Origin of the sequence: Enterococcus sp. C74, assembly GCF_040887125.1 — a bacterium.
Lineage (GTDB): Bacteria > Bacillota > Bacilli > Lactobacillales > Enterococcaceae > Enterococcus_B > Enterococcus_B hirae.
In genome coordinates this window covers 230,687-288,357 of the sequence record NZ_JBFOFA010000004.1, presented here as the reverse complement: position 1 = coordinate 288,357, position 57,671 = coordinate 230,687, and the positions used below count along the sequence as shown (strand labels likewise).

General features: G+C 36.2%; 51 protein-coding genes and 1 pseudogene (2 of these 52 running past the window's edge). 9 read left to right on the top strand and 43 right to left on the bottom strand.

Translation table 11 applies throughout. From position 1 onward, the window contains the following. The 6 genes and pseudogenes from AB3H93_RS07710 to AB3H93_RS07685 form a co-directional block, all read right to left on the bottom strand. On the bottom strand, window positions 1-396 hold the start of the coding sequence (locus AB3H93_RS07710; RefSeq protein WP_368020389.1) for a hypothetical protein. The gene continues 3,690 nt to the left of window position 1, outside the view; only the first 396 of its 4,086 coding nucleotides appear in the window; it begins with the start codon at window positions 394-396; its stop codon lies beyond the left edge, outside the window. 360 nt (window positions 397-756) lie between these two features. Continuing rightward, a complete protein-coding gene (locus AB3H93_RS07705) occupies window positions 757-1,317 on the bottom strand; it encodes a hypothetical protein (protein WP_368020388.1) in 561 nt (186 codons plus the stop codon). Continuing rightward, window positions 1,310-1,930 carry a hypothetical protein gene (locus tag AB3H93_RS07700; RefSeq protein WP_368020387.1) on the bottom strand — a complete coding sequence of 207 codons (621 nt, stop codon included), beginning with the start codon at window positions 1,928-1,930 and terminating at the stop codon, window positions 1,310-1,312. Before AB3H93_RS07700 ends, AB3H93_RS07705 begins: the two co-directional genes overlap by 8 nt. An 84-nt stretch (window positions 1,931-2,014) precedes the next feature. Then, a pseudogene (locus AB3H93_RS07695) lies at window positions 2,015-2,351 on the bottom strand (hypothetical protein); the annotation flags it as partial. Window positions 2,352-2,541: 190 nt separating this feature from the next. Continuing rightward, window positions 2,542-2,886, bottom strand: coding sequence for a metal-sulfur cluster assembly factor (locus tag AB3H93_RS07690; RefSeq protein ID WP_010719329.1), 345 nt, complete (start codon window positions 2,884-2,886; stop codon window positions 2,542-2,544). Between the two features lie 131 nt (window positions 2,887-3,017). Continuing rightward, complete coding sequence (locus AB3H93_RS07685; RefSeq protein ID WP_174270241.1) at window positions 3,018-3,965, bottom strand: YitT family protein; 948 nt, start codon at window positions 3,963-3,965, stop codon at window positions 3,018-3,020. Between the two features lie 152 nt (window positions 3,966-4,117). Here AB3H93_RS07685 and AB3H93_RS07680 point away from each other — a divergent pair, with 152 nt between their 5' ends. Next, a complete protein-coding gene (locus AB3H93_RS07680) occupies window positions 4,118-4,609 on the top strand; it encodes a YajQ family cyclic di-GMP-binding protein (RefSeq protein WP_010719331.1) in 492 nt (163 codons plus the stop codon). A gap of 134 nt (window positions 4,610-4,743) precedes the next feature. Here AB3H93_RS07680 and AB3H93_RS07675 read toward each other — a convergent pair whose 3' ends face one another. Beyond that, window positions 4,744-7,107 (bottom strand): ATP-dependent DNA helicase, encoded by a 2,364-nt coding sequence (locus AB3H93_RS07675; RefSeq protein WP_368020386.1) that lies wholly within the window; start codon window positions 7,105-7,107, stop codon window positions 4,744-4,746. A 629-nt stretch (window positions 7,108-7,736) separates the two neighbouring features. Here AB3H93_RS07675 and AB3H93_RS07670 point away from each other — a divergent pair. The 8 genes from AB3H93_RS07670 to rpsT all read left to right on the top strand — a co-directional run bounded on the left by AB3H93_RS07670 (window position 7,737) and on the right by rpsT (window position 14,331). Next, on the top strand, window positions 7,737-8,363 hold the full coding sequence (locus tag AB3H93_RS07670) for an MBL fold metallo-hydrolase (RefSeq protein WP_063627038.1): 627 nt from the start codon (window positions 7,737-7,739) through the stop codon (window positions 8,361-8,363). 27 nt (window positions 8,364-8,390) lie between these two features. Next, on the top strand, window positions 8,391-9,095 hold the full coding sequence (locus tag AB3H93_RS07665) for a histidine phosphatase family protein (RefSeq protein ID WP_368020385.1): 705 nt from the start codon (window positions 8,391-8,393) through the stop codon (window positions 9,093-9,095). A gap of 165 nt (window positions 9,096-9,260) precedes the next feature. After that, window positions 9,261-10,094, top strand: a complete 834-nt coding sequence (locus AB3H93_RS07660; protein WP_096709179.1) for an undecaprenyl-diphosphate phosphatase — start codon at window positions 9,261-9,263, stop codon at window positions 10,092-10,094. Between the two features lie 180 nt (window positions 10,095-10,274). Next, entirely contained in the window at window positions 10,275-12,194 is a 1,920-nt protein-coding gene (locus tag AB3H93_RS07655) for a heavy metal translocating P-type ATPase (RefSeq protein ID WP_368020384.1), read from the top strand. A gap of 82 nt (window positions 12,195-12,276) precedes the next feature. Next, window positions 12,277-12,732 (top strand): DUF441 domain-containing protein, encoded by a 456-nt coding sequence (locus tag AB3H93_RS07650; RefSeq protein ID WP_010719338.1) that lies wholly within the window; start codon window positions 12,277-12,279, stop codon window positions 12,730-12,732. A gap of 77 nt (window positions 12,733-12,809) precedes the next feature. Further along, complete coding sequence (locus tag AB3H93_RS07645; protein WP_010719339.1) at window positions 12,810-12,941, top strand: hypothetical protein; 132 nt, start codon at window positions 12,810-12,812, stop codon at window positions 12,939-12,941. Window positions 12,942-13,405: 464 nt separating this feature from the next. Then, the gene (locus AB3H93_RS07640) at window positions 13,406-13,675 is read left to right on the top strand and encodes a hypothetical protein (protein WP_005878685.1); all 270 of its coding nucleotides are present in this window, start codon (window positions 13,406-13,408) and stop codon (window positions 13,673-13,675) included. A gap of 401 nt (window positions 13,676-14,076) precedes the next feature. After that, window positions 14,077-14,331, top strand: a complete 255-nt coding sequence (gene rpsT, locus AB3H93_RS07635) for a 30S ribosomal protein S20 (protein ID WP_010719340.1) — start codon at window positions 14,077-14,079, stop codon at window positions 14,329-14,331. Window positions 14,332-14,543: 212 nt separating this feature from the next. Here the strand turns inward: rpsT and holA are convergent, their stop codons facing one another. The 36 genes from holA to purD all read right to left on the bottom strand — a co-directional run. Next, a complete protein-coding gene (gene holA / locus AB3H93_RS07630) occupies window positions 14,544-15,587 on the bottom strand; it encodes a DNA polymerase III subunit delta (protein ID WP_034700673.1) in 1,044 nt (347 codons plus the stop codon). A gap of 36 nt (window positions 15,588-15,623) precedes the next feature. After that, complete coding sequence (locus AB3H93_RS07625; protein ID WP_368020383.1) at window positions 15,624-17,894, bottom strand: DNA internalization-related competence protein ComEC/Rec2; 2,271 nt, start codon at window positions 17,892-17,894, stop codon at window positions 15,624-15,626. Next, window positions 17,887-18,369: a ComE operon protein 2 gene (locus AB3H93_RS07620; RefSeq protein WP_010719343.1), complete on the bottom strand. Its 483-nt coding sequence runs from the start codon at window positions 18,367-18,369 to the stop codon at window positions 17,887-17,889. Before AB3H93_RS07620 ends, AB3H93_RS07625 begins: the two co-directional genes overlap by 8 nt. 18 nt (window positions 18,370-18,387) lie before the next feature. Next, the gene (locus tag AB3H93_RS07615) at window positions 18,388-19,083 is read right to left on the bottom strand and encodes a helix-hairpin-helix domain-containing protein (protein ID WP_368020382.1); all 696 of its coding nucleotides are present in this window, start codon (window positions 19,081-19,083) and stop codon (window positions 18,388-18,390) included. A 566-nt stretch (window positions 19,084-19,649) separates the two neighbouring features. Further along, window positions 19,650-19,937: a hypothetical protein gene (locus tag AB3H93_RS07610; RefSeq protein ID WP_010737459.1), complete on the bottom strand. Its 288-nt coding sequence runs from the start codon at window positions 19,935-19,937 to the stop codon at window positions 19,650-19,652. A 595-nt stretch (window positions 19,938-20,532) separates the two neighbouring features. Further along, entirely contained in the window at window positions 20,533-21,576 is a 1,044-nt protein-coding gene (locus AB3H93_RS07605) for a SepM family pheromone-processing serine protease (RefSeq protein WP_025480486.1), read from the bottom strand. Further along, window positions 21,566-22,057, bottom strand: a complete 492-nt coding sequence (gene coaD / locus AB3H93_RS07600) for a pantetheine-phosphate adenylyltransferase (protein ID WP_010719347.1) — start codon at window positions 22,055-22,057, stop codon at window positions 21,566-21,568. The genes AB3H93_RS07605 and coaD overlap by 11 nt, the downstream gene beginning before the upstream one ends. Next, window positions 22,054-22,635, bottom strand: coding sequence for a 16S rRNA (guanine(966)-N(2))-methyltransferase RsmD (gene rsmD / locus AB3H93_RS07595; protein ID WP_368020398.1), 582 nt, complete (start codon window positions 22,633-22,635; stop codon window positions 22,054-22,056). The genes coaD and rsmD overlap by 4 nt, the downstream gene beginning before the upstream one ends. Before the next feature lie 122 nt (window positions 22,636-22,757). Beyond that, window positions 22,758-23,099: a YlbG family protein gene (locus AB3H93_RS07590; RefSeq protein ID WP_010719349.1), complete on the bottom strand. Its 342-nt coding sequence runs from the start codon at window positions 23,097-23,099 to the stop codon at window positions 22,758-22,760. Then, window positions 23,092-23,520, bottom strand: a complete 429-nt coding sequence (locus tag AB3H93_RS07585; protein WP_034700682.1) for a YlbF family regulator — start codon at window positions 23,518-23,520, stop codon at window positions 23,092-23,094. Before AB3H93_RS07585 ends, AB3H93_RS07590 begins: the two co-directional genes overlap by 8 nt. Next, complete coding sequence (locus tag AB3H93_RS07580; RefSeq protein ID WP_053766375.1) at window positions 23,507-24,634, bottom strand: CAP-associated domain-containing protein; 1,128 nt, start codon at window positions 24,632-24,634, stop codon at window positions 23,507-23,509. Before AB3H93_RS07580 ends, AB3H93_RS07585 begins: the two co-directional genes overlap by 14 nt. Window positions 24,635-24,647: 13 nt before the next feature. Then, window positions 24,648-28,076, bottom strand: a complete 3,429-nt coding sequence (locus AB3H93_RS07575) for a pyruvate carboxylase (RefSeq protein ID WP_010737454.1) — start codon at window positions 28,074-28,076, stop codon at window positions 24,648-24,650. A 20-nt stretch (window positions 28,077-28,096) separates the two neighbouring features. Continuing rightward, window positions 28,097-29,263, bottom strand: a complete 1,167-nt coding sequence (locus AB3H93_RS07570) for an FtsW/RodA/SpoVE family cell cycle protein (protein WP_010719353.1) — start codon at window positions 29,261-29,263, stop codon at window positions 28,097-28,099. A 2-nt stretch (window positions 29,264-29,265) separates the two neighbouring features. Further along, window positions 29,266-29,568 (bottom strand): DUF1507 family protein, encoded by a 303-nt coding sequence (locus tag AB3H93_RS07565; RefSeq protein ID WP_010719354.1) that lies wholly within the window; start codon window positions 29,566-29,568, stop codon window positions 29,266-29,268. 162 nt (window positions 29,569-29,730) lie between these two features. Beyond that, entirely contained in the window at window positions 29,731-31,482 is a 1,752-nt protein-coding gene (gene recQ / locus AB3H93_RS07560; RefSeq protein WP_368020381.1) for a DNA helicase RecQ, read from the bottom strand. Window positions 31,483-32,316: 834 nt separating this feature from the next. Next, on the bottom strand, window positions 32,317-34,146 hold the full coding sequence (gene typA / locus AB3H93_RS07555) for a translational GTPase TypA (protein WP_010737451.1): 1,830 nt from the start codon (window positions 34,144-34,146) through the stop codon (window positions 32,317-32,319). A gap of 152 nt (window positions 34,147-34,298) precedes the next feature. Further along, the gene (locus AB3H93_RS07550) at window positions 34,299-35,087 is read right to left on the bottom strand and encodes an inositol monophosphatase family protein (protein ID WP_228011847.1); all 789 of its coding nucleotides are present in this window, start codon (window positions 35,085-35,087) and stop codon (window positions 34,299-34,301) included. 4 nt (window positions 35,088-35,091) lie between these two features. After that, the gene (locus tag AB3H93_RS07545; protein ID WP_010719359.1) at window positions 35,092-35,367 is read right to left on the bottom strand and encodes a UPF0223 family protein; all 276 of its coding nucleotides are present in this window, start codon (window positions 35,365-35,367) and stop codon (window positions 35,092-35,094) included. Window positions 35,368-35,655: 288 nt separating this feature from the next. Beyond that, the gene (locus AB3H93_RS07540; RefSeq protein ID WP_053766379.1) at window positions 35,656-36,555 is read right to left on the bottom strand and encodes a hypothetical protein; all 900 of its coding nucleotides are present in this window, start codon (window positions 36,553-36,555) and stop codon (window positions 35,656-35,658) included. Window positions 36,556-36,589: 34 nt separating this feature from the next. Next, on the bottom strand, window positions 36,590-37,171 hold the full coding sequence (locus AB3H93_RS07535) for a hypothetical protein (protein ID WP_081129095.1): 582 nt from the start codon (window positions 37,169-37,171) through the stop codon (window positions 36,590-36,592). A 660-nt stretch (window positions 37,172-37,831) separates the two neighbouring features. Continuing rightward, window positions 37,832-38,179 carry a hypothetical protein gene (locus AB3H93_RS07530; RefSeq protein ID WP_179293202.1) on the bottom strand — a complete coding sequence of 116 codons (348 nt, stop codon included), beginning with the start codon at window positions 38,177-38,179 and terminating at the stop codon, window positions 37,832-37,834. Between the two features lie 652 nt (window positions 38,180-38,831). Then, the gene (locus tag AB3H93_RS07525) at window positions 38,832-39,059 is read right to left on the bottom strand and encodes a hypothetical protein (protein WP_155467391.1); all 228 of its coding nucleotides are present in this window, start codon (window positions 39,057-39,059) and stop codon (window positions 38,832-38,834) included. Window positions 39,060-39,143: 84 nt separating this feature from the next. Beyond that, complete coding sequence (locus AB3H93_RS07520; protein WP_053766383.1) at window positions 39,144-39,992, bottom strand: hypothetical protein; 849 nt, start codon at window positions 39,990-39,992, stop codon at window positions 39,144-39,146. A gap of 386 nt (window positions 39,993-40,378) precedes the next feature. Beyond that, window positions 40,379-40,912 carry a hypothetical protein gene (locus tag AB3H93_RS07515; protein ID WP_053766384.1) on the bottom strand — a complete coding sequence of 178 codons (534 nt, stop codon included), beginning with the start codon at window positions 40,910-40,912 and terminating at the stop codon, window positions 40,379-40,381. Window positions 40,913-41,390: 478 nt separating this feature from the next. Then, window positions 41,391-43,244, bottom strand: coding sequence for a helix-turn-helix domain-containing protein (locus AB3H93_RS07510; RefSeq protein WP_368020380.1), 1,854 nt, complete (start codon window positions 43,242-43,244; stop codon window positions 41,391-41,393). 192 nt (window positions 43,245-43,436) lie between these two features. Then, window positions 43,437-46,472 (bottom strand): hypothetical protein, encoded by a 3,036-nt coding sequence (locus AB3H93_RS07505; RefSeq protein ID WP_368020379.1) that lies wholly within the window; start codon window positions 46,470-46,472, stop codon window positions 43,437-43,439. Window positions 46,473-46,495: 23 nt separating this feature from the next. Next, window positions 46,496-46,708 (bottom strand): hypothetical protein, encoded by a 213-nt coding sequence (locus AB3H93_RS07500; protein WP_034700380.1) that lies wholly within the window; start codon window positions 46,706-46,708, stop codon window positions 46,496-46,498. Window positions 46,709-46,810: 102 nt separating this feature from the next. Further along, complete coding sequence (gene lpdA, locus AB3H93_RS07495; protein ID WP_010719369.1) at window positions 46,811-48,217, bottom strand: dihydrolipoyl dehydrogenase; 1,407 nt, start codon at window positions 48,215-48,217, stop codon at window positions 46,811-46,813. 7 nt (window positions 48,218-48,224) lie between these two features. Continuing rightward, window positions 48,225-49,862, bottom strand: coding sequence for a dihydrolipoyllysine-residue acetyltransferase (locus tag AB3H93_RS07490; protein ID WP_010719370.1), 1,638 nt, complete (start codon window positions 49,860-49,862; stop codon window positions 48,225-48,227). A 26-nt stretch (window positions 49,863-49,888) separates the two neighbouring features. Then, entirely contained in the window at window positions 49,889-50,866 is a 978-nt protein-coding gene (locus tag AB3H93_RS07485; protein ID WP_010737448.1) for an alpha-ketoacid dehydrogenase subunit beta, read from the bottom strand. Between the two features lie 2 nt (window positions 50,867-50,868). After that, window positions 50,869-51,978: a pyruvate dehydrogenase (acetyl-transferring) E1 component subunit alpha gene (pdhA, locus tag AB3H93_RS07480; protein WP_010719372.1), complete on the bottom strand. Its 1,110-nt coding sequence runs from the start codon at window positions 51,976-51,978 to the stop codon at window positions 50,869-50,871. A 458-nt stretch (window positions 51,979-52,436) separates the two neighbouring features. Further along, window positions 52,437-53,864, bottom strand: a complete 1,428-nt coding sequence (locus AB3H93_RS07475) for a PLP-dependent aminotransferase family protein (protein WP_081204281.1) — start codon at window positions 53,862-53,864, stop codon at window positions 52,437-52,439. Between the two features lie 116 nt (window positions 53,865-53,980). Continuing rightward, complete coding sequence (guaC, locus tag AB3H93_RS07470) at window positions 53,981-54,958, bottom strand: GMP reductase (protein ID WP_010719374.1); 978 nt, start codon at window positions 54,956-54,958, stop codon at window positions 53,981-53,983. A gap of 217 nt (window positions 54,959-55,175) precedes the next feature. Further along, complete coding sequence (locus tag AB3H93_RS07465; protein ID WP_368020378.1) at window positions 55,176-55,691, bottom strand: hypothetical protein; 516 nt, start codon at window positions 55,689-55,691, stop codon at window positions 55,176-55,178. Between the two features lie 108 nt (window positions 55,692-55,799). Beyond that, window positions 55,800-56,714, bottom strand: a complete 915-nt coding sequence (locus tag AB3H93_RS07460; RefSeq protein WP_368020397.1) for an aldo/keto reductase family oxidoreductase — start codon at window positions 56,712-56,714, stop codon at window positions 55,800-55,802. A 119-nt stretch (window positions 56,715-56,833) separates the two neighbouring features. Continuing rightward, on the bottom strand, window positions 56,834-57,671 hold the 3' portion of the coding sequence (purD, locus tag AB3H93_RS07455; protein WP_368020377.1) for a phosphoribosylamine--glycine ligase. The gene runs 437 nt beyond the window's last position; the window shows 838 of its 1,275 coding nt (coding positions 438-1,275); the start codon falls outside the window, past its right edge; it ends in the stop codon at window positions 56,834-56,836.

Sequence of the window (57,671 nt, the reverse complement as noted above, 5' to 3'; positions counted from 1 at the left end):
ATAAAGAAATTCAAAATTCTTTATTATCGTACTCTTTCCTGAACCATAACTGCCCATTAATGCGATATTAGTAATATCCGGATTTCTAACCCCATCAACTATTCTTTTAATATATGGATTTATCCTATTTAATTCTTCGTCTGTAAGAAGTTTGGGTGACAGACTATCTTGGATAAAACTACTATCATTTATTCTATTCTCAATTTTATTTGAACCTATACGCAACAACGCACTTAATCGATTAAGTATCCTGATCCAAATATTTTTTAATTTATTTATTACTGTATTAGTCTTACTTTTCAATATTTGAATAATCTTTTGATTAAAAAACAAGAGCATAATAATTATTATACCCATCATAAACAACCCATAAATCACTGCCTTCACTTCTTCCATATCTAATTATCAATAATATTATAGCTTATAGTTACGCTTCGAAACAAACACACTATATTTTATTCTTAAAAAGCAAAACTATGATTCAATAAATTCAGTTATCATCTTAAAGTATTAGATTTGAAAAAAATCTGCAACCTACACATTATGATTCGCTTTTATCTCAAAATTTCAGATAAAAACAACTTACAAAATCCCCCTTAAAAACTCCTTAATTTCTCAAGGGTTTTACGGGTGTCGACAGAATTACAAGTTTGCTGTAACCAATGGAATTTTGAAAAAACACCTCTGGGATAGGCTCTATACTTTTTGATGTTGGTGAAATTCACCAACATCAAAAAGTATAGAGCCTAATAATAATCAATTTATTAAAATCCAATCTTTATCAATAGCATATGTTTTATTTACCCACGGATTATCTACAACTAAAATTTTCCTTTCATGATACTTATCCTTAGAATCATAATAAGAAATCCTAACTTCATCAAAATCTTCTTCGATGTCCGATTTCTTTATTAGAAATTGCAAATCGAATTTTGAAATAGATAACGGCTCTAAGATAAAGGAGTAGGCTCCGTTATTTGCATAGGCGGTTTCTTTTATATGTGAAGCTTGAACCATATTGCTAATGTATTTACCTTTATTATAGATTTGAAGGTTTACGTTTCTAATAATTTCTCTTTTTTCTTTAGTATTATGAAATTCAATCCAAATTGGAACTGAAAAAATCGTATCCCTACCATCTTTTATAAATCCATATGGTTGATTGTTTACCTTGCTATAGACTTTTTTTATATAGATTTTTACTGTTCCTTTATTAGAAATTAAATATTGAATAAGCGTTTGCCCAAGGAAACCAATCATTGTAGAAAATAATGAGATTATAGCTCCAACAATGAGTATTTTAATCTCATCATTCATCAGGTCTCACCTTCCCATCATAAAAAAGTTGTGCAAAGCTTTTGGTAACTTCTTCTTTCTTGTCACTTGTTATTTTTTCTGTTTCTATATCTAAATTATCTAAATTACCAAATTGTTTTTCTAAATCCAATAAAAATAGAATCAGTTTACTTTTGACATTACTCAAAAGTTGCTCAAAAGATATAGTGCTGTATTCCTGAAATATTTTATAACATTGAATACCCGTCTTTTTAAACACATCAGAGGCTAAAGCAGTTAAATCATATCCAATTTTTTCCCCATTTTTAACAATAGTTTCAATTACTTTTATACTTTCTTTAACTGTAATTTTATCAATATCATCCCTAACCCCTTTCGAAAAATAATGTAACGGTAATGTTTGATTTGTCATTTTTACCTTACCATTAATTCCCGAATAAACTATTCTATAACTAATTCTTTTTCTATAATCCGGAATTATATCGTCCTGACCATAACCATTCAATTCCGAGATTATCCACTCAGAAATCATTTCATTGTCCAGCTCACTTGTTATTATAAGTAATCTTTGTAAACTCTCCTCTAAATCTATTTTATTCGTAGCTATATCTTTAATTAATTGGCTTTTAGTCATCAGGATACCGCCTTTTATTTTTTTGTTTGATAAATCAATTTTACACTGCTACGAATAAAAAAACAAACCAGCATTCTAAAAAACTTATATCGTCTGCAATGGCGAAAAATTAACAGCTCTACTAATTTCATCTTCAATATTTAAACTTTGGTTGTTTTTATTGAACCATTTCCTAGTAGTTTCTGAATTATATTTTATATATTCTTTGTAAATCAACGGTGAGCAAGGAACAATCCTATCTTTCTTCCCTTTCCCATTTTCTGAGGTTTAAAAAAAGTTAACTTCTTTGCTACACCCAACATCTCTTTGATTTCCATATCATTAAATGTCTGAACAATTACCTTACGCTCTTTTACCACTTAACACACATACAGGGGTTTCTATCGTATAGGATATAATCTTCATCTACAGAATACTTAAAATTTTGCACAAAAAAAACTCCCTTACCAACTTTTTCTAAAAGTTGATAAAGGCGTTCAGAAGTTATTTCCTCGTTGAGTATGGTATCCGTATCGAAAATATTCTCATTCTATCTGTTATCCGAAGTCCAAAAAATCAGCTCAGACTACATACTTTATGAGTGAGAAACACTGTTCAATCAACGAAAACCTTTAACGAATCCCTAAAGCAATCCGTGCATAACGACTCATCTTATCCGTCGTCCAGGCTGGATACCAAACTAGTTTGACTTCTGCCTTGGTTACTTCTGGCACTTCTTTTAAGGCGTCGTGGATGGATTCAGTTAGGATATCAGCTAATGGGCAACCCATGGTTGTTAAGGTCATTTTAATGACTGTTTCTCCGTTTTCTGGATCAAATTCGATTTCATAGATCAAGCCTAGGTTGACGATATCGATCCCTAGTTCAGGGTCAATGACCATTTCTAAGGCAGCTAAGATTCGTTCCTTAATTTCATTGACTTCTTCTGCAGACCATTTTTGGTTTGCTTCGCTCATCTTGCAGCACTCCTTCATGCAATTTTCATTTATCATACTCTTTTTTTGCTCATTTGTAAATGAGAATCGAGAGGTTCTATTCTCATTTAACAGGTTGAAAACAGAAAATTCTTCTGACTTATTTAAATCAATTATTGTTTTTTAGTTTTTGAAGGAGTTTTCTTTATTTCGGGAAAGACACCCGTAGAACGGTAAAGATTTTGTTCGCTTTCATTCGCAAAACGGCCAAATACAGAATGCGTTGGTAAAATATTGATAAAAGCATCTTCGTCGATTTCATGGACGATTTGATCTAAATCATACATTTCATAACGAGTGATCACCATCATGATCGTTTTACCTTCTTTTTTAGAATAGCCACCGATTGATGGTAAGAGGGTCATTCCTCGAACCATATTTTGAGCGATCGCTGCGGTCACTTCATCTGGTTTAACCGTCACAATCATGGCGGTCACTTTTTGATGACTTGTATGAATCGCATCAATCACTTGGGTCATGGCATAGATAGAGATAATCGTATAGAGCGCACTCTCCCAGTTAAAAAGAAAGCCCGCAATCACCACGATCAAACCATTTAACATCAACATATAATTTCCAACGGTTTTCCCTGTAGTTTGTGAAAGGACTAAAGAAATAATATCCATTCCTCCAGTTGTAAACCCCATTTTAAGTGAGATCCCTACACCAACACCTAACAAAACACCGCCGACTAAGGCATTCATTAAAATATTGTCCGTCACCTGCCCAGTGGGAAGTAAGGTAGTTGCTACCGATACGGCTACTACATTGACAAAACTTAAAATCGTTGCTCGTCTGCCTACTTTCAAGAACCCTAGAATAAAGACAGGGATATTCAAAATAAAGATAAAGGCACCTGTGTCCACTTTTACGTGGAGCCAGTCAGATAATAACGAGGCAATGATTTGGGCAATCCCATTCATCCCTGCGGAAAAGACGTTTGCTGGAATCAAAAAATAATTTAAGGCAACCGCTGCGGTCAATCCGGTGACTAAGATAACCACAATCTTTTTTAATATTTCATTTCTTTGATACACTGTCATAATCTTACTCACAAGCACCTCTTCCTTTCAAAGTTATTCCAATTGTAAGAATAACAGGTTATGAATTAAATTAAAATACTTGAATCATAAATGAGAATAATTTTAGTAAAGCTTCAACACAATCATTTGACTATGATACAATAAAATAAAAACAAATCAGGAGGATCACTATGGCAAAAGATGCAAGTTTTGACATTGTTTCAGAGGTCACAATCGAAGAAGTCAGAAATGCGATCCAGCAAACAATAAAAGAATTAACCAACCGTTTTGATTTTAAAGATTCGACTATTGATATCAAATTTGATAACAATAAATTAACCATTCTCAGTGACGATGATTTCAAGATCGAACAAATCAAAGATGTCTTGTTCAGTAAATTAAACAAACGAAATGTTCCAATCAAAAATATCCATTTCTCTGAATCAGAGCATGCCCTTGGAGGAAAAGCACGTCAATCCGCTGAACTTATCAATGGCATTGATCGGGAAAATGCCAAGAAAATCACAACCGAGATCAAAAATTCAAAGATTAAAGTAAAAACCCAGATTCAAGAAGATCAAATTCGTGTAACTGGAAAAAACCGTGATGACCTTCAAGCGGTGATTGCTTTATTGCGAAAATTAGATCTGCCGATCGAACTTCAGTTTACTAACTATCGTTAACAGATAGCTTTACTTGTCAGACAATGAAACAATTGATCCAATACGCGCTTGAATAGATAAGACACCTGAATCTACCAGTCGTTTGTGGTTGATTCAGGTGTTTTTAATTTTAAACTACTAGCGCTAGAGTAATTTCACATCTCTAATGATTTACTTTTGTGCCAAAAATCGGTGATTTCTTTTGTGAGTTCAGATAGGTTTCTGACAGTGGTCGCTGACTGCCAATGTCTTGGAAACAATTGGCGATAATCCAACCGAGTAAAACGCTGGTCTGCTAACAAAACGATTCCCTGATCACTGGCATCTCTAATGACACGCCCCGCTGCTTGTAAGACTTTATTCATACCAGGTAATTGGTACGCATAAGCAAATCCCAGCTGATCTTTTTCGTCATAATATTCTTTGATCAACTCCTGCTCATGGTTCATTTGTGGTAACCCAACGCCAACGATCATACTGCCAATTAATCGGGTTCCTTTTAAATCGATCCCTTCTGAAAAGATTCCGCCTAACACACAAAAAGCTAGTAAGGTTTCGTCTGGATCAATTTGAAATTGCTTCAAAAATGTTTCTCTCTCAGTTTCACTCATCATGGTATCTTGAATCAGCACCTTAACATCTGGATATTTTTCCTGAAAGGCTGTTACTGCCTGATCCAAATATTGGTAAGAGGGGAAAAATATCAAGTAATTTCCGATCTTTTCTTTTGTAAAATGTTGGATCGTTTCAATTAATCGAGGCATGTTCTCTTCTCGTTTACGATAGGTTGTTTCTAAATAATTTGTGATCAGCACTTTTTGATTTTCTTCTGGAAAAGGACTTGGCAAGCGATAAGCTAAGCTCTCTTTTCCTCCTAGCGTTTCTTGGTAATAAGACAATGGCGAAAAACTAGCGGAAAATAAGATACTACTTCTCCCCTTAGCTAACGATTGTTCTAAAAAATCACTAGGATCGATGCAAAATGCTTTGATGATGAAATCTTGATAAGTTTTCTCTACAGTTGTTTCATAATGATCATCGTAAAATTCACTGATTTTCAAAAAGTGAAGTAAGTCAAAATAAAAGGGGAGTAACGTCTCTTGAATGGCATGTTCAGGATACTCTGCCAACCACTCTTGGATGTGCTCACTCAATTGATAACCAGCATTAACCAATGTGTCCGCGGGTGCTTTTTGATGGTGGTAGGTCCACCCATCTTCATTTGAAATTTCCTGGATCTGATCGAACGCTTTAAGTAACTTATTAAAACGTCGTCTTAACTTTTTAAATTCTTTTGGAATGAGTGCATAGACGTTTCTAGCGCTTCGATATGAAAGTTTTGCGGAGTACATCTCTCGGGAACGACTGACCAAATTATGGGCTTCATCAATCAGAAAAAGATGATCCTCATTTTTTTCGCCTTCAAAAAAACGTCGTAAATAAACAGTCGGATCAAACAAATAATTATAATCCCCAATAATCACATCACACCATAAACTCACATCTAGCGACAACTCAAAAGGACATAACGTATGTTTCTTCGCATAGGTTTCAATAACTTCTCTGGTGATTTGATTTTCATGATTCAATAAATCCCATAATCCTTCATTGATCCGGTTGTAATAACCGTTGGCATATGGACATTGATCTGGATTACATGTTGTTTCGTCTAAAAAACAAATCTTATCTTTGGCTGTCAAAGTCACACTTTTGGTCTCAGCACCCACATCTTTTAACGCCTCCAAAGCATCTTCAGCGACTTGTCTCGTGATTGTTTTAGCCGTTAAATAAAAAATGCGTTCTCCCTCTTCTTCCCCTATTGCTTTCAAAGCGGGGAAAAGTGTAGAAACTGTTTTTCCAGTTCCTGTCGGTGCTTCGACGAATAATTTTTGTTTTGTACGAATCGTTTTATAGGCAGCGACTGCTAACTCTCTTTGACCTTTACGGTAGTTGTCATAGGGGAATTTCAAAGCCATTAAAGAAGCATTTCGAACGGTACGCCAATTCTCTTGAAAAATCAGCCATTCTTTATAGTCATCTGTAAGTTTTTTAAAAAACTCATTTAATTGTTCGATGGTTTGATGCTCAACTTTTCGGGTAATGATTCCTTCAGTAGTTTGATAATAAGTTAGTTGCAAATTGATTTCTTTTAAATCATGTTCATGACAATAAATATAAGCATAGGTTCTTGCTTGATGGAAAAATAATTCAATTTGTTCTTTTTCTAAGTCTTCATACCTCGGTTCCGAAGTTTTTATTTCATCAATATAATAGATGCCTTCTTTTTGGAACACGCCATCTGCTCGCCCTTCTATGATTAGCTGGTATTCCTCGAAGTGGACAGTCGTCTTTAAAAAGACTTCTTTTTCATAGTCTTCTCCAGCATCTTTTTGAAGCTTCCGATGGATCTTGGCACCTTCCAGTGCGGTATGGTTACTTTTTTTACGATTGTCGATACTGCCACGCCTTAAGATAAATTCAACAAGGTTACGTACCGATATTTTTGATTGCTTCACCACTCCCACTCCTTTGACTATAAGCTTACCTGAAAAAGAAAAGAATCGCAAAATACAAAAATTGTTCTTATTCATTTACCGATTTATAAACCTCAGCAAATGAAAGAAATACTACTATTTACTCACTTTTTCCTTTCATAAGTATGTTTACAAAGCTATAGATTTGTTTACATTATTCAGATATCTCTCTCCCTTTACATTCATCATCGTTCACTTGAAAGTAAAGTAAAACATCCGAAAATAGCTTTTTGCATTTTCGGATGCTTCCCTTTGTTTTTCAGAGTTGGACATCACTGTCGCAAGCTCGAATAGGATATAGAATTAGGATTTTTGGATGAGCTCACTCTAACACCAACTTATTAAAAAGAAGTGAGAATTTTCTGTCCTCTTGTTTAAAATCTCTCAATACTTTTATTTTACATTTTGTCATTGAAATAAGTGGTTCATTTAGGAAGCAAGAAAACTCGGCTACAAAAAAACATGACTCAGCTCTACTATATTCAATTAATTCATTTATTATTCATTCAATTCGATTTAGATTCACCGTGGACCATTTCTCAAGTAGGGTCTTTTGTTTCATCTTATCAATTGAGTTATACTAGAATTAAGTAAGCGATCAGGAGGAACTCTTTATGCATATTGAACAAATCAAAACTGGGATGATCGAAGAAAATTGTTATTTGGTTTATAACGATGAAGCGCTACTGATTATTGATCCTGGTGAAGATGCAGCAAAAATCAAAACGCAAATCGAAAAAACGCAGCAACAACCTGTAGCGATTTTACTAACACATACCCACTATGACCATATCGGAGCCGTCGAAGAACTTCGTCAGTTTTATCAGATCCCTGTATATGTTAGTCCATTAGAACAAAGTTGGTTAGGCGATCCGATATTGAATCTTTCTGGTTTGGGAAGACATGATGACATTGCGAATATCATTGTTTCACCTGCTGAATATGAATTTGAAATGAAAACCTATCGTCTAGGGAATATGACATTTCGGGTCGTCCCTACACCTGGTCATTCGATTGGAAGTGTCAGCTTTATCTTTGATGATTTTGTCGTATCAGGTGATGCACTATTTAAAGGCAGTATCGGTCGAACCGATCTATATACTGGGAATCTGGAGCAGCTGCTACACAGTATTCAAACCCAGCTGTTTGTGTTGCCAGATGAATTTGCCGTTTATCCTGGGCATGGAGATGCTACGACCATTGAACATGAAAAAAGAACCAACCCTTTCTTTAATGCTTAACTAACAAATCGATTGGAGGCTGTAAATATGACTAAAACCACTCTTTACATCGTCAGACACGGAAAAACGATGTTCAATACGATTGAACGTGTTCAAGGTTGGTGTGACACACCACTCACCAAACAAGGCCAAGAAGGAATCCACTATCTTGGAAAAGGATTGAAAGACGTTGATTTTTCTTTTGCTTATTCTAGCGATAGTGGTCGTGCTATTGAAACGGCACGTATCATCCTCAGTGAACATGCCAAAGGAAAAGATATCCCTTATTTTATCGATCAAAGAATTCGTGAATGGTGTTTTGGCTCTTTAGAAGGTGGGTATGACATGGAAATGTGGGGTGTTATCCCCCGAGTATTAAACTTCAAAACTTATGATGAGATGTTCACGACGGACGTAACTTTTGAACAAATTGCTAATGCTATTTATAACTTGGATACCGCTGGCTGGGCTGAGACCTACGATACTTTAAAAAATCGTGTATGGTCAGGATTTGAAGACATTGCGCACCATTGCGAAAAAAATGGTGGTGGCAACGTCCTAGTTGTTTCTCATGGGTTGACAATTGGCTTTTTACTCAGCCTAATTGACGTACATCAACCTGTTCGAGCAGGCTTATTAAATGGCAGCGTGACAAAAGTGACGTATGAAAAAGGCAATTTTTCAATTGAAGGAATCAACGATATTAGTTATATAGAGCAGGGAAAAAAACACTCGCAAGATTCTTTCCTATAATCATTCCGTTATCAAACACTGGTTTGCGAGTACTCACTTGAGTACTCGCTTTCTTATGCCCTCTTGCTATTTCTCAAGTTTTTCTTAACATCAAGAAAGCATTTGGTTTTCATTAGAAAGAACGGTATACTTAATACTGTATTTTATTTGGGAAGGAAGGTCCGTATGTTTTTTGCAAATATCATCAAAGCAGCTATCTTAGGAATTATCGAAGGGATTACCGAGTGGTTGCCGATCAGTAGCACTGGTCACTTGATCCTAGCAGATCAGTTCATCAAGCTAGACGCTAGCACACAGTTTATGTCGATGTTCAACGTCGTTATTCAATTAGGTGCTATTTTAGCAGTCGTCGTTTTATATTTTCATAAATTAAATCCCTTTTCTCCAAGCAAAACCACTATTGAGAAAAAAGATACTTGGACATTATGGTTCAAAGTCGTAGTCGCTTGTATTCCAGCAATTATTATTGGATTACCTTTAGATGATTGGTTAGAAGAACATTTTCATAAATTTCTACCAGTTGCGATCGTCTTAATCGTTTATGGGATTGCATTCATTGTTGTGGAAAAAAGAAACAAGACAAAAACACCACGTTGGACAACCTTAAACGATTTTACTTATCAAGCGGCGTTACTGGTTGGATTATTCCAAGTATTAGCGTTAGTTCCTGGAACTTCTCGTTCAGGAGCCACGATCCTCGGAGCCATTTTGATTGGTGCTTCTCGATTTGTAGCAACAGAATTTTCATTTTTCCTTGGTATCCCAGTGATGTTTGGTGCTAGTGGTTTAAAAATCGTGAAGTATCTAGCTGAAGGAAACTCCTTTAAAATGGAAGAAACGATTATTTTACTCGTTGGAACCCTCGTATCATTTATTATCTCCGTTTTAGCCATCAAATTCTTGTTAAGTTATTTGAAGAAAAACGACTTTACAATTTTTGGTTGGTATCGGATCATTTTAGGAATCATTTTGATTGGTTACTGGTTTATCGCAATGTAACTGAATAAAACGAAGTCAAAGCACCGTATGATTACGGTGCTTTTTTATATTTATTCTAATTATCCCCTTTCCAAAAAAGCATTATTCTAAATGATAACTATTATCGTTCTCATTTAGCGATTTTTATTATCAATTAGAATTTTGGTGTGGTATATTGATTTTGTAAAGGAGGAAACAAATATGACTCGTTTAATACAGACATTTATCCCGACAATCGGTTGTTTATTACTTATAATCTTAGGTTTGGCTACTCAATCTTTTGTGCCTTTTCTAAGTATCATCTTTTATTTAGGCGCCATCTCATTCGGTGGTTTCAAGCAGACTCGTGAAGGGTTGACCGAACTCTGGCAGGAAAACACATTGAATGTTGACTTATTGATGGCCTTAGCGGCAATCGGCGCTTGTTTGATCGGTGATTTTTTAGAAGGTGCGATGCTTACGTTTATTTTCTGTTTAAGTGGCGCTCTCGAAGAATATACGACCAGTAAAAGTCAGCAAGAAATTACCGCTTTAATGAATCTACAGCCACGAAAAGCACAACGTTTAACTGCAAACGAAGAATTAGAAGAAATAGCTGTAACTGATCTTAAGATCAATGATCGGGTATTTGTCCCAAAAGGTGGAACGATCCCAATTGACGGCTATTTAGAAAGTCAACAAGCAACGGTCGATGAAGCCACATTGAGTGGTGAATCTGTACCAGTTGAAAAAGTTCCTCATGACGAGTTATTTGCAGGAACGATCAATCGAGGAAATCCTTTGATCTTACAGGTAACTAAAAAAAGCGACGAGACTGTTTTTGCTAAAATCATCCAGCTGGTTGAAAAAGCACAAAGCACCCCTACAAAGACCGCTTCTTTTATCTCTCGTATTGAAAATACCTACGTTAAAGGTGTGTTAGTCGTTGTTCCATTAATGATTCTTGTTTCATATTTCATTTTTGGCTGGAGTTTTCAAGAAAGTTTTTATCGGGGAATGGTTTTACTGGTTGTCGCCTCTCCTTGTGCGTTGGTTGCCTCTGCGACACCTGCAACACTAGCAGCCCTTTCTAACGCTGCCCGCAACGGTGTGCTGATCAAAGGCGGTCTCCACTTAGAACAATTAGCTGATTTAAAAGCGATTGCCTTTGATAAAACCGGAACTTTAACCAAAGGCAAACCGATCGTGACGGATAGCTATTTTGTAAAAGACCAGGAACTTGCACAACAAATCTTAGTTTCAATGGAACAAAAAACAACGCACCCCTTAGCTCAAGCAATCGTAGCACATTTTGACATTGCTATACCAAAAGATATCCAAAAATTACCAATCGAAGAAATCACGGGGTTTGGTTTACGAACAGTTTACCAAGAAGCTCAGTGGATTGTAGGTAAATGGGAACCAGAAAAAACGTCGATAGCTGAAAAAGAACTTCTTGATAAAATTCATTTACTCGAACAACAGGGAAAGACAGTGATTGTTTTAACCAAAGACAATCAATTGATAGCACTCATCGGCTTATTAGATGTGCCAAAAGAAAATGCCCAACAAGTCATTGACTATTTCAATAACCAGCAAATTGATACCAGCATGATCACTGGAGATAACCAAGGGACTGCTGCAGCTATTGCTGAGAAAATTGGTGTTCAACACTTACTGGCTGACTGCACGCCATCGGATAAAACACACTATGCACAACAGCAAAAAGAAAAGTATGCTGTCACAGCAATGGTTGGTGATGGTGTCAATGATGCCCCAGCTCTTGCGACTGCTTCACTAGGAGTAGCCATGGGACAAGGAACGGATGTCGCTATGGAAATCGCTGATATCGTCTTGGTAAAAAATGACTTGCAAAAATTAAGTTATGCCCACCGTCTTTCACTAAGAATGAAGAAAATCATTAAGCAAAATATTATTTTTTCTCTTACAGTGATTTGTTTACTGATCCTTTCTAACTTTCTGCAATTTTTAAATTTACCTCTTGGCGTGATTGGTCATGAAGGAAGCACGATCTTGGTTATCTTAAATGGGTTACGTTTATTGAAACCCTTACCTGAAGATACTTCCAAAAAATCACGTTGCACTGGCTGTCCCTTACAGCCGAATCACCACTCTATCTAGTTTTTCCACTCTGATGAACCTCACTTTTGTAACCGTTGAAAAAATGATATGATTGATGGCAGGAAAGTGAGGTTCTTTTTTTATGGAAAGTTGGATTTTTCTTGGATTGATCATGCTTGTTGCCCTGCTTGCTAAAAATCAAAGCTTGATCATCGCTACAGGTTTTATATTACTAGTCAAATTGATACCGACATCGAAAGTGTTTCTTACTTGGCTTCAAGGCAAAGGAATTAATCTAGGAGTCACCATCATCACAGCTGCTATTTTAGTTCCAATCGCTACTGGCGAGATTGGCTTAAAAGATTTACTAGATGCCTTTAAATCACCCATCGGTTGGATTGCTGTGTTTTGTGGTGGTCTAGTAGCCGTCCTTTCTTCCAAAGGAGTCGGTTTGATTGCTTCAGACCCGCAGATTACTGTTGCATTGGTTTTTGGAACAATTCTCGGAGTCGTTTTCTTAAAAGGGATCGCTGCTGGTCCAGTCATTGCTTCTGGTATTACCTATTGTCTCTTGCAATTATTTTCTTTAAGTAAATGAAAAAATCGATCACAGTTAAAGTGTTTTGAGTCCTCTGAATCGAATCGTTCGTGATATACTTATTCCGAGGTGATCACATGTTAGAAAAATTAAAATACTTTATCGGCACGGTTGGTTGGTTTTTATTAGCGATCGTATTGATTTTAGGACTAGCTTATCTTTTATTTCCAGATCTGATCCAAAATGTGTTCAATACCTACTTTAATTGATCGTGAAAAAAGTAAACCCGATGAGGTTGAGACAAAAGTGTTTAGCATCAAGAAATAAGAAGGAATTTCCGAAAATTGCTCCTCAAATTTTTGGTAAATTTCGGCTTATTTCCGAAGATGCTGCTTTTGTCTCACCGTTTATTCGTTTTTAGAGATACTAGAAGAGACTGAGACAAGTTTTGTCCCAGTCTCATCGGGTTTATTGTTTTTTCATTTATCTTTACTTATGGAATCTACTTGATAAAAGTTGCGTGGGTTTCATCAAGTATGTTTTTAATGTTCCTACCTCTTCTCCTTACCCATACACCACTTCCCCCCTTTTATGTTTCCTAAAATATTATTAAATAATCCTCATTTCTTTTTGGCTCCTCCTTTCATTTTTTGTTATACTAGAACACAAGATAGCATCACTTATATTTTTAATCATTCGCTATTATGCTTTATATATAGAAAGGAAAACGCTCATGGAAACCTTTGAAGGTCTTTTAATTGATACGTATGTCTTACAAGAACAACCTATGATGTTGACTGGCTTAAATCTTCAACTGGAAGATCGTGTCATTAACGGTCTGTTGAAAGATCGTTACTTGGCAAAATATATTCTTCGGCTCCCTTTAAATAAATATGTATTAGAAGTCAGTGGAAAATGGAACCGCCGCAATCAATTAGTCATCAAAAAAATGATGATCAAAAATATTGATGAATACATTAAAATTATTGGGACTCCGGAATAAATTTAGCTACACCAACGGTTAACGGTTATAAAATAACTAAAAAATGGTATCGTTACGATTGCTTAGTCTACAAGGAACGTATCCCTTTTCAAAAAAAGCTTTGCAAACGGTTCGCTTTGTTATATAATGTTCGAGTACCAAACAGTCCCATTCAAATTTTGTTTAAAAAGATAAATTTATCTGCTTTGGTTGAACGCTATTGTCTCCCACAATAGCGTTTTTTATTTGCCCATTTTCCTTCTCTTTCAATGCTAGTAGAGCCTAGAATTAAGTTTCTTTTAGTGTTAAGGAAAAAAACTTGTCATGTTCATATTGCAAAGATTACTTCATTTAGGTATAATAATGAATGTTGAATTATGCGGTAACACGCGTAAGAACTTAATTTATCGGAGGTGAAACTAATGCCAAACATTGAATCTGCAATCAAACGTGTTCGTACAAGCGAAAATGCGAACGTTAAAAATTCATCTCAAACAAGCGCTATGCGTACTGCAATCAAAAAATTTGAAGATGCTGTAGCTTCAGGTGCTGAAAACGTAGATGCGTTATATAAAGAAGCTGTTAAAGCTATTGATATGGCTGAAACAAAAGGTCTAATTCATAAAAACAAAGCTAACCGCGACAAATCTCGTTTAAGCAAAAAAATCGCTAAATAAGGAAATCGGCTACGGCCGGTTTTTTTATTTTGTCTCAAACAGTCTATTCGATCACCCTTCTATTGGGTTTCTTTCCATTCTTTTTATTAGTAAACCAGCTGCGGCTGACTCAGCACTTCCTACTCTAAAACAATTGATGTCTAAAAAACGCTCAAAACATCATCGTTTCAAGCGTTCTTTTTGGATTTATTTCGATTGTTTTTCTCTTCTTTTTAACTCTTCAAAAGCTGACCTGTTCGTAAGACAAATAATTGAAAGCTTAATTCTTTTTCGATTTTACCACTTTTGATTTGGTAATCCATTTCAACCAGATCGTCAAATAAACGCCTTAGGATCTTTTCATCAAATTTACGTACCTCTTGCATCGCCAATTTTACACGGTAAGGATGTATCTTTAAAGTCTCAGCAATATTAGCCTGCTGATAACCGATTTTCATCAAAAACTTGGTCTGTAAAAACAAACGTATTTGTGAAAGTAAGATGGCATTGATCTTAATGGTTTCTTCTCCTTGGGTAATTAAGTCTTCAAACAACCGTAGCGCTTGTTCTGTTTTCCCGGAAAGAATATATTGTGTCATATCAAAAAGATTATGTTCCAAGGTTTTAGGGACTAACTGTTCCACTTCTTTAACAGTGATCAGTTCTTGTTGTTGCCCATACAATAGTAATTTATTCAGTTCCCTCATCATTTTTGATAGATCGAGATCCGTTAACCGTAAAAACAGATCAATCGCTTTACGGTCCATTTGAAACGGTGCATTTTCTAGTGTATTCAATAAATACTGACGTACTTCTTTTTCATTCAATTGCTGAACATTGATGGTCACAGCAGCTTTTTTTAATTGCTTCGTTACTTTTTTTCGCTCATCTAATTTCTCATAGGGAGCAAAAAACACTAAAACTGTTGATTCTAAAGGTTCTTTTAAATAATCAATCAGTAGATCCGTATTTTGTTCAATCCCATTATTCACTTTTTCAGCTGTTAAAAAGTAGGGATTTTCTACAAATACTAGGCGTTGATCACCAAAAAATGGCAAAGTCTCTGCCTCAGCAACCACCTCATCAATACTAGCATTCCCCATATCAAAACTTAAGAAATTCAAGTCATCTTGACTATCGATTTGAATTTTTTTCTGGATTTCTGCTCTTACCTGATCCTGTAAATATTTTTCAGTACCTAGAATCAAATAACAAGGCGCAAGCTTTTCTTTACGGATTTTTTGTAAATCTGCTTGAATACTCATTTCGTTCACCACTTTCAAATTTATCCTACCATGAGTAGCTGGGAATTGCTAGTCTATCATTGTGTGGATCTTTCCGTTTGGATACCAAAAGGGATGCCATTTAAAAGTAATTGCGCCTTGACGGTCGGTACGCAAAGGAGTGACTTTATTCTGCTTTAACGTCGCTAGTACGTCTTCATGAGGATGACCAAATAAATTATTCACGCCACAGGATAAAACACCATAGGTTGCTTCTAATTGCGAAATGAACTGTGGATGACTAGATGTGCGGCTGCCATGATGTCCTAATTTGATCACATCCGCTTTTAAATCTGGATAAGCGTTTCCGATCTTTTCTTCTGCGTGCTGATCTAAATCACCTAAAAAGAGAAAACGACAGGACTGATGAGTCACTGACAAGCCAATCGAATCTTCATTTTCGCCCTTCCCCTGATTAACTGGAGACAACACAAAAAAATCAAAATAACCTTTGATCCGATCACCCTGTCTGACTTCACAAATAGTGGTTCCTGCTTTTTCCAATTTCTGCAACTGCGTATGGAGCCAGGTGCTTTTGCCAGCTCCCCAACCAATATAAATCGTATCGATCTTGAAATGTTTTGCTAATGTCGTGATTTCTCCCACATGATCGATATCGTCATGCGTCAATATCAGTTTATTGATGTGTCGGATGCCATTTCCTTTTAAAAATGGGACAAGGTTAAACTCTGCAGGTGGTCTAACCCTTCGCTCTTGCCAAGCTTCTTTTTGAAAACCCAATTTTCCACCAGTATCAATCATAACGATTTCTTTTAAAAACGGCGCTTTAAAAAGAATACTGTCTCCTTGCCCTACGTCGTTGAAAGTGATACTACTTCCGAATTGAAGAAAACGACCAAAAATGAGAATAATGGGCACAAGGAGTGCAGCTGTCACGCATTGACAAGGTTTATGTTGTTTTTTCTCTATAAGCCATAAAAGAAAGCCTAAACTAAATATTAACAACCAGCCATTCGGTCGCCCAATCACTAGATTGGCAAATCTCAACGAATCTAGTAATCTCTCGAAATGGACTAAAAAAGAATCAAGCAACTCGCTAACACTTGGAGGTAGTACCCTGCCAAAAACAAATAAAAACGTCAAACAAGGAAGAAATACTTTCTTAAAAACAGGAGCAAAAAGAAGAGTCAACATACTCCCTAATAGTGGCCACTCATAAAAATGCCAAGCTGTCAGTGGCATGATGCCGATACTAAATAACACGATAGTAGTGAACTTTTGAAACTTAGTGGTTGGGTGAGACAACAAAAGAAAGAAGAAGCTCATTCCTAAACTTAGCTGGCCCTCTACTTGGAAAAGACAAAGCGGCTCGATCAGCAAAAGTATCCATAAAATAATCGAATAATGATCGAAAGAAGAAAATTTGACATTGAGAAGTTTTAGCCCTAATTTCAATAAGAATGACAGCCCCGCTCTTTTCACTGACACAGAACCCCCAGATAAGCTAAAATACCCCAAAGTCCCCCCAACTAGTGGGAGATAACTAGCAGTTAATGTCATCCCTCCTCTGCGAAACAGATAATAGAGCCAACCTAAGTAAGTTTGGATGTGCATGCCTGACAAACTGAATAAATGAAGTAAGCCAGTTTCTTTATATGTGTCTTCTGATGCTAAAAACTGACTATCTTTATAGCCAAAGATCAAAGCATTCATATAGACACTCACCTTGTGACTAAAGTGTTCTTGAATAAACGTAATAGACCTTCCTCGTGTTCTGCTCAGCATATTCTGCCAAGCATTACGATTCAAATGTTCTTTGATCTGGCGTATCTGAAATCGTCCTTTGATCCGATGTATTTGGTCATACTTTTTTTGATCAAACCCATAAGGATTCCTTTGTTTGGAAGTTTCTTGGTAATCCCCGACTACAATTAATTCAATCGCTTCATGTCTAAGAACAAGAAAAGAATTTCTTTCTTGTTCAGATTTGGCATAATAGCTGCAAGAAATCTTTTGCTCGTCCGTTGTGTGCCCAATAAAAGTCACTAAATCTCCATTCATTTTCACTGTGTCTGAGGCGACCATGATACGTTCCAACGTCCTTTGATCATCGATTGGTTTTGTTTCTTTAAGCCAGCAAGAAAATAAAACCAGCGTACTACAAATGAAACTTAAACCAATAATTTGTTTATTTTCTTTCCGTAAAAAAAACAAAAAAAATCCAGCGAAAATCAAACGATAATGCCATCTGTCTGTATAATAAAACAAACAAATAAAAATCGAAGAAATCGCTGGAAAAATGAATCGATTCTGTGTTTGATCACAAAATCTACTAAACATGTTCTCCTGATAATTCTTTTTGGAGTTTAGAAAAGTGAGTAGAATCCAATGATACTTGATGAACAGTTGCACCTAATTGTTCGATCAATGATTGTGCATACGGATCATTTCGATAATCATGTAAATAGTTGATTTTTTTGATTCCTGCTTGTAATAAGGCTTTTGTACAAGCTAAACAAGGGAAATGAGTCACGTAAATCTCTGCGCCCTCCGTAGGTATGCCTAGTTTTGCACATTGTAATAAAGCATTCATTTCCGCATGGATCGTTCGCAAGCAATGACCATCGACGATATAACAGCCTTCATCAATGCAATGAACATCCCCACTAACAGCACCATTGTAGCCTCCAGCAATGATCCGTTTTTCTCTTACTAAAGTTGCGCCGACTTCTAATCGTGTACAAGTACTTCTCAATGATAATAATACTGCTTGAGCCATAAAATATTGGTCCCAAGGAATCCGTTCATTGCTCATATTAGCCACCTCTATCATTTATTCTATAGTAATTGTAACGAAGTTTTTGATTTTTTCAACTGTCTTCTGACCAATTCCGTCTATTTCTTGAAGCTCGTCAATACTTTTGAACGATCCATTATCTTGTCTATACTGAATAATTTCTCGGGCTTTTTTTTCACCGATCCCCGGTATTTGTTGCAATTGCGAAAGATCAGCAGTATTAAGATGCACTCGATCTGGGTTTGTGTCCACTGAATCTACCGTCGCTAGACTAGCATTTGAGCTTTCTGGAATTTCTTCTCCTACTTCAGGAACGTACAGCATTTGTTGATCCGTTATTTTTGCTGCAAAGTTGATCTGTTTCTCGTCAGCTGATTCCGTCAGCCCACCTGCTTTTTGAATGACATCAAAGACCCGATCTTCTGCCACAAAAGCGTACATTCCAGGTCGTTTTACCGCTCCTTTCACATCGACATAAATCACTGACCTAGTCGATGTACTCACCGTTTCATCAATTGGCTTCGTTTCAGAACTGTTCTTTTCCGGAGCCTCAATCGATTGGTTTGTCAAAAATAGTTGATCCTTTTTACTTGATTGACTGAAAAAATGAACCATCATTCCACCAAGGATGATGACTCCTATGACACCAAAGATCCCTCCAATCACAAATTTTGGTAAAGAAAAGTTGGTAGTATAGAAACGCTTTCGTTTGTTCTTCCATTCTTCGCTCATTGTGACTATTTTCCGATTGGCTTCCTTTCATTAAATTATGAAGAAGTTTTTTCTCTTCATGATTAAATACGTCAAACCATTTTTCTACATGAAAATAAACCTACTTTTGGGACAATTATTTTATGAAGAATGAATCTTTCATACCTTTAAACATTTCAGGAATAGGCGTTGACATAGGGTCTATATTTCTCTTTTCATTACCTAGCAAAAACCATCAAAATCACTTTTACTGACTTTGATGTTTATCTATTTTTCTATTCGTTTTTTAAAAATAGTTTCAAGTTCACACTCTTAGCGAAGCTCTTCCTTGATTTTTTTGAGCATGTACCCGACTTACCTAAGTAATCCTAAATCCGATATCTTTGCCACTGTCTCTCTAGCGGCTATGTACAATTATTCTCACTATGCCAAAGAGCAATGCCTCAACTACATCAACTTTCCAAGTATTCAAATCTCCTAAATAAGTCAAAGACTCGCTTTTCCTCATGAATAATCGTGAGCTAGTTTACATAGATTTTATAAGATATTTTTTTACGGACAAAATATTCCATTGTCTAAACTAGTCGTTATACCATATCCAGATAGATAACTAGTACGATTACGAGACATGTGATGATCATGTAAATGATGTTTTCTAACCGTCTTGTATGATTTTTTAGAATAATCCCAGGATCAGTAGAATTGAAACTAGTCCGATACTCGATTGGCACAAAATTACCGATACATATTCCGAATAACAAAAGTAAAGAAGGCCAATTTGTAATAACTCCTCTATTCATAAACGCACCTATGATTGAGCTAACATAAATCACCATTTGAATCATTATAATTACAATCGCTTTTTTTCTCATCATTAATCCTCTCCAAGTAAATTTAGAAAAACAAACAGGACTTGATCACAAAATAAAAGTGGTAGTTGGTTTTAAATAGATTTCAAGAATAAAATTCTCCAGCTCTTTCCTCTATTTTCAGAATACCCAATGAATCGGATAAATGTAAAAATCAAAAGCTGTGTGCCAACGTAGTTTTTACTAGGGAACCAGTAAAAAAACACTGACTTAGAACGATCTGATCATCTTACTGTATTCATTTTTCTGTCCTTCGATTATATCATACATCTTCACTTTATTTCCTATTTTTTCATTCCACCGAAAATTTTTCCATAATAAGTTTAAACTCTTTATCAACTGACGCAGTTAAAAATAACTTTTATTTTACTGATCAAACGAATAAAAAAGCTTACCTCATACACATAAATCCCCTCATGGCTAGTTTCTATTCATTTTAGTTTCTCTATAAAAAAGAGACAGACAAGCTTTCCGTTAAGGCTGAGTCATTGAAAACATCAATCTTAAAGGAAATTTTGTCTGTCTATTTATTCGTTCAAAAACCGTTTCATGAACAACGATAAAAAAATGTTGTTGAAACAAAACGATTTCTAATGAATCTTTAGTTCATCTTTTCTAAATAATCAAGTGCATCTTGCACGGTTTTCACTGGTACGATTTTCATTGAAGAGTTCAATTCTTTCGCAGCAGCTTTGGCTTCTTCGTAATTGGTTTTGATTTCTGGATGTTTCTTCTTGATTTCATCTGAGATTGGATCATCCGGTGCAAAGAATATTTCAACGCCAGCTTTGTCTGCACTAGCCACTTTTTTATCAATACCACCAATTCGCCCAACTTCACCGTCGCTATTGATCGTTCCAGTACCAGCAATTTCTTTCCCTTGACGAAGATTTTTACCGGTCAATTGTTCATAGATTTCCAGGGTAAACATCAAACCAGCAGACGGCCCTCCGATTGATCCTGAATTAATCATTACATCTGTATCCGACTTGATACTCGTATGATCGGTTAAAGTAATCCCAATCCCTGCTTTATTATCCGTTGGCAGTTCGATCAATTTACCTGAAGTTTCGTTTTCTTTGCCATCTCGGAGATAGGTGATCGTGACCGTATCGCCGACTTTTTTACTTTTGACATACTTCATAAATGCTTCTGCACTTTTAAAGGTTTGTCCATCAACTTTTGTGACTGTATCACCAACTGCTAATTTTCCATAGAAATTGGAATTCTTCTCGACACTCATGACATAGACACCTTTAAATTCCATCTGGTAAGAGCGCCCTGCCAATTTTAGTGCTTGCTCAATCGCTGCATTTTGGGAAGACTCCATATAATATTGTTGGATTTGATTGTATTCTTCGCTAGTCGCCCCGCCAGTCAACTCCTCAGCGCTAATCAAATCTTCAAACGGTGCTAGCTTGGCTTTGACTGCTGTAAAACCAGTTGCTCGACGGATGCCCACTGAAGTTAATGAAAAAGAACCTGAATCTTTGTCCTTTTTCCCATTGACGGTAATCAGCTCTTTCAAATTGATGGTTGCTCCTGGTGCTTCCACATAAAAAGGAAGTGGAATTACCACGAACCCAATAATAAATATCCCTAAAAAAATGACAAGAATCGTCTTTAACCATCTTTTAAAGTCCATCATTTTCACGCTTTCCAGCTAACGCTTCGTTGATTACTGGTGGAAGATAGTCACTGACATCTCCCCCAAAGTGTAAGACTTCTTTTAATAAACTAGAACTAACGTGACTATATTCTTGTTTAGCCAATAAAAAGACCGTCTCGATTTCTTGATTTAAATGATGGTTCATTTGAGCAATATCCCGTTCATATTCAAAATCCTTTACACTACGGATACCACGAATGATGGTTTGAACAGCTAATTCATTCGCAATCTCGACTGTTAATTGATTTTCCTGGTGGTACACTTTAACATTCGGAAGATGACGAACAGCTTGAGTAATCAATGTAACTTTTTCATCAACGGTAAATAGATGTTTTTTTGACGTATTCACAAATACCCCAATGATGACCTCATCAAACATTTTTGCTGCTCGTTCGACCATATCTAAATGCCCATTCGTGAACGGATCAAAGCTGCCTGGAAACAAGGCTTTTTTCATAGGTCTTCCTCTTTTCTGTAGATAGTCACAGTTGAAATACCATACGTTTGTTTTCTGATTTGCGTAAAATCAGCAATCTTTTCTGGTAATTCCACTGTTTTATCAGTTTCACATACAATAACTGCCGAATCATTAAAAAGGTCCAGCTCCGTCATTTTGATTATTTGGTCAAGAATTTTTTGTTTGGCATATGGTGGGTCAAGAAATAAATAATCAAATTTTTGCTGATCATTTGCCAGCTTTTCGATGGCTTTGTCCGCATCAAGTTTTAACGTGGTGAATTTTTCTGGCTCTTTCGTTACTTTAATATTTTCTTGGATTATTTTTAGCGCTTGGTAACTTTTGTCTACACAAAAGGCATGCCCACAGCCACGAGAAACTGATTCGATAGCTAACCCGCCACTACCAGAAAATAGGTCTAAGACTGTTTCTCCGTCGAAGTAAGGACCGATCATATTGAAGATCGATTCTTTCACTTTATCTGTGGTGGGACGTGTATTAGCCCCTGCTAAACTCTTTAAGCGTCGTCCACCATATGTTCCTGATATGACTCGCATTGACTCACTCCTTTTAAAAATCGTGCTGTTAATAGTATACCAAAAAAAAAGATAAAAAAACTTGGATCGCCATTAATTTCATGCTTTCTCAAGTTATTTTTATCTTTTTTATTTAAGAGATGAATGATTTACACAAAACAGGTTTAAAAGACATGGTCTGCTAAACGAATCTTAGTATTGATCTCCTCAATCTCAAAACCTTCTTCTTTGACTGGTTGCTTCGTACCAATCTTATCAGCAAAGTTCATTTCGACGTCTGGACGATAAGAGCGTTCAACTTTGCGAACAAAATGAAGTTTGTTGATTCGTTCTGCAGTTTGCTCAAATGTGTCTTCATTCAAATACAATACGACATATTTCATTTTACGTGAAACGTAATGAAGCAATCCAAATTTCTTCAAATTTTTTAATTGTTTCAAACTGTATACCCAGACAATCAACCCACGTCGTTTCGTTAGTTGAAATTCATTTTTTTCATCATTCATGACAGTTACCTCCACATCCACTACGCCCCTTTTGTTCAAAAAAAGGATTTCCCGCATCAATTTTAATCGTCAACGATACCGTTTCTGCTAACTGTTGGCTAATTTTATCCAATAGATCTTGCAATTGTGTTTCCATAAAACGAAAATCCGCTACTTTTTCATGCAAATCAAGTTGGCGTTTGGCTAACCGAACAGCTCTTTGCTTCTCTCGAAATTCTGGTGCATATTTTTGATAAGGAACAACTTTTTCAAACTGTTCTTTTTTTATTGAGAAATCATTAATCAATAAATTGACATCCGCTGATTGTTCCATCACTTTTTTAGCTTTTAAATATTTTTTCATCGTCTCGCTTTTTTTGATACAATTGGATAAGCTCTGACATTGATCTTCTAAGGCAAATAATTCCTCATTGATTATCACTGCTATCGGTACTCTCCTTAACTTCTTCTTGCATTAAGACTAACATATTTTCTTTTGAAAAAGCAATTCCTAATAGATCGGAAGTGTTAACTAAAAAGCGGTCGTGATAGTACGGATCACTATACAAAAATAAAAATGTAAACGTTGGATCAATCACTGGATGGGTAAAGACACCGGTCGATTGGGGAAGCTTTCTTTTTGCGACTAACGAATCAATTTCATCAGTAGTCAATGAAAACTTAGCAGTTGCGTTTGTACTACCCGCTATTTGTTGCCATTCTGCTAATCGTTCTTTCGTCAAAATATCTTCTGGTCTATTAAGATAATCACTTAAAAGCAATTTCGTTTGAGTAGAAAAACCGGTCGTCTGCTTATAAAGTGGTAAGCGATCCAATTGCCTTAACTGATTCAACAATCGAACACTATGACCTTCTTTTGCTTGATTGATTTCAGCCCAATCTACTTGATCATCTATTTTATATTGCGGTAAGTCTGAACCAAATACTTGATAGGGATGAAGTTTCAACAAACTAGTTTTATCCAAATAAACGATTGAAAACAGTCCATTACTACTTTGGTCGAAGAATAAAATAGCAAACGTATCATTATCAAACGCAATCAACGGTCGATAATTCATATCTTCTTCCATCAATTCGATCCCGACATCTGTTCCATTGTATTGAAAATTAAAATTCGTATAGATCGTGGTGATCTCTGTTAGATCTTGCATTGTCATCCCTAAGTAAAAAGGAGCAATCGTTGAGTTGTCCGTATTTAATACTTTAATCGTGGAAACTTTATCTTTTGTGATATTCGCTTCAAAGGATAAGTGATTGATTTGATCATGGTAATATCTTGTTTCAAAACCAAACCCACTCGTCAAGCGTTCATAGGGATCACCAAAACGTTGCTCTAATTCATCAACTGATTGACCAACATACGTGGAAAAGCCAGATGTTTCCAACTTCTGGTATTTCCACGTAGTCATTTGATTTTGAGTGATTTGCTCTGAGCTTTTTTTTACTTCAAGTTTAGGAGGAAACAACACCGGCTGCATGTAAAATGCAATGATCACTGATAACAATATCGCACCAAATAACCCTAGCCGTTTCATCTTTTTCCCACCTTTATTTTTCAGTTACTTCAATCAATAAATCACCAGAAGCGATCGCATCGCCATCTGTTACGTAGACATGCGCAATTTCACCATCAAAACGAGCTTCAATTGCTGTTTCCATTTTCATTGCTTCCGTGATCATCAATGTATCGCCTTTTTTGACATGATCGCCTTTTTTGACCAATACATCTAATACAGAACCAGACATCGTTGCACCGATATGTTCACGATTTGTTGGTTCAGCTTTCACACGTGTTTGTACAGTACTGATGATCGAATGGTCGTTCACTGTAATTTCACGACGTTGGCCATTCAAGTTAAAGAATAAGACACGATTCCCTTCAATATCTGGTTCGCCGATTTCATCCAAGCGAATAATCAAAATCTTGCCTTTTTCAATTTGAACATTCACCGTTTCTCCTAAGCGAATCCCTTGGAAGAATGTTGGTGTATCAAGTAATGTCACATCACCAAATTGATTATAGGCTGCTTGATAATCTAGAAAGACTTGCGGATACATCAAATAGCTCAGCACTTCTTCTTGTTTAGGTTCATAGCCGATTTTTTCAGCTAATTCTGCTTTGACTTGTTGGAAATCAACTGGTTTAGCTAAAGCTCCAGGACGTTCAGTAATCGCTTCTCGTCCTTTAAGGATGATCTTTTGTAATTTTTCCGGGAATCCTCCAACCGGTTGTCCTAGCTCTCCTTGGAAGAAAGTAATCACAGACTCTGGGAAACTCAATGTTTCACCTTTTTCATAGATATCTTCCTCCGTTAAATCATTTTGAACCATGAACAAAGCCATGTCTCCTACAACTTTTGATGAAGGGGTAACTTTCACGATATCACCAAACATCAGGTTCACTGTATGGTACATCTGTTTGATGTCATCCCATTTATTTCCTAAACCAACTGCTTTGGCTTGTTGTTGGAGATTAGAGTATTGTCCACCAGGCATTTCATGCATATATACTTCTGTTTCTGGTGCATTCAAACCGTTCTCAAATGGTTTGTAATACATACGGACATCTTCCCAGTAATGATTCAATTGTTGTGCATTTTGAATATTGATCTCTGGCAACCGTGGACCGTTGACCAAAGCATAATACAAACTGCTCATACTTGGTTGACTTGTATTCCCACTCATCGCACTCATCGCCACATCGACGATATCTACCCCAGCCTTCGAAGCTGCAGAATAGGTAATGATTCCATTTCCACTCGTATCATGTGTATGAAGGTGGATTGGCAGATCAGTAGTCTCTTTTAATTCACTGATCAAGCGATAAGCAGCTTGTGGTTTCAGCAAGCCAGCCATATCTTTGATCGCAATGATATGCGCCCCAAGTTGTTCTAGTTCTTTCGCCATGTCCTTGTAATATTGGACATTATATTTTGCACGACTAGGATCATTGATATCTCCGGTATAGCAGATCGCAGCTTCTGCAATCTTACCTGTGTCTCGAACCGCTTGGATACTTTTTTCCATTTGCGGTACCCAGTTCAAACTGTCAAAGATTCGAAACACATCAATTCCTTGAGCCGCTGCTTCTTTCACAAATTCTACTAAGACGTTATCCGGATAATTGGAATAACCGACTGCATTTGAACCTCTGAACAACATTTGTAACAGCGTATTTGGCATCAATGCTCGGATCTTTCTTAATCTTTGCCAAGGATCTTCATTCAAGAAGCGATAAGCGACGTCAAAGGTTGCTCCTCCCCACATCTCACTTGAGAATAGTTCAGGTAATCCTTCACCGGTCAATTGAGCAATCTCTTTAAAGTCTTTCGTACGAACACGAGTTGCTAATAAACTTTGATGAGCATCTCTAAATGTCGTATCAGTCAATAACAAGTTTTCTTGCGATTTGATCCATTGGACTAACGCATCCGAACCATCAGAATCTAAAACATTTTTTGCTGTCAGATAATCTGGGCGTTTAATCAAATCTTTCGGTACCCGAGGAGATTCATAAAATGGTTTTTCACCATTTTTGATTCCCGGGAAGCCATTCACGGTAATTTCACCGATATATTTCATTGTTTTATTTCCACGGTCGCGTAAACGAGGGAACTCAAACAATTCTTTTGTATTATCGATAAATGTCGTTTTAGCGTTTCCTGATTGAAATTCAGGATGGGAAATCACATTCAACATAAATGGAATATTGGTTTTGACTCCACGAATCCGAAATTCTTTTAAGCAACGTTCCATTTTTTGGATTGCCGTATCAAAATCTGCTGCATGTGTACAAACTTTGACTAAAAGTGAATCAAAGTATGGGGTAACCACATATCCTGCATAAGCATTACCGACATCTAAACGCACTCCGAAACCACCAGGTGAACGGTAAGTATCGATTTTCCCTGTATCAGGAAGAAAATGATTCAACGGGTCTTCTGTAGTGATCCGACATTGAATCGCAGAACCATTTAGTTTGATATCTGCTTGTTGCGGCAGACCAATTTCACTGTGTAAATCTTTCCCTTGGGCAATCAATAATTGAGTAGTCACGATGTCCACATCGGTAATCATCTCTGTAATCGTATGTTCCACTTGGACTCGAGGGTTGACTTCGATAAAATAAAAGTCATTTCCTTCAACTAAAAATTCAACCGTCCCAGCATTGACATAACCAACGTGTTTCATTAATTGAACGGCTGCTTGACAGATGCGTTCGCGTTGTTCAGTCGACATGGAGACACAAGGTGCTACCTCTACTACCTTTTGGTGACGTCTTTGTACAGAGCAGTCTCTTTCAAATAAATGGATCACATTTCCATGTTTATCGCCCAAAATTTGGACTTCGATGTGTTTAGGATTTGCAATATATTTTTCAACATACACTTCATCGCTGCCAAAAGCCGCTTTTGCTTCACTTTTCGCACGATCATAGCCTTCTCGAGCGCTTTTTTCATCATGGGCGACACGCATGCCTCGTCCCCCACCACCTAGAGCGGCTTTAATCATGATCGGATAACCGTACGTTTCAGCAAAAGACAAAGCATCTTCGACCTTTTCAATCGGTCCATCAGTCCCAGGAATCGAAGCAATTCCAGCTGCGATAGCTGCTGCTTTTGCTTTGATCTTGTCACCAAAGATATCCAAATGATGTAAGTCTGGTCCTACAAAAGTGATGCCTTCTTCCTTGCATCGTTTTGCAAAACTTAGATTTTCAGATAACAACCCATAGCCTGGATGGATCGCATCCGCTCCACAGGCTTTCGCAATGGCAATAATCCCTTCAATATCTAAGTAAGCGTCAATCGGTTTTTTCCCTTCGCCAACTAGATATGCTTCATCTGCTTTAAACCGGTGCACGGAATACTCATCTTCTTTTGCGTAGATACCTACAGTTTTAATTCCTAATTCTGTACATGCTCGAAACACTCGTACAGCAATTTCTCCTCTGTTAGCAACTAAAACTTTTTCCATCAAACCACTCCTACATCTTTTTAGTATAAACCTAAACTTTTTCGTTTTTCATCTGCACTGATATTCAAGACGAAGCCAACACAAATGGATAACATCAATAAACTAGATCCTCCCTGACTCAAAAATGGGAAAGTGATCCCAGTTAACGGAATAACGCCGGTTATCCCTCCCAAATTGATAAATATTTGGATCATGAACATGGCACCAATCCCAATACATAATAGAGAATTAAATGGATCTTTTGAGCGAATCCCCACCAAAAAGATCCGAACAATCATGAAAAACAGTAAAGCAAGAATCAAGATCCCCATGATCACGCCTAACTCTTCTACCACAATGGCATAAATAAAGTCCGTCTGCGCTTCATTTAAAAAACCTTTTTTCTGGATACTATTTCCAAGACCTCGACCAAAAAGCCCTCCATTGAACATCGCATAATAACCATTAGCTAATTGATGACCTTTGTTCAACTCGTCAGAAAAAGGATTTTGATAAATGGCAAATCGGTTATAGATATATTGTAAACGTCCGGGAAATATTTTCCCGTGGGTGATATTGATCAACCAGATTGCTAAAGCACTCAAGCCAACCCCACCGACCCCAACGATCAACGTATAAACGTAGTTGATACCACTAGCCAAAAGTAAGACTAAGATAATTAAAAAAATGACAGTTGCATTACCAAAATCGGGTAAAATAGCAACTAGCGCTGTTAGTGCCAACACTAACAGTAACGGTCTTTTAACAGTAGAAACAAAATCTTTTTGAACGCTTCTTTGTCTTTTAGATAACGTTAATGCTAAGTACCAAATCACAATGATCTTTAAGTATTCAGCTGGCTGGAGAGAGAATCCAGCGATTTGAAGCCATCCTTTCGCTCCATTGATTTCTTTCCCGAAGAATAAAACGATCAATAGCAAGATTGTCAGTACAGCAATAGCTGCCATAATCAGTCGTTGATTTTTTAATACGGATGTTTTCATTTTATATAAAAGTCCAATAGCTACTAAGCTAACGCCCCAAAACAAACTTTGGTTAAAAAAAGAGGCGGAAGGACTGCTTCCATTTTCTAGCAATAAATAAGATGATGAACTATAGACCATGATTAAACCTAAAATACATAGAATCAAGTAAGGAATCAAAATACTATAGTTTAATAAATGCCTTTTTTTTACTTTCTTAGGCAAGTTTACTCCTCCTTGCCAATTTCTTTTTTATCGTAATTTTCTTGGTAAACCTCACTATATAATCGGTTCAGTTCACGCTCTAGCTCACTCAGCAACAATTGACCTTCCGTTTTATCGATGATGCCTACACGAACGGCAAATCCGACTTGTTGTGAGAAGCCATACATTTGCGTATCTACTACTTCTTCAAATGCCTTACATTGTGAGATACACAGGCTATTTTTTTGATTTTTGATCAAGCGTTTGATTCGTTCTGATTCATCTTTAAGCACTTGAACTGCAAATTCATTTGATAGAGAATCCATCTAAGCCTACCCCCATTCTAAGTTTATTTATTATAACATACTTAAAATTCTAACGGGGAAAAATCCCAGTTTTCGCTCAGGGATTTTCTTCTTTTTTTACTATTTGTTAGCCCATCATGAGCAAAAACAATAGATGCACTAATTTTACAAACGATACACTACTTAACTAGAAAGTATCAGTGCTAAAAAAGCGTCCCCGTATTTGTCTAACTTGCTTTGTCCTACCCCTTTTATCTGCAATAAAGAAAGTCGATCTTTTGGACGTTGTCGACTCATTTCTTTTAAAGTCGCATCTGAAAAAACCACATAAGGCGGCACGCCTGCTTCAGAAGCTAAGTCAGTTCGTAACTCTCTTAGCGTTTCAAATAAGGTGTCAGCTTCTTCATCAGAAAGTTGTTGGACTTTTTCAGCTTCTTTTTTAAATACTTTTTGTTTCCCTTTTAACACTTCGATTCCTAGTTCCGTTACTTTCAACGTGGGGTATTCACCGTTCATTGAATACAGATAACCACCAGAAATAAGATACTCGATCAACTGAAGAATATCTTTTTGTGCCCATTTTTTTAATAAGCCGTAAGTTGATAACGCTTGAAAACCTAGCAACTTGACTTTTTGTTCTTTCGAACCAGCTAATACCTTCATCAACAATTGTTTCCCATAATTTTCACCCATGCGTTTCAAGCAAGACAACACCATCTGTGTTTCAGTCGTTACATCGACTAGTTCACGTTCATCTAAACAGTTACCACATCTTCCACATGGGATACTTTTTTCGCCAAAATAAGTAAGAATATATTGTTGCAGACAGGATTCGATGTAGACGTATTCCGTCATTGCTTTTAATTTTTCGTATTCTTTTTGTTTTTGTGACTCTTCTCGTTGGGATTGTTGGATAAAAAATTTTTGGACCTGTATATCTTGGGGAGCAAACAACAAGACAGCCTCACTTAAGAGCCCATCACGACCTGCTCGTCCCGCCTCCTGATAGTAAGCTTCTAAAGAACCAGGAATCTGATAGTGAATGACGAAGCGGATGTTACTCTTATTGATCCCCATGCCAAAAGCATTCGTTGCAACTAATAATTCTGTACGGTCATATAAAAAGTCCTCTTGGATTTCTGTTCGTTGGCTTTCACTCATCCCACCATGATATCTGCCAACACTGAAATCAAATTTCTTTAACAAATGATAGATTCGATCAACTTCTTTGCGGGTAGCGGCATAAATGATCCCTGATTGCTTTTTATTGATACGTAGATACTCAATTAAGTACTGCTCTTTTTTTTGATCTTTTACTACTTGTAAACGTAGATTTTCTCGTGCAAAACCCGTTTGAATATGATTATCCATTGGTATCTTTAAAAGTCTTTTAATATCTTCTGCTACTTGCTTTGTTGCAGTAGCAGTCAATGCCACAATGATCGGTCGTTGATTAAACGTGTTTAATGTTTCTGCCATATGAAGATAGCTTGGACGAAAATCATGTCCCCATTGTGAGATACAATGCGCTTCATCAATCGCTATCAGTTGCATGTGCCAACGTTTCATTGATTGGATAAAATCTGGCATGATAAACCGTTCTGGCGCAACATATAATAATTGGATTTGTTGCTGTTCGAGTAATCGAAACCGAGAAGCAGTCTCATAACTATCCAATGAACTATTGATAAATGTCGCTGAAATGCCTAACTGATTGGCAGCATCTACTTGATCTTTCATCAGAGAGATCAAAGGAGAAATGACCACAGTCAAGCCATCCAGCATCAATGCTGGCAATTGATAACAAATGGACTTCCCACTTCCTGTAGGCATGATCCCTAGGACGTCTTCATGACCAAGTACCTTTTGGATAATTTCTTTTTGTCCAGGGCGAAATACTTCATAACCAAAGTATTGTTTTAATATATCATTCATTTAATCCCTACTTTTTAGTTGATTTAAGAGGTTGTGAAAAGAGCGCTTTGACCTGAGCGCTCACCAGGTAAAAACTGCGACGAGTAATCGCAGGAGCATTAAGGATGAAAATCTTGAAACAGTACCCCATGTTTTGAGATTTTTTGACTTATCGCCGAGGGTCAGCTCTTTGAACACCGTGAATAAGAGGTTGTGAAAAGAGCGCTTTGACCTGAGCGCTCACCAAGTAAAAACTGCGCCGAGTAATCGCAGGAGCATTAAGGATGATAATCTCGAAACAGCTCCCCATGTTTTACGAAACTCAGCTTTATGTCAAAAAACTGCCGCTCGTCCACGGTTTAGTTGTTTTTTATTTATAAAAAGCCTAGAGCAACCTTTTATTATTGACCCTTCTATCGCCCCTCTATAACTATAATACGTCAATTATATTTTACTTCTCCAAGCAATCAAGTACAACATGCTTTTTGTGAAACTTTCGCTTTTCGTGAAACAAAAAACGAGGTAATCAAAGATTTTAAAAAGACTTTTAATAAACTTTTAGCGTACTTATTGAATTTTTCTTATAGTTTTTATTAACTTCTCCACAGATAAAAATTTTAGAAAAAGGAAAAACAATTCTCTCCTTTTAATTTCAAACAATTGAATACGTTCTAAAAAATTGAGAAGCAAAATTTGCCGACAGTATTTTTCTTTTCATCTACATTAATGCTGATTTACCAGTCGTCTGAACAAAAATAAACCGAAGATGCCCGAAAATAGTTACTCCTATTTTTGGACTTCTTCGGTTTATTTCTCAAAGCTAAACATCACTGTATCAACAAGGTGAACAAATGATTATTTTTTCTTTTTAGAAGCTTTTTCACGTGCATTTTTGTTTAAGATTTGTTTTCTTAAACGGATACTTTCCGGTGTTACTTCACAATATTCATCGTCATTCAAGAATTCTAACGATTCTTCTAACGTCAATTGTTTTGGTTTTTTGATAACAGATGTTTGGTCCTTGGTAGCAGAACGAACGTTAGTCATTTGTTTTGCCTTCGTGATGTTAACAGTCAAGTCATTGTCACGACTATTTTCACCAATGATCATGCCTTCATAAACTTCTGTACCTGGTTCAACAAAAACAGTTCCACGTTCTTCGATACTCATGATGGAATAAGTTGTTGCTTTTCCAGTATCAATTGATACTAACGCACCTTGGTGTCGTCCACCAATTTGACCTGGTAACATTGGTAGGTATTGATCAAATGTGTGGTTCATGATGCCGTAGCCGCGAGTCATTGAAAGAAATTCAGTTGAATAACCGATCAAGCCACGAGCTGGTGTTAAAAATGTTAGACGGATTTGTCCATTACCAGTATGGATCATGTCTTGCATTTCGCCTTTACGTAAGCTCAATGATTCGATTACGCTACCCATATATTCTTCAGGTGTGTCGATTTGAACACGTTCAAAAGGTTCACATTTCACGCCATCAATTTCTTTTTCGATAACTTCAGGACGCGATACTTGTAGTTCATAACCTTCACGACGCATGTTTTCGATCAAAATTGACAAATGAAGTTCTCCACGACCAGAAACAGTCCAAGCATCTGGAGAATTTGTTGGTTCAACACGCAATGAAACATCCGTTTGCAACTCAGCCATCAAGCGTTCTTCAATTTTACGAGCAGTGACATATTTTCCTTCACGGCCAGCAAATGGTGAATTATTCACTAAGAAAGTCATTTGCAGTGTTGGTTCGTCAATGTGTAGAATTGGCAGAGCATCTTGGTGGTCCACAGGTGTCACTGTTTCCCCAACGAAAATATCTTCCATTCCTGATACGGCAATTAGATCTCCAGCTTTTGCTTCGTCAATTTCTAAACGTTTCAAGCCGAAGAAACCAAATAATTTAGTTACACGGAATTTTTTAACTGAACCGTCTAATTTTAGTAAGGCAACTTGGTCCCCTACTTTGATCGTTCCACGGAAGACACGACCAATCCCGATACGTCCAACATAGTCGTTATAATCAAGCAATGATACTTGGAATTGTAATGGTTCATCGCTATTGTCTACTGGCGCAGGGATTTTTTCAACGATTGTATCAAAGATCGGTGCCATTGTTGGTTCTTGATCAGCTGGATCATCAGACAAGCTAGATGTTCCGTTTAATGCTGAAGCATAGATAACTGGGAAATCTAATTGATCATCATCTGCACCTAGTTCAATAAATAATTCTAATACTTCATCAACAACAAACTCAGGTCGTGCAGAAGGTTTATCAATTTTATTCACAACTACGATCGGTGTAATATGTTGTTCTAGCGCTTTTTTCAAAACAAAACGAGTTTGTGGCATCGTTCCTTCATAAGCATCAACTACTAAGACAACGCCGTCAACCATTTTCATGATTCGTTCAACTTCGCCACCAAAGTCCGCATGCCCAGGTGTATCCATGATATTGACACGAATCCCTTTATAATCAACTGCGGTATTTTTTGCTAAAATCGTGATTCCACGTTCTTTTTCTAAAGCATTTGAATCCATCGCACGTTCTTGTAATTGTGTGTGTGCGTCTAATGTATCTGATTGTTTCAATAATTCATCAACCAATGTGGTTTTTCCGTGGTCAACGTGGGCGATGATCGCTACGTTACGGATATCATTTCTATAGTTCAATGTAACTAACTCCTTCTCGGTTCTTTATGACAGTGCAATTTTACTCGACTGTTTATTATAGCAAACTTTTTTCATGAAATATAGTAAAATGTTTTCATTTTTTCGAGAAAATTAATATTTTAGCCATATTTTTCTTAATTATGCGGTTTTTTTTACTTATTTAGCGAATCAGCCGCAACAATAAGTGCCCGAATTTCATCATAGGCTTGAGGTGTAGCCGCAATATAATATTCTCTTCCTCGAAATTTTAGCTTTTCTCCTGAGATACCGCTATATTTCATTCCAAATTCAGCGAGTAAAACATTCCCTGCGCCATAGTCCCACGGGCTCAAATTTGCAATATAACCAATATGTTTCCCTTTTAAAAGTGCAATCATTTCTAGTCCTGCACATCCATAAATACGAACACCCATACTTTGTTCACCAATCGTTCGAACATTCCACCGGTTATGACTAAAAAGATAACCGTTCAAACCAATAAGTCCATCTTTTAAACGAAGGTCTTCTGGCTTAGTTAACGGATGGTTATTCATATAAACACCTAAATCTTTTCCACCCCAATACAGCGCTTCTTTCATCACGTCATAAATAAAACCAAGTTGTCCAACACCATCTTGATAAACGCCTAACATAATACAAAAATTCTCTTGTTCAAGTACGAAGTTCATGGTTCCATCAATTGGATCAATAACAAATACTTGCCCTTCAAAGCTTTCTAACTCACTGTAACCTTCTTCTTCTGCGAGAATCTTTGCTTCTGGATTATACGCCTGAATCTTTTCAATCAAAAAAGCTTGAACTTCACGATCCATATTGGTAACCAGATCTTTTCGATTGGTTTTTTGATCAACCTTCAACGTCTTGATTTGTACCCTACGGATTTTCTCAGCTGCTTCTTTAAGCCAAATTTTGATCTGATGGATCAGTTCTTGTTTATTCATGTTCTCACCCATTCATTTTTAGGATTTTTTTCTGATTCTTTTTTGCTGCTTGAACTGTTCGATACAATGAATAACCTGATACTTTTTCAAATTCTTTTCCTAATTTTTTTTCTTCTCCAATAGATGGAATAACCGTTTTGAATTGTTGGTATGATTTTAAAAACCGAGCATTATCGATGCCCTTTTCATTCGCTAACTCTAAATCCTCCCACATCTTCATCACAATGACCATTTCCTCGGTGGTCCAGTCTAAATCAAGCGGGTATTGATAATCTTGCATACTTCATTCTCCTATTTCCTATAGTCAAAATCAGTGTATCATAAGAATAAGTACATAACCAAATAGTTTCGATTTTCTAGTTTACATAATTAATTTATAGTTGAATAACTATTTTTTATCGCTAGCTAAGAAAAATAAGTAATAGTCTATAAAAATTCACACGTTCATACAAAGAACCGTCACTAACAAAATAGAGAAAATAAATTCTGTCGGTGACGTAGGTTTATTTATTAAGATAAGAGAAAAAGATCTAACATTTTTACTTTTCCTAAGGGATTTCATATGAAACTAACGTCCTTCATGTTCAGGTATGTTTAACGAGCTCATAGACGCTTCATTAGCAAAACTATGATTTATCCGATATTGTTCATTTATTTTAGTGGCAGTGTATGTTTCATCTTTTGAAATTAATTTAAACATCCCCTTCTGTAGCTCAGCAAATTTAGAATTCCCTTCATTTTCTAAAAAAATCTTATAGAACCAATTTTGAGAGGATAAAGACGAATTTTTAATATAATGACAATGTGGCAATGCTTTGACAACAACTTCAATAAGTACTTCTGTATCGACCTTAGGCCTATATGATTCATTATCCTTTCTACTTAAATAATGAAGTAAGGTGCTTTTAACATCTCGTTTAGTAATGATATTTCCTCCATTAACAGCTAGTTCATTGTATTTTTGAATCGTTTTGTTTAGTTCAAAATTTATTATATTATCGCTAAGTATCTCTTCTGATGATATAGTACTTGGAATCTCTGCTGCATTAATATACATCGTAAATTCAGACGAAGAAACATATTTTTCTAAATTTTCAGAAAAACTCTCCAAACTTATTGGATTTTCTAAAATTGCTTTGGGTAAAATTTCACTGAACTGAGATTGTTCAGAAATTCCTATTTTATTCATAATAATGCTTATTTCCCTATTGGCCTCTTCACTGAGAGGAACAACTTTACCAAACTCTGAATGTTCACTCAAAATTTTTTCAACGATACAATGATAGCTTGATTTTTCTAATAGCTCTGGTAAATAATCGTTTAATTTTTCCCATGGAAATCTTAGCTTTTCTTCTAATATTTGTTTCATACTTTTGGTACTAATCTTATTTGAATGTGCAAAAGTTTGAAGATCTTTGTCTGGCCTAAGTAAAAAAGATTTTGTTAGTTTATTATCTTCTTTATTCATCTGTTGACTACCTCCTACAAAATATTAATAATTGCTATCTATTTAGTTCTACATTAAGTATAGACTGAGAGATGCTCCGAGTATCAATTACATTTATTTTCTTATTATGAGATAAACCTTTATGTATCGCGTTCAATCGCTTTACTTCTATTCTTTTTTTTTCTCTTTGTTCGAATGCTTCTTTTTCTCTGCGATTATTTTCGCCTATTAGACGACTAAAATCAGGGAATGTCGTTTCTACAATATCATTCCCATTTTTATAATAATTGGCAATAATTTCCATTCTAGATTCTTTTTGGCATTCTATAAACAACGCACTGATGACACTTTTTCTAAAACCTTCATTTGCACATAATAATTCACTGCGTTGGAACCCTTTTCCTTCTCTTTTTAGCGCATCTAATAAAGAAGGACCTTCGATTTTATATTTTTCATATATAATATTTTCAATTTCAGCATACCTCAATGGTTCTCTCTCAAATAAATCTGTTAAATGAACATAATAATTGTATGCACTTTTCTCAAATATACGTTGGATTGTTCGATAGTCATTATGTCGATTCACATTGCCAACATTTGGATTTACATGAATTTTTTGTATTTGAGTAAACTTCATCTTTTTACCCCATTTCTTTTTTTACATAACTCTCTAACGTCCCTCTCAATACTTTTTACTTTTATATCATTTTTTATTTGTGGTTTGTAGAGCATCGCTCATCTGATTGATTTGAATTTTCTGTGTTGTAACCGAGATCTTATCATTCAAACTAGATAAGTGCGTGTGCAAATTGTTTTGATGTTTTCTCTTTTTTCTCCAATTTTCATATTCTATCACCGTAGTCTAAAATTATTGCCAATTAAGCTAGATAAGTTCATTAACTTTTTTATAAAAAAAGCTTATCATGAAATCGGTTGCAAGGGGGACCCTTTTATTTTTTTTTTTTTGAAAATTATGTTCATATTACAACACTGTATATGAAAAATTTTTAGTATAATGGAGTGTTGTAGGTTATTATGCGGAATTTTTTATAGCACTATTCAACAGCAAATGAATTCGTGGATCATTTACTTTCCCCATGAATTTCAGCTTATTGTTACCACAAAGAGATACCAACTAACTATGATTGAGAAAACGCTACTTTTTCCTAGTTACTACAAGAAATGCTGAAAGAACATACTTTAATGTGAAGCAAAAAACATCAAAACTAGTTGAAGTTACTAATTTTGATGTTTATTAGAAATCTTATTAGATTTGATAAAGAACTAAGAGCTATAATTATCTCGATTTCTCTTCTGTTTTTACACGTTGTTCTTCTGTATGAGATGCTACGAAACCCTTCTGCAAACGTTCTCTTATTGCCATTAAATCATGTTTTTCTTCTTTATCACAAAGTGTTTGACTAATATATTGACCAGTAATTTCAGCATTTTTATGCCCATTTTGATGGTATTTCTCATTCAATTGAATGAACGCCTGTTGTCTACATTCCTTCATTAATCTTGCTATCATAAAATCACGAATATTTTTCAATGGCGGATAAAATAATTCGCTGAAAGCAAGCCCTTTTCCTTCTCGCTTTAACAAAAGCAATAAAGAAATACCTTTAATTTCGTATTTATCCATAATGGTCTTTTCAATTTCAAAATACGCTAACGGATTTTTTTAAAAGAGATCTGATAGATGGTTGAAATGGTTCATTTGATTCTTTTTGATAATTTTCATAATATCGTTCCGTTGTGGAAGACGATTGATATCGTCTATATTAGGAGGTACCTGAGTGCCTTCTTCTCTTTGACTCATCATTTCCGACCTTTCTTTTTATTATATTTGACTTGATTCATTTTTATTGAATCTTTTTCTAACGAATAAATTCAAGTCATTATTATTGGCAATAAATCTCCATTCATTATTTTGGCTGCTGTATCTTTAGTATGTTTCGTTAATAAATAAGTTTACTGTTTTTGTAAGATTCTGTTCAACAGCACTTGCTCAGATCATTTTATTCAATTATCAGAAACACTACCACTTATGTACAAACGTCTATACATCCACTCTCAGGCATTTCACTTATTTTCCATAATCAATTCCTTTTTAATACATTTATTGTTTCTCTATTTTAACATCGAATGTTCTAACAAATAATTCACTTTTTCTTCTTTTCAGAAAAAAATGTTCGATCAAAATCAAATTCTTGGTCTTTTTCTGAATAATTTTTTGTTTTATTTTTTTCTAAGGTTTATTCGATTTTACTAATGATTATCCTGTTAGAATTTTATTACGTCCTTCCGCCAAAAATTAAATTTGGACTCGTATCTTGTTTATGTTCTATCCTTATATTACTTTCTGTAGCCGTAATTTTAGCATTTCCAACACTCGTTGAAAAAGTTTGAAGTTCTTGTGATTTTATTTCTATTTCTTTTAGTAATAGATCATAATTTTTAATCCAATTATCCAACGTTTTCGGAACCAAACGATAGTATTTACATACTTGCTTTTTAGTCATTTTTTTATTCTTAAGTAAACGAACGCATGCTACTTTAACTTCAGCTAGACAAGACAACTTTCCTGGCAGTAGCTCCCTATTTTTTTATTCTTCGAGAGTTGTTATTATGTACTTATTTCTAAGTGCCTTATTGTATTTATTATCCCAATTTCTTAAATTCCCATCAGAAATGTTCAATTTGTCACACAATTCTTTCTGCGTTAATCGTTCACTTCTCCATAAAAGTACACAAGCTTCCTTAACCTTATTAGTACAATTCAGATTCTCCTCAGTTTTTTCCCTACTCCTCAACTCTTCGATAGTCGATATTATTTTATGAGTTAACTTCTCTTTTTTATCTAGTTGAACATAATCCACTTTAGGATATGTTTTATTGACTTTTTTTGGTAGAGCAAGCTCAAGAGAATGCGCCGTTTGAGAAATAGGCTGTTTATCAATTTGTTTGATTGCCTGAGCCACTGGGATGTTTTTGGAACTTTTCGTACGCTTATCTTGTATTTCCTTTTCTGTAAAGTCACTTATATTTCGATTATGAGGATCAGATTGTTCTTGATGTTCATTTGATTTCGCCTCATCAGATATTCGTATTCTTTTTGGTTCATATATATCACCTAACACTTTCACTGCTTGCTCTATCGTATAATTGCCATTTAACAGCGGATTATATAATTCGTCCCATCCTTGAAGATTAACTGATTCCTGCTCATCAAACATTTGTTTTCTTTTTGTGTGAACTGTATTGTCTGACACTTCCACTGTTTGAGCTATCGGAAGTTTATCCTTTAATATAGGGTTGAATAAATTGCCCGAGTCTTGGTGAAGCAAACGATGATCTTCATTTGCCTCGTTTAAATTATTCGAACCTTTTATTTCCTCATTCTCATCACCTACATGACAGCCCTCTTGAGGGATTACAATCGTTTCATTTTTCATAGGGGCACTCTCGTTTAGAGTAATTTAACATTAAGTTAGTAAATAACTACTTCTGCTAAAAAATCAAATAATTGATATCGAAATGTGTCGATCCAATTGCTTTTTTATTTTTCAGAAAAAAAGGTAAAAATAAGAAAAGGCATCTCGAAACCATTTAGAATGGATTTGACTGACCAAGTCATAAAAGGATTCAAGCTGTCTTATACTCAACTTATCAAAGATACCTTAAATACTCTAGACCTAACAATCTATAGCTAATAAAAAGGACAAAAAGGAATTTTTCTTCTTTCTGTCCTTTTTATTCTAAGATTTCTCTTTACCAACATTAGTTATAAAAAACCTAATTTTGATATTTATTAGCTAACCTTATCCGGCTGGACAAAGAGCTAAAAGCGATTGTCTCGATTCTCCTCTATTTTTACACTTTGTTCTTCTTTAGGATATTTTGCGAACTCCTTCTTCAGGTGTTTTCTTATCCCCACTAGATCACGTTTTTCTTCTTTATTGTCAGATGATATAAAGTATGGGTCTGTGATTTCAACAATTCTATGCCCATTTTGTTGGTATTTTTCATTCAATTGAATGAATGCCTGTTGTCTACATTCCTTCATCAATCCTTTTATCATAATCTCTCGAATATTTTTCAATGGTGGATAAAATAATTCGCTGGATGCCAGACCTTTTCCTTCCCTTTTTAACAAAACCAATAAAGAGATACCTTTAATATCCTGTTTATCCATCATTTTTTTTTCAATTTCAAAATAAATTAACGGTTTTTTTTCAAAGAGTTTTGATAGATGATTGAAATAGTTCATTTGATTCTTGTTGATGATTTTTCTAATATCGTCCCATTGAGAATGGCACCTGACATCTTTTGTATGAGGGTCAACATAAACCCCTTCTTCTCTTTTACTCATCATTCCCGACCTTTCTTTCTAACGTATCTGACTTGATTCATTGTATATAGATTTTTTCCAAAAAATAAAATTAAGTCATTCCCGTTGACAATAGAGCTCCATTTATTATTTTTGCTGCTAAATCTTTGTTGTATTCAATATTTATAAAACAAGTTTACCGTTTTTGTGAGTTTCTGTTTAATAACAACTTAACTATAGCTTTTGTCCAGCCGCTAAAAATACTATCAGGGACTTATAAACGTTCATATAATGCAATCTAAGGAATTTGACTTCTTTTCCATAATCATTTCCTTTTTTATTCATTTATTATTTATCTATTTTAACATCGAATGTTCTAACAAATAGTTTACTTTTTCTTCTTTTTAGAAAAAAATGTTCGACCAAGATTAATCCATTGGACTTGGTCAACATAATTTGTCGGTTTATTTTCATTGTATCTAATGTTCATTCCAATTTTACTTGTGATTAACTGGCTAGAATTTTATTGAATCCTTTGATTACCCGAGACTAAATTTGGACTCTTATTTTGCTCATTGGCTAACCTCGCATTATTGTCTGCTGCTGTAATTTTAGCATTCCCGACATTGGTTGAAAAAGTTTGGCGTTTTTGGGATGTTCTTTCTGAATTTTGGAGTAATCGGTCATAGTTCTTGATCCAGTTATAAACCGTTTTCGGATTCAAATGATAAATCTTACATAATTGCTTCACGGACATTTCTCGATTCTTATATAAAAGAACTAATTTTATTTTAACTTCATTCGTACAACACAGCTTTCCTGAATTTAGCTTCCTTTCTTTTAATTCTGTAAGAGTTGTTATTATATTCTTCTGCTGATTTCTATGTGCTTGATTGTATTTATCCATCCAAGCTCTTAAAACCCCATCAGTGATGTTCAATTTGTCACATAATTCAGTCTTAGTCTTTGAGCAACCTCTCCATAAAAGTACACAGGTCTCCTTCACTTTATCAGTACAATCCAGATACCCATCAGTTTGTTTGCTACTTATTAATTCTTCGATAGTCGATATTGATTCACGAGTTAATTTCCCCTCTGTATACTCTTTGAGCCAATTTAGAAAGGGAATATAGGGTAAATTTTTCTTATAACAAAAATAAGTGATAGAATTGTAAGAATGTTTAGAATTAAGATATAATTTAACATTTTCCAATTTGTATTCTTTCGGGAAAACTATTCTTTTATCCCTTGGATATCTTATTTCACTATTGGTTGACTCATCTGGAACAGCTTCTTTAAGCAACCCTTGAAATATATCTTCTGACAATTCCATTATGTCACAAAATGTCTCTATTTTGATGGTCGACTGAATGGATTGATACAGTTGGATATATTCTAAATAATCATTCTTAGTGTCTGATTGATTGGCTTTTTGTGGAAGAACTGGGTCAAGAGAGTGCCTCGTTTGAGGATTAAGCTGCTTATCGGTTTGTTTGGTTGTTTGACTTTCTAAGTGCTGTATACTATGTAGACCCTCAGATAAATGAGCAGTAGCTCTTTTTGGATGTCTTTCTTTGTCAAGCACCGTTTCCTGATTCTGATTCACTGGGGTGCTTTCTGAATTTTTCGTACTCTTGTCTTGTATGTTCTTTTGTGTAAATTCACTTGTGTCCCTATCATTATGTACGCTATGCGGATTCTGGAGATGTTTTTCTTCATCAATCGAAGATTCCGAATTTTGGCCCACTACAGAGTTCATTCGATTATTTTCCAGATCAAACATATTTCCAGTTTCTATTTCTTGTCCCTCTGTTTGTCCTTTCCTCTCCTCGGCTATCCTTTGCTCTTTTGTTTCATGATTAGAAAAAAGAGTATCGGCTAATTCTAATTCTTGACGAGTCAGAGGACCCAGTTCGAACACGTAGCGTACTAGGTCTTCTTCTGGACTGGGCTTATTGACCGATTCTCTTGTCGTTTGAGGTGGGAATTGTGAATCATTTATGGTGTCTCGCTCATTAAATAAATGGTTATTTGCGCCTTTTAGCCTTTTTGGATATCCCACGTTTTCGTCTGATCTAGGGTGCACTCGCTTATTTCCTGAATCAAACATATTGACATCTTTTATTCCTTGTTCCTCTATTTGCCCTATCCTTTGCTCCTTTGGTTCAAGATTAGAAAAAAGAGTATACGCCGCTTCTAATTCTTGAATAGTTGGAGGACCTTGGTTGATTATGTGACTTACTAGCTCCTCCTCCGGACTGGACTCATTAACCAGATGATTATCTTGTCCTAGCTCACCATATGACTGTTGCCCATTTCCATTGGAACCTATTACATTCTTTGTTATGTATCGTTGTTCCGTCCATTCATTTTCCATAGTAATCTCCTTTTCTAATTATTTATCTATTTTAATATCAAATTTTCTAGCAAATAGTTTATTCTTTTTCCTTTTTAGAAAAAAATGTTCGATCAAGATCCAACTATTGTTTTTTTTCAAAGTAATTGTTTAATTTATTTCAATTATATTTAACGTTCATTCCACTTTACCTATAATTAACTTATTAGAATTTTATTGGATCTTTTGATTACCCAAGAATAAATTTGGACTCTTATTTTGCTCATTGGCTAACCTCGCATTATTGTCTGCTGCTGTAATTTTAGCATTTTCGACATTCGTTGAAAAAGTTTGGCGTTCTTTTGAATCTTTTTCTGCACCATTAAGTAGTGGTTTATATTTATTGTACCAATTATAAAATGTTTTAACGTTCAAATGATACTTTTGACATATTCGTCCCTTGGTATTTTTTGTATCATTTAATAAAAGAATACATTCTTTTTTGACTTTCTCCGTACAACTCAAATACCTGAACTTTAAATCCCTATTTTCTAATTCTGAGAGAGTTGTTATTATTTTCTTCTGCTCATTTTCATGTGCCCGGTTGTACCTATCTTCCCAAGATCTTACAACCATATCATTGATGTTCAATTTGTTACTTAATTCAGTCTTAGTCATTGAGCAACCTCTCCATAAAAGTACACAGGCTTCCTTAACCTTAGCAGTACAATACAGATTTCTCCCATCTTGTTCCCTACTGATCAATTCTTCAATAGTCGATATTGATTGACGAGGTAATTCCCCCTTTTTATGTTCCCTTATCCAAGATCTAAAGGAATCATAGTCTAAATTGTTCTTATCACAAAACTGCCGTTTAGATTCGTAAGAATGTTGAGAATTGAGATATAAATTGATCTTTTCTAATTTATATTCTCTCGGTATAATTTCCCTTTTATTCTCTATATATCCTAATTCACTATTAGTTGACTCAGCTGGAACAGCTTCTTTAAGCAACTCTTGAAATGTATCTTGTGACAATTCCATTATGTCACAAAATGTCTCTATTTTGATGGTCGACTGAATAGATTGATATAGTTGAATATATTCTAAATAATTATTCTTAGTGACATTTTGTGGAAGAACAGGATCAAGAATATACCCCGTTTGAGGAATAGTCTGCTTATCCGTTTGTTTGGTTGTTTGATGCCCTAGGTTACTTTCTAAGTTTTGTATACTATGTAGATTCTCAGATAAATGAGCAGCAGCTCTTTTTGGATGTCTTTCTTCATCAAGCGCCGTTTCCTGATTCTGATTCACTGGGGTGTTTTCTGAATTTTTTATACTCTTATCCTGTTTCTTTTGTATAAACTCACCTATGCCCCTATCATTATGTATGTTATGCGGATTCTGGGGATGTTTTTCTTCATCAATCAGATATTCCTGATTCTGATCCTCTATAAAGTTTACTTGATTATTTTCCGAACCAGGCTGATTAACTGCTTTTCCTGCCATTGTTTGTTCCATTATAGGATATTCTACCTGTTGACTATTTGACGATTCATCGAATAATTTGTTCGATTCTTGACGTTCACTTAATTCCATTACATACTTCATTGGTTTTTTTCCTGAGTTTAATGTCTCATCAAATCTCATTAATATTTCCGTTATTTCTTCTGTCATGAGACTATCATTTGATAAATCTTCGAATAAATCATTATTAGATTGTTTTGGAAGTTCATTCGATCCGTTCACATAGTCCACTAGATTTTTTGCTGAGTCTAACGTCTCATCAACTTCCACTAACGCTTCCACTATTTCGTCTGTCGTGAGACTATCATTTGATGAATCATCGAATAAATCGTTATTAGATTGTTTTGGGAGTTCATTCGATCCGTTCACATAGTCCACTAGATTTTTTGCTGAGTCTAACGTCTCGTCAATTTCCATTAACGCTTCCACTATTTCTTCTGTCGTGAGACTATCATTTGATAAATCTTCGAATAAATCATTATTAGATTGTTTTGGAAGTTCATTCGATCCGTTCACATAGTCCACTAGATTTTTTGCTGAGTCTAACGTCTCGTCAAATTCCATTAATGCTTCCACTATTTCTTCTGTCGTGAGATTATGATTTGACAATTCATCGGATAAATTTGCTGACTTTTGAAAAAACGAACGTTCTTCATTGGACTCATTTGAATAGTCAAAATCAGATAAACTATCGAACAAGCTATTTTCAAATTCACCTTCTGTCTCTGATAAAATTGGATGTTCCTCTTGATTTTCTCTTAGATGACTTCCAGTTACTTGCACTTGTTTGCTATTGAAGATATGATTCTCACTACTTGTTGCTTCCTCCAATTTATTTAGTAAAGGAAGTGATGAAGAAAAGTTTTTATTTTGTTGAGAACCGATCCCTTGAAGTTTATCCTGTTGGTTCTCATCAATTAAATGCTCATTCTCTGTTGTATGTATTTGTTTGTTTATTTGTGATAGTTTGGGTGAATATTCTTCTACTTCATGAAGTACATGAGATTTCTTTGGCTTCTTTGGTTTCAATCTATCTTTATCAATTGAGGACACCGATAGTGAAAACTTTTCTGGGTCCTTATTTTCTTGCATCTTTCTTTTTCTACTTGAACTATCATTGTGATTGTATTTTTTTGACTGGCTGTCATGATCAACACTTTTTTGTTTTCTTAATGAAATGACTTTGTCCTCTAAAGGCCTTGGCTGAGCAGGATGTACCTGTTCCAGCTCATCTTTTAGAGGAACTTCTGAAATCAGCTCTTGTTGCTTCACTAACTCTTCCCTTTGCTCAAAACTATTTCTATCTAACTGTAAAATTTCATTTTCTGACGATGTTTTATATTGCATCTCTTCCTTCTGTTCTCTTACTTTCTTTATTTTCATCAAAATGGTTCTCGCTGATCCGTTAAATCTATTAACAAGTTTACTTACCCATAACTCTCCTGCTAAATATGCTTCGATATTTTGATTATTGCTCTCTTCCTTTTCTTTAGTTGTCTCATTCGTTAAGCTTTGCTGTTGCAGATTTTGCTCTTTTAGACTATGTGTTACATTTCCAATGGTTCTCTTTGATACTCCAAATCGCTCAGCAAGTCCTGCTATCAATGTATTTTCTGTTTTGTATGCTTCTATAATCCTTTCATTTCTCTTTTTAATTGAATTGTTAGGACCGCCAATTTCATTATTCTTTTCATTCTCATGACAGTCTCCTTGAAGTGTTTTAATCGTTTCTTTTCTCACAAAGTCAATCTCCTTTAAAGTGATTAAAAATTAATTAGTAAACAACTAGTTCCGCTAGTTAAATCATTGATATAAAAATATGCTGACCTGATTGCTTTTACCACATTTATTCTAACACCCTCTTTCAAAAAGCTTGACTTTCTTTTTTCTTTTTTCAGAAAAAGAGGTTTTGAAAAGACCACAAAAAAAACATCAAAGCTAGCAGTTTTTGCTAACTTTGATGTTTCATCGATCATGTATCAATTCAATTTGTCAAAAAGATGTTTTTAACCTGGCAACTATCGCCAGCATCCATATTTTTTTGGAAACAGTTCGGATAAAATATCCCAATTGCTAAATTAAATATGGATTGGTAAACCTAAAGCGAGTTCAGCAGCATCCATCGTAATTTCACCTAGCGATGGATGTGGATGGATCGTTAACGCAATATCTTCGGCATTCATTCCTGATTCAATGGCTAAAGCAAGCTCAGAAACCATATCACTAGCACCTACACCACCGATTTGCGCTCCAATGATGACATTGTCTTCATTGGTCGTCACTAAACGGATAAAACCTTCTGTTTTTGCAAGCGATAACGCCCGTCCATTTCCTGAAAACGGAAATTTATATGCAGTAGCTTCAATACCAGCTTCTTTTGCTTCTTTGATCGTCATCCCAACAGAAGCTAATTCTGGATCTGTAAAGGCAACCGCAGGCATTGCTTTATAGTCAACTGCTACTTTCTTACCTGAGATAGCTTCTGCAGCAATTTTTGCTTCATAACTTGCTTTATGCGCTAAAGCAGCACCTGGTACGATATCCCCAATTGCAAAAATGTTTGGCACGTTCGTACGCCCTTGTTGATCCACTGGAATCAATCCACGTTCACCGACTTCGACACCCGCTTGTTCTAATCCCATATCGTCAGTATTTGGACGACGGCCAACTGTTACCATAACATAATCTGCTGTCACTGTTTCTTCTTTACCGTCAACAGTATATTTGACTGTCACACTGTCCCCATTATCAACAGCTTCTTTCGCCATTGCATTGGTTACGATTGTCACACCTTTTTTCTTGAAGTCGTCTTCCACTAATTTCACCATATCTTTTTCATAGGTAGGTAAAATTTGAGGAGAACCTTCAAGAATCGTTACCTCAGCACCTAAGTTAGCATAGGCTCCACCTAATTCTGCTCCAATAACTCCGCCACCAATAATGACGAATTTTTTTGGTACTTCTTTTAGAGCTAAGCCGCCTGTTGAGTCAAGTACACGTCCGCCAAACTTGAATCCTGGGATTTCGATCGGACGGGAGCCAGTGGCAATGATTGCGTTATTGAAAGAATACGTTTGAGCAGAATCGGGATGGATCACACGCAATGTATGATCATCGACGAAGAATGCTTCGCCTTCGATTGTTTCTACCTTGTGTTTTTTCAATAAGAAGCCAACACCAGAAGTCAGTGTTTTCACTACTTTATTTTCTTTCCAGTCTTGTGTTTTTGCAAAATCAAGTGTGACATTTTCACTCGTGACACCGAATAAAGTTGAATCAAGAGATTCTTGATAATGATGTCCTGCAGCAATCAGCGCTTTTGAAGGAATACAACCAACGTTTAAACAAACACCACCGATGTATTCTCTTTCAATGATTGCCACTTTTTGTCCCATTTCAGCAGCACGGATGGCAGCAACATAGCCACCAGGTCCCGCACCGATTACAACTGTGTCTAATTCTACAGCAAAATCTCCAACTACCATTTGTTTATCATCCTTCCATCATCAATAACTCAGGATCAGCTAAAAGTCGTTTGATATTGTTCATTGCTTGTTGAGCTGTTGCTCCGTCTACGATACGGTGATCAAAGCTTAAGGAAAGTTTCATCACTCGTCCAACAACGATTTCACCTTCACCATTAACGATCGGTTGTTGTGCAATTGTTCCCACACCTAAAATTGCTACTTCAGGGTAGTTGATTACTGGTGTAAACCAGCCACCACCTACAGAACCAATATTACTGATCGTAATAGTGCCATTTCGCATATCTTCAGCTGCTAATTTACCTTCATGAGCTAGTTTTGCTTTTTCATTGATTTCATCCGCAATCGCAAACATCCCTTTACGGTCTGCATCTTTTACATTTGGTACATACAAGCCATGATCTGTATCAGTTGCGATTCCGATGTTATAGTAATTTTTATAAACGATTTCTTGGTTCGCATCATCAATTGACGCATTCAAAATAGGGAATTTCTTCACAGTAGCAGTTAATGCTTTTACCACGTATGGCAAGAAAGTCAATTTTGTCCCATTCGCAGCTGCCACTTCTTTAAATCTCTTACGATTATCCCAAAGTTTAGAAACCTCTACTTCGTCATGTAAAGTAACATGTGGCGCTGTTTGCTTGCTATTGACCATTGCTTTAGCAATCGCTTTACGTGTCGGTGTCATTGCTACACGTTCTTCTAATTCGCCTAAATTAGATTTGAACGCTTTTGCTGGTGTTGCTGGCTTGCTTTCAGCTTTCGCTTCAACCGCTTTTTCTGTCGCAGGTGCAGCTGGTTCAGCTGATGCTGTTTGACTCGCATGCCCTCCTGATAGATAACTTTCAATATCTTCTTTTGTCACACGTCCACCTTTACCAGTTGCAGTGACTTGTGTGATATCCACATCTTTTTCACGAGCAAATTGTCGAACTGATGGCATAGCCAAAACACGTTTGTTAGGATCAGCTGCCTCAGCTACTGATGCTGAACCAGAAGTTTCTACTTTAGCATCAGTTGATTCAGCTGTTTTTTCTGATGTAGTAGAAGGCGCACTATTATGTCCTGGTGCATCGATTTCTACTAATACATCACCAACAGTTGCAACTGTTCCTTCTGATACCAAGATGTTTTTAACCGTTCCAGTCACTGGCGACGGGATTTCTTCTACCGATTTATCGTTTTGTACTTCTAACAATGTGTCATCTTCATTGATGGTATCGCCTGGTTTCACAAACCATTTAACGATTTCACCTTCTGCGATTCCTTCACCAATATCGGGTAATTTAAATTCAAAGACCCCACCATCGGCACTAGCTTCAGTTGGTTCAGCAGCTGGATGTTCAGGTGTTTGCTCTTTCGCTGCTACTCCAGCATCGCCACTTGTTTCATTGTCTTCATGTCCTGGTGCATCGATTTCTACCAGTACATCGCCAACATTCGCGACTGTTCCTTCAGGTACGATGACGTTTTTCACTGTCCCAGTAACTGGGGATGGAATTTCTTCTACTGATTTATCATTTTGAACTTCTAATAACGTATCATCCTCATTGATGGTATCGCCTGGCTTGACAAACCATTTGACGATTTCGCCTTCTGCGATTCCTTCACCAATGTCAGGTAATTTAAATTGGTATGCCATGATTTACTTACGTCCCTTCTTATTTCTTAGAATTCTGCAATTTCTTTGACTTTTGCTTCAATATCAGCCGCATTTGGTAACCAGATGTTTTCAGCTTGTCCAAATGGAAAAACAGTATCTGGTGCTGCTACACGTCCAATTGGTGCTTCTAATGAAAGGATCGCACGTTCTGAGATTTCAGCAATCACTTGGGCACTTACACCTGCTTGTCGTTGCGCTTCTTGAACGACTACCACACGACCAGTTTTCTCAACTGATTGAATGATTGTGTCAATATCTAGCGGTGCGACTGTTCTTAGGTCAACGACTTCTACTGAAATATCCTCTTTCGCAAGATTGTCAGCTGCTTTGATCGCTTCACGAACCATTGCGCCATAGGTAATGATTGAAACGTCTGTTCCTTCACGAGTAATTGCCGCTTTGTCCAATGGTACTTCATAAGCTTCATCTGGAACTTCTTCACGGAATGAACGATAAAGTTTCATATGTTCCAAAAATACAACTGGGTCATTGCTGCGGATAGAAGAGATCAATAATCCTTTTGCATCATAAGGATTTGATGGAATGACTACGCGAATTCCTGGAGATTGAGCAATCAATCCTTCTAAGTTATCTGAATGAAGTTCTGGTGTGTGAACCCCACCACCAAATGGTGAACGAATCGTAATCGGTAGATTTCTAGTCCCACCCATTCGATATCTTGTACGTGCCATTTGTGCGACTACTTCATCCATGGCTTCAAAAATAAATCCAAAGAACTGAATTTCAGGTACTGGACGAAAACCTTCTAAAGCTAACCCAAAACTCATACCAGCAATCCCTGATTCAGCTAATGGGGTATCGAAAACGCGTTCTTCGCCAAATTTTTCTTGCAATCCTTCCGTTGCACGGAAAACTCCACCGTTTTTCCCAACATCTTCACCAAAAACGATTACGTTCTCATCATTTTCAAGTTCAAGTGCTAGGGCATCTGTGATTGCTTGAATCATTGTTTTTTGTGCCATGATTATTTCGACTCCTTCGCTTCATAGATTGCAATTTGCTCTTTAATTGATTGTGGTGCCACTTCAAACATATTTTTTAAGAAATCAGAAACTTTTTGTTTTGGAATCTTATCTGCTTCAGCAATCGCTGCTTTGATTTCCTCTTTTGTTTGTTCAATTACTTGTTCTTCTTTTTCTTCTGACCATAGACCTTTTTCTGTTAGGTAGTTACGGAAACGGATCAATGGATCTTTTTTCTGCCATTCGTCATCTGTTTCTTTTGAACGGTAACGAGTTGGGTCATCTCCTGATAAAGTATGCGGACCATAACGGTAAGTCAATGTCTCAATCAAGACTGGACCATTTCCGTTGATTGCCCAATCACGTGCCATTTTAGAGACTGTATAAACTGCTAATGGGTCCATACCGTCTACTTGGATCCCAGGAATCCCAGCTGCCACAGCTTTTTGCGCTAATGTTTTAGCAGCTGTTTGTTTTTCACGAGGTGTTGAGATCGCAAAGCCATTGTTTTGGATATAAAATACAGCATTTGCATGATAAGCTCCAGCAAAGTTGATTGCTTCATAGAAATCACCTTGAGAAGAGCCGCCGTCACCTGTATAAGTGAAGACCACATTTTTTTTGTTTCGTTTTTTCAATCCTAAAGCCACACCAGCTGCTTGGATGTACTGCGCACCAATAATGATTTGTGGTGGTAGAGCTTTCAATTCTTCTGGATAAAAATTCCCTGCCGCATGTCCTCGTGACCATAAGAAAGCTTGTGCTAAAGGCAATCCATGTTTTACTAATTGGGGAACATCACGGTAACCAGGAAGTAATACGTCTTCTTTTTCAAAAGCAAATGCACTTGCAAGTTGGCTAGCTTCTTGACCAGCTGTCGGTGCAAAGAATCCTAAACGTCCTTGACGGTTTAAAGCTGTTGAGCGTTGGTCTAATACACGAGACCAAACCATGCTAGTCATTAATTCTACTAATTGTTCATCTGATAAATCAGGAACAAGATCAGGGTTTACTACTTTACCATTTTGGTCAAGCGCTTGGTATACTGGAAAATCTGAATTGACTTCATCTAATAACGCATTAAAGTCTAGTGGTAATTTCTTTTTTGCCATTTGTACACATTCCTCTCTCATCATATAAGAAAATCTCATCTTTCTGCGATTGAAACAGATATATAAACTGTATCAATATCCAACCGTCTTCTTTTATAAATTATCATGGATCATTAAGAAATACAAGCTAAAAGCAAAAAAATTCACGTTTTTAAAAATTTGTAATAATCCGCTTAACCACGCAAATAGTGAACAACATCACAATCAAGAAAGCGGTTTACATATTTTGTACAAAATTAGTCCTGATTTTCTATCTACTCCTCTCTACTGTTATCATTGAATCCGCACATTGTTATACCTTATTCCAACAAACAGAAAAAATTTTTTATTAATTAGTGATTTTCTTTACAATCATCCCTCTTTTAATTTTCTACTATATGTGTATTTTTTTCAATTAAAAAGCAACAGCAAGGAATCTCCTTAACTGTTGCACATGAACCTGTTCTTTTGATCATGAATTAAACGGATAAACGTTTTGCTAATTTTGCCATTTCCGCTTGAAAAAATGGCAGCCTTTCTTCAGTTAAACGACTAAAATTGATACGCAACCCGTTGGTCTCTTCTCCAAACAAAAAACTTGGTGCAATGCCTAACCCTGAGCGGATCAATTCTTCCGCAATATCTCTTGTCAATTGCTGTCCTTTCCACGTAATCCACGCATAGTACCCACCATAAATGGGCCAGACTTCAAAAAAGTTTTGCGTTTTTTCCCATTCAACCAGCGTCAAACTTCTTTTGTATAATTCTTCCCTCACAATGGCGATCTTTGTGCTATAACTTTCTTCAAATACAGTCATCGCCACATTTTGGGGAAAGATGCTCATCGAAAATTCCATCATTTCCTGAGCTTTCGCTAAGCGGTCGATAAAGGAACGCAGCCCAACGATCCAACCTATCTTGGTCGTTTGTCCTAATACCCTAGATAATGAACCGACATATAAGACATTTTCCGGATCAATTGAATGGATCGCAGTTGGTTTATGCTTTTCACTATCATGAAAGGATAAGTCACTAAAAACGTCGTCTTCAATGATCGGTAATTGATAGTTGCGACAAAGGGTCACTAATGCTTCGCGACGTTTTTGGGACATCACTTTCCCTGTTGGATTTTGAAAGTTTGGATTGACTAAGACAGCTTTCAATTTATTTTTCTTGATCAACACTTCTAGCTTATCCAGCTCAATACCTTCGCTATCCATGGGTACACCAAATAGACGAATCCCTGTCGCTTTAAATAAGGACAAACGATAAAAAAACGAAGGCGCTTCTACCGCAATAGCATCACCACTAGATAAAATCGTCTGTAAAATTAGAAAAATAGCCTGTTGACCCCCACTCGTAACTAATAATTGCGTTTTAGTAAAATCAAAATAAAATTTTTCGATCAAGTAATTTTTTATTTTTGCTACTAATGGAAGATAACCTAGACAGGTGATTTGTTGCTCTTTTTCAATAATCTCATTCATTGAGTATGCTGGAAATTGAACGTTTGGTAATAAGTCTGTAGGCATCTCGCTCGAAAATAAATCGAGAAAATAAGGGTTCAGTTTTCCTACTTCGATCATTTTTTCATAACTATCATCGATTTGTTCATAGCGTTGAGAAAATAATTCGCGCCAATTCACTCTCGGGACAGAATACCGCCCCCATTCGGTTTGATTCACAAAGCGTCCACTGCCTCGGCGACTGATAAGAACGCCAAGATCTCGTAATTCATCCAACGCTCGAACCACAGTGGTGCGATTTGTTTGAAAAATAACTGCCAATTTCCTTTCAGAGGGCAAGGGTACGTTGGGATCTAAATTCCCATTTTCAATATTTTTCATCACCTGATCCATAATTTGTCGATAAATTGGTCTTTGTTTCTTATCTATGACTTCCCACATGTTCTTCTCCATTCCTCTTTCTTCTACTGCCTATTTTATCTTATAAAAAAGGGATCGAAAAGCAAAGAAAAAGCAAAGTATGACACGAGAGCATCTACTTTGCTTTTTAATAGCTATTAAATCGTATCTCCGTTAAAAATGGAGTTTTTAACAATCACATAATCAACTTTGCGAATAGCTTCAATATCTTTCCCACCCGCGTAAGAAATAGAAGATTGTAAATCTTGTTGCATTTCAACCAACGTGTCTTTCAAAGACCCTTTATGTTGGATCCAAATTTTCTTACCTTCTACATTTTTCTTTTCACCTTTTTGAAACTCGGAGGCAGAGCCGAAGTATTCTTTGTACACTACGCCATTTTCCACCATTGTCTCACCAGGCGATTCTTCATGTCCGGCAAATAGCGAACCGATCATAACCATTGTTGCGCCAAAACGAACGGATTTTGCAATATCACCATGGGTACGAATACCCCCATCAGCAATAATCGGTTTTCTGGCAGCTTTCGCACACCATCTTAAGGCAGCAAGTTGCCAACCACCGGTACCAAAACCGGTTTTGATTTTTGTGATACAAACTTTACCAGGTCCAATTCCAACCTTTGTTGCATCAGCTCCGGCATTTTCTAATTCCCGAACAGCTTCTGGTGTACCAACGTTTCCTGCAATAACGAACGTTTCTGGTAAATGTTTTTTGATATGTTGGATCATTTCAATCACCGCATTTGAATGACCGTGCGCAATATCAATCGTGATATAATCAGGAACTAAATTTAACTGTGCTAATTCTTCAACAAATGAATATTCTTCTTGTTTTACGCCAACACTGATTGAAGTAATCAATTGTTGCTCCTTCATTTTTTGCACAAAGGGGATTCTTGCTGCTTCATCAAATCGATGCATAATATAGAAGTAACCATTTTCTGCTAAAAATTGTGCAATTGACTCATCGATGATCGTTTGCATATTCGCAGGGACAACAGGCATTTTAAAAGTATGCTTTCCTAGTGTCACTGTCGTGTTACATTCTGAACGGCTACTTACAATACATTTATTAGGAATGAGTTGAATATCTTCGTAATCAAACACTTTCATGGACATGATCCTCCTGATGTTCGAATTCAGTAAAACACGAACATTATTTGCTTTTTGGGTGTTTATTTTTAGCACCTTATGTAATTTACCGTATTTAAACTAAAAAATCAAGGGGAATATAAACAAAAAAATAAAAACTCCTTAATCTGAAATAACACTGTCTAGCCATCAAACTTTTCGACAAATAAACAATCAGCTGTTTGTCGCTTATAGCTACTCAATCTCTACCAGGTGGTACATTCTTTTGTTGATTTCCAGCTTCTTTTGATTGGTTTGTTTTCTCTTGATTGTTTTCATTCAGAGTTCCGGGTTGAACGATTGCTTTTTTAGCGTCAGAAATAATATTAGTCAATCTGTTATAAACCCGTTTTTGACCGTTAGGGTTTTCTTTATCTTTAGATAACTTTGTTTGCGCAATGTTCGAACTTTTTTCTAGCTCTTTTTCTCTATCCTTTTTGAATTTCTCCATACCAGCAAGTACTTTAGGGCTAAAATAGCTTTGCGCTATTTCTTGGATCATTCCAAGTAGAGCTCTATTAGGTTTATTTAATTTTGCAGATTTCGTTTTATTTATTGCGTGTGTCATTACTCCAAGACTATAGCGTTGGGGGTCTAGTTTTAGATTGCCTTTCGCTTCTTTACCATCACTGACATTTTCATACGCTGCTCTATGAGCGTTTAGCTCACTTTCTGGCATTGACGAATTATTGTCCCATTTATTTAGATATCCCATTTTACTCCCCTTTTCGTAGATTCTTAGTGACGTTCCTCGCATCAATATATGTAGAAGTCATTAGCGAACAAGCAACTAATGACTGTTTCATTCAATGTTTTTTCATGTCTATGGTAGGATATTGCCAGCTTCGCGATACAGCGCATACCAGTCTTCACGACTCAGTTCAACGTCTGATGCTTGTGCAATTTCCTTGATTCGCCCTACATTCATCGTTCCTGCAATCACTTGGATATTCGCAGGATGGCGTAAAATCCAAGCTGAAGCTAAACCTGTTGGTGTTGTATGATATTTGTCAGCAAGTTCTGCTAATTTTTGATTCAATTTAGGAAACTTTTCGTTACCGATAAATACCCCTTCAAAAAAACCATATTGATAAGGCGACCATGCTTGGATCGTCATTTCATTCAAACGTGAATAATCCAAGACACTACCATCGTGGTCAACGCTAGCTTCATCTGTCATATTCACATGGATCCCTTGATCAATCATTCCAGAATGTTTCAATCCAAATTGCAATTGGTTGATCAACAAAGGTTGTTTGACGTATTTCTTTAGCAATTCGACTTGCATTGGTTTCTGATTACTTACACCGAAATAACGTACTTTACCTGACTTTTCTAATTCATCGAATGCCTCTGCCACTTCCTCAGGTTCAACTAAGGTATCAGGACGATGTAATAGCAACGCATCAACATAATCCATTTTTAACCGTTTGAGACTACCTTCCACTGATTCAATGATGTGCTTTTTGGAAAAGTCAAACATCACACCAGGAACAATCCCACATTTTGTTTGAACAAATAGCTCTTCTCTCTTTATTGAAGTTTTTGCTAGTGCACTAGCAAAGATGGTTTCACATTCTCCACCACCATAGATATCCGCATGGTCAAAAAAATTGATACCGTTATCAAAAGCAGTTTCAATAATACGTTCTGGATGTTCAGCGCCATTAATCCTCATACATCCGAGAATGACCGACGACACCTTTTGATTTGAAGTTCCCAATTGAATCTGTTTCATTAAAATCATTCCTTTCTTTCCCATTAGATTTTAACACATTTACTTCAAAAAGGGGGCAAAAAGAGGCATGCCACTTTTTTCTCAAAAAAGAAAAAAATGTTATCCCCCTTTTTGTTGCGTTAGTGATTCTTAGAAAAAACGTTGATTGCTTTCATTCCAATATCTTTCCGATAAAATGTCCCCTTCGTATCTTTTGATTCCAACGCACTGTATATTTTTTCCCTCGCTTCTTCAATTGTTTCCCCATAGGACTCCACTAAGTAGATTCGACCACCTGAACCTTTTAAATTTCCTTTTTCCTCTTGAACACCCGCATAATAGACAGTTGCCTCCTCTTCAGGAAAATCGGGCAAATCCATAGCGGTTAAATACTGATTAGGATAACCTTCTGCTGCAACTACAACCCCTAAACGATATCCAGTTTCCTCCCAAATTAAATGAACCGGCTTATGGTCTAACAAATCAGTGATCACTTGCGCCAAGTCACTCTTCAATCGAGGTAAAATGACTTGTGTCTCAGGATCGCCAAATCTCGCATTAAATTCAATCACTTTCGGTCCATCTGAAGTGGCGATCAATCCTGCATACAATACACCGATAAACGGACGACCAATTTCGCTCATCCCCTTAGCTGCAGGTTTTATTACTTTTTCGATCCCCGCTTCAATGATTGCTTCAGAAATATGAGGTACTGGAGAATAGGCGCCCATCCCTCCAGTATTCGGCCCTTGATCTCCATCATACGCTCGTTTATGATCTTGTGAGATTTCCATTGGATAAACTGCTTCGCCATCCACAAACGCTAACAAAGAGAACTCTTCTCCTTCTAAAAATTCTTCCACAACGATTTGATGTCCACTTTGTCCAAAACGATGTTTTTCCAGCATATCGCTGGCTGCCTGTAACGCTTCGGCTTTTGTCATCGCTACGACCACGCCTTTGCCAGCAGCTAAACCG

Excerpts from the sequence above, each read along its gene's own strand:
- AB3H93_RS07540 (WP_053766379.1), bottom strand. The coding sequence starts at position 36,555 with ATGAATAAAGAAGATAATAAACTAACAAAATCTTTTTTACTTAGGCCA.
- AB3H93_RS07490 (WP_010719370.1), bottom strand. The coding sequence starts at position 49,862 with ATGGCATACCAATTTAAATTACCTGACATTGGTGAAGGAATCGCAGAA.
- AB3H93_RS07575 (WP_010737454.1), bottom strand. The coding sequence starts at position 28,076 with ATGGAAAAAGTTTTAGTTGCTAACAGAGGAGAAATTGCTGTACGAGTG.
- AB3H93_RS07580 (WP_053766375.1), bottom strand. The coding sequence starts at position 24,634 with ATGAAACGGCTAGGGTTATTTGGTGCGATATTGTTATCAGTGATCATT.
- AB3H93_RS07500 (WP_034700380.1), bottom strand. The coding sequence starts at position 46,708 with ATGATCGATGAAACATCAAAGTTAGCAAAAACTGCTAGCTTTGATGTT.
- AB3H93_RS07650 (WP_010719338.1), top strand. The coding sequence starts at position 12,277 with ATGGAAAGTTGGATTTTTCTTGGATTGATCATGCTTGTTGCCCTGCTT.
- AB3H93_RS07620 (WP_010719343.1), bottom strand. The coding sequence starts at position 18,369 with ATGAGCAATGAACGGATTCCTTGGGACCAATATTTTATGGCTCAAGCA.
- pdhA (WP_010719372.1), bottom strand. The coding sequence starts at position 51,978 with ATGGCAAAAAAGAAATTACCACTAGACTTTAATGCGTTATTAGATGAA.
- AB3H93_RS07515 (WP_053766384.1), bottom strand. The coding sequence starts at position 40,912 with ATGATGAGTAAAAGAGAAGAAGGGGTTTATGTTGACCCTCATACAAAA.
- AB3H93_RS07535 (WP_081129095.1), bottom strand. The coding sequence starts at position 37,171 with ATGAAGTTTACTCAAATACAAAAAATTCATGTAAATCCAAATGTTGGC.
- AB3H93_RS07550 (WP_228011847.1), bottom strand. The coding sequence starts at position 35,087 with ATGAATAAACAAGAACTGATCCATCAGATCAAAATTTGGCTTAAAGAA.
- AB3H93_RS07665 (WP_368020385.1), top strand. The coding sequence starts at position 8,391 with ATGACTAAAACCACTCTTTACATCGTCAGACACGGAAAAACGATGTTC.
- AB3H93_RS07460 (WP_368020397.1), bottom strand. The coding sequence starts at position 56,714 with ATGAAACAGATTCAATTGGGAACTTCAAATCAAAAGGTGTCGTCGGTC.
- AB3H93_RS07485 (WP_010737448.1), bottom strand. The coding sequence starts at position 50,866 with ATGGCACAAAAAACAATGATTCAAGCAATCACAGATGCCCTAGCACTT.
- AB3H93_RS07610 (WP_010737459.1), bottom strand. The coding sequence starts at position 19,937 with ATGATGAGAAAAAAAGCGATTGTAATTATAATGATTCAAATGGTGATT.
- AB3H93_RS07465 (WP_368020378.1), bottom strand. The coding sequence starts at position 55,691 with ATGGGATATCTAAATAAATGGGACAATAATTCGTCAATGCCAGAAAGT.
- AB3H93_RS07625 (WP_368020383.1), bottom strand. The coding sequence starts at position 17,894 with ATGTTTAGTAGATTTTGTGATCAAACACAGAATCGATTCATTTTTCCA.
- AB3H93_RS07525 (WP_155467391.1), bottom strand. The coding sequence starts at position 39,059 with ATGACTAAAAAGCAAGTATGTAAATACTATCGTTTGGTTCCGAAAACG.
- AB3H93_RS07655 (WP_368020384.1), top strand. The coding sequence starts at position 10,275 with ATGACTCGTTTAATACAGACATTTATCCCGACAATCGGTTGTTTATTA.
- AB3H93_RS07705 (WP_368020388.1), bottom strand. The coding sequence starts at position 1,317 with ATGAATGATGAGATTAAAATACTCATTGTTGGAGCTATAATCTCATTA.
- AB3H93_RS07640 (WP_005878685.1), top strand. The coding sequence starts at position 13,406 with ATGGAAACCTTTGAAGGTCTTTTAATTGATACGTATGTCTTACAAGAA.
- AB3H93_RS07510 (WP_368020380.1), bottom strand. The coding sequence starts at position 43,244 with ATGGAAAATGAATGGACGGAACAACGATACATAACAAAGAATGTAATA.
- AB3H93_RS07645 (WP_010719339.1), top strand. The coding sequence starts at position 12,810 with ATGTTAGAAAAATTAAAATACTTTATCGGCACGGTTGGTTGGTTTTTA.
- lpdA (WP_010719369.1), bottom strand. The coding sequence starts at position 48,217 with ATGGTAGTTGGAGATTTTGCTGTAGAATTAGACACAGTTGTAATCGGT.
- AB3H93_RS07605 (WP_025480486.1), bottom strand. The coding sequence starts at position 21,576 with ATGGACTTTAAAAGATGGTTAAAGACGATTCTTGTCATTTTTTTAGGG.
- AB3H93_RS07545 (WP_010719359.1), bottom strand. The coding sequence starts at position 35,367 with ATGCAAGATTATCAATACCCGCTTGATTTAGACTGGACCACCGAGGAA.
- AB3H93_RS07690 (WP_010719329.1), bottom strand. The coding sequence starts at position 2,886 with ATGAGCGAAGCAAACCAAAAATGGTCTGCAGAAGAAGTCAATGAAATT.
- coaD (WP_010719347.1), bottom strand. The coding sequence starts at position 22,057 with ATGAAAAAAGCCTTGTTTCCAGGCAGCTTTGATCCGTTCACGAATGGG.
- guaC (WP_010719374.1), bottom strand. The coding sequence starts at position 54,958 with ATGAAAGTGTTTGATTACGAAGATATTCAACTCATTCCTAATAAATGT.
- AB3H93_RS07520 (WP_053766383.1), bottom strand. The coding sequence starts at position 39,992 with ATGAAAAATGAAACGATTGTAATCCCTCAAGAGGGCTGTCATGTAGGT.
- AB3H93_RS07680 (WP_010719331.1), top strand. The coding sequence starts at position 4,118 with ATGGCAAAAGATGCAAGTTTTGACATTGTTTCAGAGGTCACAATCGAA.
- AB3H93_RS07660 (WP_096709179.1), top strand. The coding sequence starts at position 9,261 with ATGTTTTTTGCAAATATCATCAAAGCAGCTATCTTAGGAATTATCGAA.
- AB3H93_RS07590 (WP_010719349.1), bottom strand. The coding sequence starts at position 23,099 with ATGAATGATGAAAAAAATGAATTTCAACTAACGAAACGACGTGGGTTG.
- recQ (WP_368020381.1), bottom strand. The coding sequence starts at position 31,482 with ATGAATGATATATTAAAACAATACTTTGGTTATGAAGTATTTCGCCCT.
- AB3H93_RS07475 (WP_081204281.1), bottom strand. The coding sequence starts at position 53,864 with ATGTGGGAAGTCATAGATAAGAAACAAAGACCAATTTATCGACAAATT.
- AB3H93_RS07565 (WP_010719354.1), bottom strand. The coding sequence starts at position 29,568 with ATGGATTCTCTATCAAATGAATTTGCAGTTCAAGTGCTTAAAGATGAA.
- AB3H93_RS07700 (WP_368020387.1), bottom strand. The coding sequence starts at position 1,930 with ATGACTAAAAGCCAATTAATTAAAGATATAGCTACGAATAAAATAGAT.
- rpsT (WP_010719340.1), top strand. The coding sequence starts at position 14,077 with ATGCCAAACATTGAATCTGCAATCAAACGTGTTCGTACAAGCGAAAAT.
- AB3H93_RS07670 (WP_063627038.1), top strand. The coding sequence starts at position 7,737 with ATGCATATTGAACAAATCAAAACTGGGATGATCGAAGAAAATTGTTAT.
- AB3H93_RS07615 (WP_368020382.1), bottom strand. The coding sequence starts at position 19,083 with ATGAGCGAAGAATGGAAGAACAAACGAAAGCGTTTCTATACTACCAAC.
- AB3H93_RS07530 (WP_179293202.1), bottom strand. The coding sequence starts at position 38,179 with ATGGATAAATACGAAATTAAAGGTATTTCTTTATTGCTTTTGTTAAAG.